The organism is Pseudomonas entomophila (assembly GCF_029193575.1).
In the GTDB taxonomy this organism is placed as follows: Bacteria; Pseudomonadota; Gammaproteobacteria; order Pseudomonadales; family Pseudomonadaceae; genus Aquipseudomonas; species Aquipseudomonas entomophila_G.
This window is the reverse complement of record NZ_JARGCS010000035.1, coordinates 53,818-95,834: the sequence shown is the minus strand read 5'-3', so window position 1 is coordinate 95,834 and position 42,017 is coordinate 53,818. Positions and strand designations below refer to the sequence as shown.

The 42,017-nt window shown below is 64.6% G+C and carries 42 protein-coding genes and 3 pseudogenes (1 of these 45 running past the window's edge); 14 read left to right on the top strand and 31 right to left on the bottom strand.

Annotated elements, in window-relative coordinates:
* The 4 genes from P0Y43_RS17010 to P0Y43_RS16990 all read left to right on the top strand — a co-directional run.
* Positions 1-549 (top strand): IS66 family transposase (locus tag P0Y43_RS17010; protein ID WP_275635816.1); only part of this gene is annotated, 549 nt, incomplete at its 5' end.
* The gene (locus tag P0Y43_RS17005; protein WP_275638433.1) at positions 503-856 is read left to right on the top strand and encodes a DUF3885 domain-containing protein; all 354 of its coding nucleotides are present in this window, start codon (positions 503-505) and stop codon (positions 854-856) included. The genes P0Y43_RS17010 and P0Y43_RS17005, both read left to right, overlap by 47 nt.
* A 352-nt stretch (positions 857-1,208) precedes the next feature.
* Positions 1,209-1,547 carry a low molecular weight protein tyrosine phosphatase family protein gene (locus tag P0Y43_RS16995; protein WP_275638431.1) on the top strand — a complete coding sequence of 113 codons (339 nt, stop codon included), beginning with the start codon at positions 1,209-1,211 and terminating at the stop codon, positions 1,545-1,547.
* Between the two features lie 83 nt (positions 1,548-1,630).
* Positions 1,631-2,494, top strand: a complete 864-nt coding sequence (locus P0Y43_RS16990) for a M24 family metallopeptidase (RefSeq protein ID WP_275638430.1) — start codon at positions 1,631-1,633, stop codon at positions 2,492-2,494.
* 147 nt (positions 2,495-2,641) lie between these two features.
* On the opposite strand, the gene P0Y43_RS16985 is transcribed toward P0Y43_RS16990, so the two are convergent.
* Entirely contained in the window at positions 2,642-3,184 is a 543-nt protein-coding gene (locus P0Y43_RS16985; protein WP_275638429.1) for an RBBP9/YdeN family alpha/beta hydrolase, read from the bottom strand.
* Positions 3,185-3,306: 122 nt separating this feature from the next.
* Here P0Y43_RS16985 and P0Y43_RS16980 point away from each other — a divergent pair, with 122 nt between their 5' ends.
* A complete protein-coding gene (locus P0Y43_RS16980; protein ID WP_275638428.1) occupies positions 3,307-3,765 on the top strand; it encodes an Lrp/AsnC family transcriptional regulator in 459 nt (152 codons plus the stop codon).
* Positions 3,766-3,892: 127 nt separating this feature from the next.
* Here the strand turns inward: P0Y43_RS16980 and P0Y43_RS16975 are convergent, their stop codons facing one another.
* The 6 genes and pseudogenes from P0Y43_RS16975 to P0Y43_RS16950 all read right to left on the bottom strand — a co-directional run bounded on the left by P0Y43_RS16975 (position 3,893) and on the right by P0Y43_RS16950 (position 9,342).
* Positions 3,893-4,714, bottom strand: a complete 822-nt coding sequence (locus tag P0Y43_RS16975; RefSeq protein ID WP_275638427.1) for a glucose 1-dehydrogenase — start codon at positions 4,712-4,714, stop codon at positions 3,893-3,895.
* A 389-nt stretch (positions 4,715-5,103) separates the two neighbouring features.
* Positions 5,104-5,331 (bottom strand): annotated as a pseudogene (locus P0Y43_RS16970) (transposase); the annotation flags it as partial.
* Positions 5,332-5,397: 66 nt separating this feature from the next.
* On the bottom strand, positions 5,398-6,213 hold the full coding sequence (locus P0Y43_RS16965; RefSeq protein WP_275638426.1) for a PP2C family protein-serine/threonine phosphatase: 816 nt from the start codon (positions 6,211-6,213) through the stop codon (positions 5,398-5,400).
* Complete coding sequence (locus tag P0Y43_RS16960; protein ID WP_275638425.1) at positions 6,210-7,583, bottom strand: serine/threonine-protein kinase; 1,374 nt, start codon at positions 7,581-7,583, stop codon at positions 6,210-6,212. The genes P0Y43_RS16965 and P0Y43_RS16960 overlap by 4 nt, the downstream gene beginning before the upstream one ends.
* 13 nt (positions 7,584-7,596) lie before the next feature.
* Positions 7,597-8,475 (bottom strand): c-type heme family protein, encoded by an 879-nt coding sequence (locus tag P0Y43_RS16955; protein ID WP_275638424.1) that lies wholly within the window; start codon positions 8,473-8,475, stop codon positions 7,597-7,599.
* A gap of 18 nt (positions 8,476-8,493) precedes the next feature.
* A complete protein-coding gene (locus P0Y43_RS16950) occupies positions 8,494-9,342 on the bottom strand; it encodes a hypothetical protein (RefSeq protein WP_275638423.1) in 849 nt (282 codons plus the stop codon).
* A gap of 268 nt (positions 9,343-9,610) precedes the next feature.
* Between P0Y43_RS16950 and P0Y43_RS16945 the strand changes: the two genes are divergently transcribed.
* Positions 9,611-10,126, top strand: a complete 516-nt coding sequence (locus P0Y43_RS16945; protein WP_275638422.1) for a DUF3455 domain-containing protein — start codon at positions 9,611-9,613, stop codon at positions 10,124-10,126.
* Between the two features lie 20 nt (positions 10,127-10,146).
* Here P0Y43_RS16945 and P0Y43_RS16940 read toward each other — a convergent pair whose 3' ends face one another.
* The 3 genes and pseudogenes from P0Y43_RS16940 to P0Y43_RS16930 form a co-directional block, all read right to left on the bottom strand.
* Entirely contained in the window at positions 10,147-11,475 is a 1,329-nt protein-coding gene (locus tag P0Y43_RS16940; protein WP_275638421.1) for an OprD family porin, read from the bottom strand.
* 434 nt (positions 11,476-11,909) lie between these two features.
* A pseudogene (gene glpT, locus P0Y43_RS16935) lies at positions 11,910-13,270 on the bottom strand (glycerol-3-phosphate transporter).
* 213 nt (positions 13,271-13,483) lie between these two features.
* Positions 13,484-14,443, bottom strand: coding sequence for a ribonuclease Z (locus P0Y43_RS16930; protein WP_275638419.1), 960 nt, complete (start codon positions 14,441-14,443; stop codon positions 13,484-13,486).
* A 379-nt stretch (positions 14,444-14,822) separates the two neighbouring features.
* On the opposite strand from P0Y43_RS16930, the pseudogene P0Y43_RS16920 reads away from it, so the two are divergent.
* Positions 14,823-15,354, top strand: a pseudogene (locus P0Y43_RS16920) (hypothetical protein).
* 64 nt (positions 15,355-15,418) lie between these two features.
* On the opposite strand, the gene P0Y43_RS16915 reads toward P0Y43_RS16920, so the two are convergent.
* The 9 genes from P0Y43_RS16915 to P0Y43_RS16875 all read right to left on the bottom strand — a co-directional run bounded on the left by P0Y43_RS16915 (position 15,419) and on the right by P0Y43_RS16875 (position 23,168).
* Positions 15,419-16,054, bottom strand: coding sequence for a hypothetical protein (locus P0Y43_RS16915; protein WP_275638418.1), 636 nt, complete (start codon positions 16,052-16,054; stop codon positions 15,419-15,421).
* Between the two features lie 95 nt (positions 16,055-16,149).
* Positions 16,150-16,638, bottom strand: a complete 489-nt coding sequence (locus P0Y43_RS16910; protein ID WP_275638417.1) for a DUF2878 domain-containing protein — start codon at positions 16,636-16,638, stop codon at positions 16,150-16,152.
* Positions 16,639-16,640: 2 nt separating this feature from the next.
* Positions 16,641-17,900: an SAM-dependent methyltransferase gene (locus tag P0Y43_RS16905; RefSeq protein ID WP_275638416.1), complete on the bottom strand. Its 1,260-nt coding sequence runs from the start codon at positions 17,898-17,900 to the stop codon at positions 16,641-16,643.
* Positions 17,875-18,687 carry a DUF1365 domain-containing protein gene (locus tag P0Y43_RS16900; protein ID WP_275638415.1) on the bottom strand — a complete coding sequence of 271 codons (813 nt, stop codon included), beginning with the start codon at positions 18,685-18,687 and terminating at the stop codon, positions 17,875-17,877. Before P0Y43_RS16900 ends, P0Y43_RS16905 begins: the two co-directional genes overlap by 26 nt.
* Positions 18,684-19,931, bottom strand: coding sequence for an NAD(P)/FAD-dependent oxidoreductase (locus P0Y43_RS16895; protein WP_275638414.1), 1,248 nt, complete (start codon positions 19,929-19,931; stop codon positions 18,684-18,686). The genes P0Y43_RS16900 and P0Y43_RS16895 overlap by 4 nt, the downstream gene beginning before the upstream one ends.
* A gap of 4 nt (positions 19,932-19,935) precedes the next feature.
* Positions 19,936-20,688, bottom strand: coding sequence for an SDR family NAD(P)-dependent oxidoreductase (locus P0Y43_RS16890; protein WP_275638413.1), 753 nt, complete (start codon positions 20,686-20,688; stop codon positions 19,936-19,938).
* Positions 20,685-21,107 carry a nuclear transport factor 2 family protein gene (locus P0Y43_RS16885; protein WP_275638412.1) on the bottom strand — a complete coding sequence of 141 codons (423 nt, stop codon included), beginning with the start codon at positions 21,105-21,107 and terminating at the stop codon, positions 20,685-20,687. Before P0Y43_RS16885 ends, P0Y43_RS16890 begins: the two co-directional genes overlap by 4 nt.
* A gap of 171 nt (positions 21,108-21,278) precedes the next feature.
* Positions 21,279-21,902, bottom strand: coding sequence for a dihydrofolate reductase family protein (locus tag P0Y43_RS16880; RefSeq protein WP_275638411.1), 624 nt, complete (start codon positions 21,900-21,902; stop codon positions 21,279-21,281).
* Positions 21,903-22,010: 108 nt separating this feature from the next.
* On the bottom strand, positions 22,011-23,168 hold the full coding sequence (locus P0Y43_RS16875; protein ID WP_275638410.1) for a PD-(D/E)XK nuclease family protein: 1,158 nt from the start codon (positions 23,166-23,168) through the stop codon (positions 22,011-22,013).
* A gap of 171 nt (positions 23,169-23,339) precedes the next feature.
* On the opposite strand from P0Y43_RS16875, the gene P0Y43_RS16870 reads away from it, so the two are divergent.
* Positions 23,340-24,152, top strand: coding sequence for a crotonase/enoyl-CoA hydratase family protein (locus P0Y43_RS16870; RefSeq protein WP_275638409.1), 813 nt, complete (start codon positions 23,340-23,342; stop codon positions 24,150-24,152).
* A 46-nt stretch (positions 24,153-24,198) separates the two neighbouring features.
* On the top strand, positions 24,199-25,029 hold the full coding sequence (nudC, locus tag P0Y43_RS16865; RefSeq protein ID WP_275638408.1) for an NAD(+) diphosphatase: 831 nt from the start codon (positions 24,199-24,201) through the stop codon (positions 25,027-25,029).
* On the opposite strand, the gene P0Y43_RS16860 is transcribed toward nudC, so the two are convergent.
* From P0Y43_RS16860 to P0Y43_RS16850, 3 genes are all read right to left on the bottom strand, one after another.
* On the bottom strand, positions 24,997-25,776 hold the full coding sequence (locus tag P0Y43_RS16860) for a TSUP family transporter (RefSeq protein ID WP_275638407.1): 780 nt from the start codon (positions 25,774-25,776) through the stop codon (positions 24,997-24,999). The genes nudC and P0Y43_RS16860 overlap by 33 nt on opposite strands.
* A 92-nt stretch (positions 25,777-25,868) precedes the next feature.
* Entirely contained in the window at positions 25,869-27,104 is a 1,236-nt protein-coding gene (locus tag P0Y43_RS16855) for an NADH:flavin oxidoreductase/NADH oxidase family protein (RefSeq protein ID WP_275638406.1), read from the bottom strand.
* 117 nt (positions 27,105-27,221) lie between these two features.
* On the bottom strand, positions 27,222-28,052 hold the full coding sequence (locus tag P0Y43_RS16850) for an alpha/beta fold hydrolase (RefSeq protein ID WP_275638405.1): 831 nt from the start codon (positions 28,050-28,052) through the stop codon (positions 27,222-27,224).
* 102 nt (positions 28,053-28,154) lie between these two features.
* On the opposite strand from P0Y43_RS16850, the gene P0Y43_RS16845 reads away from it, so the two are divergent.
* Positions 28,155-28,568, top strand: coding sequence for a MerR family transcriptional regulator (locus P0Y43_RS16845; protein ID WP_275638404.1), 414 nt, complete (start codon positions 28,155-28,157; stop codon positions 28,566-28,568).
* A gap of 50 nt (positions 28,569-28,618) precedes the next feature.
* Here P0Y43_RS16845 and P0Y43_RS16840 read toward each other — a convergent pair whose 3' ends face one another.
* Complete coding sequence (locus P0Y43_RS16840; protein WP_275638403.1) at positions 28,619-30,568, bottom strand: DNA topoisomerase III; 1,950 nt, start codon at positions 30,566-30,568, stop codon at positions 28,619-28,621.
* 247 nt (positions 30,569-30,815) lie between these two features.
* Between P0Y43_RS16840 and P0Y43_RS16835 the strand changes: the two genes are divergently transcribed.
* A complete protein-coding gene (locus tag P0Y43_RS16835; RefSeq protein WP_275638402.1) occupies positions 30,816-31,031 on the top strand; it encodes a hypothetical protein in 216 nt (71 codons plus the stop codon).
* Positions 31,032-31,192: 161 nt separating this feature from the next.
* On the opposite strand, the gene P0Y43_RS16830 is transcribed toward P0Y43_RS16835, so the two are convergent.
* The 7 genes from P0Y43_RS16830 to P0Y43_RS16800 all read right to left on the bottom strand — a co-directional run bounded on the left by P0Y43_RS16830 (position 31,193) and on the right by P0Y43_RS16800 (position 39,015).
* Complete coding sequence (locus P0Y43_RS16830) at positions 31,193-31,627, bottom strand: GNAT family N-acetyltransferase (protein ID WP_275638401.1); 435 nt, start codon at positions 31,625-31,627, stop codon at positions 31,193-31,195.
* On the bottom strand, positions 31,620-32,786 hold the full coding sequence (locus tag P0Y43_RS16825; protein WP_275638400.1) for a cupin domain-containing protein: 1,167 nt from the start codon (positions 32,784-32,786) through the stop codon (positions 31,620-31,622). The genes P0Y43_RS16830 and P0Y43_RS16825 overlap by 8 nt, the downstream gene beginning before the upstream one ends.
* Before the next feature lie 82 nt (positions 32,787-32,868).
* Positions 32,869-34,239 carry an adenylosuccinate lyase gene (gene purB / locus P0Y43_RS16820; protein WP_275638399.1) on the bottom strand — a complete coding sequence of 457 codons (1,371 nt, stop codon included), beginning with the start codon at positions 34,237-34,239 and terminating at the stop codon, positions 32,869-32,871.
* Positions 34,240-34,440: 201 nt separating this feature from the next.
* Positions 34,441-35,067 carry a high frequency lysogenization protein HflD gene (hflD, locus tag P0Y43_RS16815; RefSeq protein WP_275638398.1) on the bottom strand — a complete coding sequence of 209 codons (627 nt, stop codon included), beginning with the start codon at positions 35,065-35,067 and terminating at the stop codon, positions 34,441-34,443.
* On the bottom strand, positions 35,064-36,188 hold the full coding sequence (gene mnmA, locus P0Y43_RS16810) for a tRNA 2-thiouridine(34) synthase MnmA (protein WP_275638397.1): 1,125 nt from the start codon (positions 36,186-36,188) through the stop codon (positions 35,064-35,066). The genes hflD and mnmA overlap by 4 nt, the downstream gene beginning before the upstream one ends.
* A gap of 58 nt (positions 36,189-36,246) precedes the next feature.
* Positions 36,247-36,687, bottom strand: a complete 441-nt coding sequence (locus tag P0Y43_RS16805; RefSeq protein WP_275638396.1) for an NUDIX hydrolase — start codon at positions 36,685-36,687, stop codon at positions 36,247-36,249.
* 102 nt (positions 36,688-36,789) lie between these two features.
* Entirely contained in the window at positions 36,790-39,015 is a 2,226-nt protein-coding gene (locus P0Y43_RS16800; protein WP_275638395.1) for an NADP-dependent isocitrate dehydrogenase, read from the bottom strand.
* A gap of 439 nt (positions 39,016-39,454) precedes the next feature.
* Between P0Y43_RS16800 and icd the strand changes: the two genes are divergently transcribed.
* A complete protein-coding gene (gene icd / locus P0Y43_RS16795) occupies positions 39,455-40,711 on the top strand; it encodes an NADP-dependent isocitrate dehydrogenase (protein ID WP_275638394.1) in 1,257 nt (418 codons plus the stop codon).
* A 62-nt stretch (positions 40,712-40,773) separates the two neighbouring features.
* Here the strand turns inward: icd and cspD are convergent, their stop codons facing one another.
* Complete coding sequence (gene cspD, locus P0Y43_RS16790; protein ID WP_275638393.1) at positions 40,774-41,031, bottom strand: cold shock domain-containing protein CspD; 258 nt, start codon at positions 41,029-41,031, stop codon at positions 40,774-40,776.
* A 228-nt stretch (positions 41,032-41,259) separates the two neighbouring features.
* Between cspD and clpS the strand changes: the two genes are divergently transcribed.
* Positions 41,260-41,622, top strand: coding sequence for an ATP-dependent Clp protease adapter ClpS (clpS, locus tag P0Y43_RS16785; protein WP_275638392.1), 363 nt, complete (start codon positions 41,260-41,262; stop codon positions 41,620-41,622).
* 30 nt (positions 41,623-41,652) lie between these two features.
* Positions 41,653-42,017 carry the start of an ATP-dependent Clp protease ATP-binding subunit ClpA gene (gene clpA, locus P0Y43_RS16780; RefSeq protein ID WP_275638391.1) on the top strand. The gene runs 1,906 nt beyond the window's last position, so only the first 365 of its 2,271 coding nucleotides appear in the window; the start codon lies at positions 41,653-41,655; its stop codon lies beyond the right edge, outside the window.

Here is a 42,017-nt window from a genome sequence, read left to right as displayed (position 1 = left end):
CGCAAGTTTGTTGAAGCTCAGAAGGTGCAGCCCAAGGGCAAAGCCGGGCGAGCAGATATGGCGCTGGCATTGATCAATAAGCTGTATGGCGTCGAGCGTGAACTGAAGGACGCCTGTGATGAGCAGCGATTGACTGGCCGGCAGGAGAAGAGCCTGCCGATCTTGAGGCAATTGAAAAGTTGGTTGGATAAAACTCAGCCTCATGTGACGCCGCAAAGTGTGCTCGGCAAGGCTGTGAATTACCTGGCGAGCAATTGGAGTCGGCTGGAGCGTTATGTGGAGGCTGGGTATTTGCCGATCGACAACAACCCGGCAGAGCGCGCCATAAAGCCATTTGTGATCGGCCGCAAAGCCTGGCTGTTCAGCGACACGCCCAAGGGTGCCGCGGCCAGCGCGCAGCTCTACAGTTTGGTCGAGACCGCCAAGATCAACGGCCAAGAGCCCTATACGTGGCTGCGCCACGTACTGGAGCGGCTGCCCGGTGCGCAGTCGGTGGCAGAATATGAAGCTCTGTTGCCCTGGAACTGTTCACCGGAAATGCCACGGTAAACGATGGTCTCACCTTGCGGTAGGTGGGGTTCATGGATCGCTTACATTTGAGGTGCCTGTATCGCTGCTTGAAACGTTGTTGTGGTGCGCATTGGCAAAGGATTTTCGAGTGATTCAACCCAATCCTGGCTGCGACGTATATCTGTTCAACCTAAACAACAAAATTCTTGCGTTTCCGTACGATGATAGGGGTATGGATGTAGTCGGCTCGAACAGAGAGCTGTTGTTTGCCCTCTACGAAAAGCATCAGCGATATCTGCTGGAAAGCGACCATCCAGAAATCAGCGCTATGTTCAGTGCTTCCTAACGAGGAACCAGCGCGGCACACATGCCACGTCAAGTGACTGCAATGGGTCGAATGCGGCCTACCGACACAGACAGGCCTCGCAATGCTCCCCATCCCCCCTTATCCTGTTTAGAACTCGTACTACCGCGGCTGCTGATCCCGGTACTCACGAGGAAACTATCATGCTAAGAACCCGAGCCTGGAGACGCCAGCAGGCCCGTAAACACGGCAAGCATCAGGCCACACAACCCCCTGTGTTCAAGCCGGAAAAGAACTGGAAGCTGCTATACAGCCGCGCAGAAAAGTTAAAGAGGGCACGCCAGCTCGGACTATGCTATCCCGCTCGCACCATCCGCCAATTACTGGATCAAGAATGATCAACCTTCTGTTCATTTGCAGCCGTAATCAATGGCGCAGCCCCACTGCGGAAAGTCTGTGGCGGCGCCGAGCGGGCTTCGAAGCCCGCTCGGCAGGCACCAGCCCGAATGCACGCCGGACGGTCAGCCAGACAGATATACGCTGGGCTGACGTCATATTCGTCATGGAGCGTAAGCACCAGCAACGACTCGAGGCGGGGTATTCACGTCTACTTGAACACAAGCGGCTGTACGTCCTGGACATACCCGACGATTACCGCTACATGGATCCTGACCTGATCTCCATTCTGGAAGACACAGTGACGCCGTACCTCCAGACCCAAACGTCATGTTGATGTTCCAGTTTTTGATATTGTTGGGTCCCTGTTCCTGCTGCCCAAGCACTGATGCCTATGATTCGCGTCCGAGGAGCTATTTGTTGAAAAGGATAGGAATACTGTCGTTGCTCTGTTGTACGAGTGCTTTCGCCGCAGAATCGCAATACGACCACTACGCAGCCGGTAATAGAGACCTTGGGGCCAGGATTGCTCAACTGGATAGCGAGAAAATTTTGGCCGAGGAGATGCGGCTCGCCCCCTTGGCCAGTGACATGCTGCTAAGGGTCAAACCGATGATCCGCCAAGGCAGCAATGGTATTGCGATCCAGGATTATCTGCTGAAACAGTTTTCGCAGTACGGCTGGCGGCCAATGGCGGTGGGCTACAACGGCTACCCGGAGGCAGTGCCGGTTTCGGTTAACGATCAAGTGGGTAACGCATTGCCCACTGGCACTCCTTTTCCGGATTCAGCACTTGTCAAAGTGGAGTTGGTCGCCGCATCGACTCAAGCCCATGTCGCCCAAGCCTGGACATTCGCCACCCCCAACGCCACCGAACAGCAGAGGCAGTTATTGGCGACGGCTCGCCACGCGCTGCAAAGTGGTATTGACCAGATTCGCTCTGGTGAGCGGCTATCGAATGTGGGCAATGCCATTCAACAGGTGCTTGATGCCAACCAGGTGGTCGCCGTGCATGAACTGGTGGGCTACTCCATGGGCCAGAGGCGGATTCAGAAACCTCAGGTGCTCGGTTACAAGGGCATCATCGATGATGAAACCCTGATGAAATCCGGGCAGGTGCTGAACGTCTATGTGGTGGCAAAATCCGGCACTTTCGGAACGAAATTCCAGCCGCCGAAATTCTGGACAGTGCTCACCCAGGACGGCGCAGATAGCGTGATGCTTTCGGCGATGGTCAAGGTTACGGGTGACGGGCACCAAATACTCAGCAGGTTGATCGACTGAGTGCTACTTGCCTGTTTTTACTGCCTGCGAGCCCAAGGGAGCGGCACCGGATTGTGACTAACATTCAGCGTACCGACAGACTGCCCCGAACCACCCAGAATTTCATTCGACCCAACCGGAGCCCCCATCGCAGAGAAGCAAGGAATATCAGACCGCAGACGCAGGCAGGAAGACCTCCAGCAACGCTCTGCCCCTCTGCCAATCGCCAAGGCCGCTTTGAGCATTGATGTGCCCACAGGCACCGATATTGACCAGCGAACTCCCCCAGGCCTGCGCACATCGCTCGCTGTATTCGGTATCCGCATAAGGGTCGTTTGAGCTAGCGACAACAATGCTGGGAAAACTGAAGCGCCTCAAGGTCGGTGAACCGAACCCCACTGCTGCCTTCGGAAAGGAGAGTCGATCCGGGTCCGGCACAGCCACGAGTAAGGCTCCGCGAATAGCCGAATGGCTAGCGGCGGCCCAGTGCGCGACTTGCAAACAACCCAGGCTATGGGCGACCAGCACAATGTCGGGCCCTGCGATATTGACCGAACGCTCCAGATTCTTCACCCACTGGCTGCAATCTGGGCTCTCCCAGTCTTGCGCGTCAATGCGCTGAACTTCTGCACCTTCGTTTTCCCATAACGTTTGCCAGTGTTCAGGGCCTGAGTTGCCGATGCCAGGCAGGAGCAATATCGGAGATTTCATTCACTATTCCTTTATGGTGGTTGGCATAGCAATGTAGCCAATGAACCATTCGACAGGCATGGCAAAACATCGGAACAATGGTGACTAAACCGATGAGTCATCGGCATATCAGGGAGAGGATCATGACGCTGGATGGCAAGGACCTACAGATTCTGGAAGCGCTGCAACGCAATGCCCGACAGAGTTTAGCCTCGCTGGGCAAGCGTATCGGGCTCTCACAACCGGCAATGAGCGAGCGGGTGCAAAAACTTGAAGCGAGCGGCGTGATCGAGGGCTACGGCGCCCGAGTGAATCTGCCCAAGCTAGGGCTGGGGTTGCAGGCAATCTTGCGTATCCGCACTACCCACCAATACATCAAACGCTACCTTGAATTGTTTGCCGAAATGCCCCAGGTCCTGGAAGCAGACCGAATTACCGGCGATGACTGTTTCATCGTCCGTTGCGCACTCGCTCAGCCCGCCGATCTGGAGAAAGTGGTGGACGCACTCGCGGTTCATGGGTCGGTCACGACGTCGCTGGTCCTGTCCAGCGCGGTCCGCAAGCCCATACCGGTGGCTGCGAAGGCTTGTTGTATCAGCTGACCGAGACTGAATGATCAGTGATCCGCTGGATCATGGAGGGTCAAGGACTTCACGCAGGTCGCGGTAGCGCAGCGCGAACGACGGCTATCGGCCAGAAGCAGCCCTTCGCACCCGAAATTTTAGTGACCTAGTTTCCACTGTCCTCCTCGACTGTTGGAGTCACAGCCGACCCTGCCAATAGACCACCATCAATGTTGAACTCACTGCCCGTAATGTAGGTTGCGTCATCCGAAGCGAGCAACAAGGCCACAGCAGCCACTTCTTCAGGCATTCCAAAGCGTCTGAGTGGAGTGTCTCGAACTAGCGCAGCCATTCGCTCATCGCGGCCTGCATCGCTACCCAGCATTGGTTCCCACATAGGGGTGAGAATGGCCGCGGGATGAATCGAGTTGCATCGAACATTCAGCCTTTGCTCTGCGCAGTAAAGTGCCACCGTTTTAGTGTGATTGCGTACTGCTGCTTTGGACGACGCGTACGCTGCTGCGCCTGGAATGCCAACCAGGCCGGAGCGAGAAGAGATGTTGATTATTGAACCCGCCCCCGACTGACGCATGGAGCGAATGGCGTACTTGCAGCCCAGGAATACGCCGTCGAGATTGGTTTGATGCACAGCGCGCCAGTCTTCAAGGCGTGCATGCTCAGGATCATGCTGCACAGCGCCTTTTTCAAATCCAGTAATACCCGCGTTATTCACCAAGACGTTCAAGCTGCCGCAGTCGTTCAAAATCTGTGTCACTGCTCGTTGCCAATCCTCTTCACGCCGCACATCCAGACTCAGATAACGGGCACGATCGCCCAGCGAGCTTGCAACAGTTTCACCGAGTTCATCGTTTATATCCGTGACGTAAACGAAGCAGCCTTCTTGCACGAAGAGTCGCGCAATTGAGGCGCCAATCCCTTGAGCCGCTCCGGTGATAACCGCGATTTTGGAAGCCAATTTCTTGGTCATAACGGCAAGTCCTTCATTCTATGACGTATTCAGAAAGCATGAAAAACAGGCTAGCCCATATACCGCGCTACGGCACAGCAATGCACCTAATCCATAGTGGGATTTTGGGAAGCCTAAAAAAGCTTGTTGATTGAGCACAGGGACTCTTAGACGAAAATTTCGAGTGTGTGCGACAGGCTGCAATTGGCCGACAGTTGCCCTCCGCGAGAGGCAGCTTAGGGTCCAGGCTGTGTGAAAACCTTCGGCCCGATCCGACTGGTTAGAAAATGACCAGGATTTCGCGCTTCTACGCGAATTCTGGGTTAGCTGAATAGCCAAGCTTCTACAGGGGACTGTCAGATTTTTTGTGTGCGGGCCGGTAACGGCCTGCCGCTAGGCAGGCCCTGATTTCACCAGGTCGGCCTGATGAATCGATCTCCGTACAAAATCGCAAATTGATTCATCGCACTTTTCCAATCATGCGCCGCTGAGCCCCAATTCGCTGTGATGTTGCGCAGTCCCAGCCAGATCAGTTTGGTCGCCGCATCATCGTTCGGAAAGTGGCCACGCGTCTTGATGATCTTGCGCAACTGGGCGTTGATGCTCTCGATGGCATTGGTGGTGTAGATCACCTTTCGGTCACTCTGCGACCGGCAGTGAAGGCACTATTATTGAAACCCAGTAATTCTGTCCGTCCAGCCCCCTCACTCATACTTCACCAACACCACCGTAGCGTTATCCCGCCCCCCATACTCCGCCGCCAACCGAATCAACCGCTGACTGCTGACCTCCAAACCGTCCCGCCCGGCACCTCCCAGCACCCGCGCCAGCTCATGATGCGGCACACACCCATGAACCCCATCACTGCACAACATCAGCAAATCCCCCGCCTGCACCCCCTGCACCCACACCTGCGGTTCCACCCGCGGCGCCGGCCCGATCGCCTGCAACAGCACGTTGCGCGCCGGCAGCCGGTCGAAATGCCCGGCATCCAGCGCCTGCTGGTACCAGGTCTGATCCCGGCTCAACTGCTCCAGCTCACCGCCGCGATATCGATACAGGCGACTGTCGCCCACGTGGAAGGCCAGCAGCGGCCCGCCGGCCTGGGGGCGCCAGAGGCCGGTCAGGGTGGTGCCCATGCCGCGGCCTTCACTGAGCTGGCGGGCGTGGTTGTGCGCGTACAAGCGGGCGTTGGCCGCCTCCAGCGCCTCGTGCAGCACGCCCAGGGCCTGCATCGAGGGCACCTGGCAGGTGGCGTCCGGGTCGCTGCTGGCGTGGGCTACCTGTGCCATCTGCCCGGCCAGGCAGTCGCGCAGGGCTTCCAAGGCCAGCGCGCTGGCCAGGGCGCCGGCTTCGTGGCCGCCCATGCCGTCGGCGACGGCTAGCAGCTCCAAGCGTGAGTCGATCAGGAAGTGGTCTTCGTTGTGACGGCGCACCGGGCCGGTGTCGCTGTGGCCGAAGGCGATACCGCCGCGTAGCGCGCTGGGCGCGGTGGCCTTGTGGTTTTCCGGCGCGCTCATGGCTGCTCCTCGAGAAAGGCGATGCGCTGGGCGGGGTCGGGGATGTGCTCGGCCAGGGCGTGTAACAGGGCCTGGCGGGTACTGGCGTGGGGCAGGGCGCGGCGCAGGACGATGCGCGCGATCGGGCCGATCAGGTAGGTCAGGCGCGTCTCGCTGGCTTGCACGAACGCTGCGTCCAGCTCCGCTGGCATCGGCGTCTGGCTGGGCGGGCTGTGGTCGGTGGGCGGGGCTTCGCTCGAGGCCAGCAGCGCTTCGGTGGCGGCGACGAACTGCTCGCGGCCACGCTCGGACGGGATGTGCGGCAACAGGGCGCTGCGCAGGCTGGCGAAATCGTCGGCGCCGGCCAGGCTGCGTTTGACCAGCAGGCGCGCCAGGGGGCCGATCTGTTGCGACAGCAGCGATTCGAGCTGCGGGCGGACCTGGCGTTTCCACGGTATCAGGGTGTCCGCCGCGTCGCTGCCGGCGGTCGGCGCGCTGCCCAGGCTGGCGTGGCTGAACGAGGCGGGCATCAGCAGCCGGGTGCGGTCGTCGTCCAGTTCCACGCTGCCCAGCGTCTGCGGGCCGGACAGCGCTTCGAGCGCTTCGAGGAAGTCCTGCGCGCTGGCGAAACGTTCGTCCGGGCGCTTGGCCAGGGCCTGGCGGATCAACGCGTCGAACTGCGGATCGAGCGTTGGGTTCAGGCTCGACGGCGGCACCGGGGTCTGGTTGAGGATCTGCTGCATCACCATGGTCGCCGAACCCGAGAACGGCCGCTCGCCGGTGAGCAACTGGTACAGCACGATGCCCGCCGAGAACACGTCGGAGCGGCCATCCACCAGCTCGCCGCAGAACTGCTCGGGCGACATGTAGCTGGGCGTGCCGATCATCGAGCCGGTCTGGGTCAGCACCGAGGTGTCGATGCGCGCGATGCCGAAGTCGGTGACCTTGACCTGGTCATCGCTGGTGATGAGCAGGTTGGCCGGCTTCACGTCGCGGTGCACCACGCCCTTGGCATGGGCGTAGTGCAGGGCGCCGAGCAGTTGGCGCATCCAGCCCAGCACCTGGGCCAGCTGGCGTGGCTCCTGGTTTTGCAGGCGGGTGTTGAGGGCGATGCCGTCGACGAACTCCATGGCGATGTAGGCGGCGCCGTCGTCTTCGCCGTAGTCGTACACCGCGACGATGTTCGGGTGGCTCAGGCGCCCGGCGGCCTGGGCTTCGTTCTGGAAGCGGCTGAGCAACTGCTGTTGCTGGCCGTCGCCGAGCAGCTCGCGGCGGATGGTCTTGAGCGCCACCACCCGCGCGATGTGCGGGTCGAAGGCCTTGTACACGGTGCCCATGGCGCCTTTGCCGAGCACGCTGTCGATGCGGTACTTGCCCAGTCGTTCGAGCATGGTGGGCTCCTGGTTATTCTTCGAGCATCTTCATGGCGCTGACCAGGCTGGTGCGCATGCGCACGAACGACTGGCCCATGCGCGCCAGTTCGTCGTGGCCGCTGACATCCATCTCCGGCACGTCGTCCTCGCCCAGGCTGACCCGGTCGGCCAGCGCCGACATCGCCCGCAGGCGGCGGATGACGAACAGGTGGACCATGACGTTCAGTGCGCAGAACAGGAACACGAACACCCCCAGCAGCGACAGCATGAAGGTGTGCAGCAGCTCGCTGGCGCGTTGCAGCGGCACCGCCAGCGGCACCGAGACCAGGCGCGCGCCGATGATTTCGTTGAGCTTCCAGCCGAAGCCGTTGTGCGGGCCGTAGCGGTCGACCACGGTTTTCGGCGCGGTCTCCGGCGTGGTGTGGCAGGCCAGGCAGGCCGGGTCGGTGATCTGGATCGGCTGGGCGACGAACAGCGCCGGGCCGTTGCCGTCGGCGCGCTCGCCGATCAGCTCCTGGGTGTCGGGCTTGCCGCGCAGTTGCTCGACCACCTCGGTTTCCCAGCCGGTGGCCTTGTTGCGCGGGTTGGTGGGGTTGAGGGTGGCTTCCTTGTAGAGGAAGTCGGGGTAGGCCTTGAGCAGTTGCTGGAGCTGCTCGGTGGCGGCGAAGGAGGGGATCGACTGCGGCAGGAACTCGAACTTCAGGCGGTTCTCCAGCAGCGGCACGATCTGCTCGGCGGTGTAGGTGCTGCTGGCGCTGGCCGCGCCCATGAGCATCCGCGCCTTGTCCAGCGACTCTTCGCGCGCGCTCTTTTGCAGCAGGTAGTGGGCGAACAGGCTGCTGGCGATGAAGCCGACGATGAAGACGGCCAGGAACACCAGGTTGAAGCGTACCGCCAGTGTCAGTTTCATGAGGGCTCCTGGGTGGCGTCAGTGCGCGGCGTTCTTGCGTTCGAAACGGTACAGCGCGGTTTCCCAATCCAATGTGCCGCCGAAGCGCTGCACCACGGCCTGGCGGAAGGCGGGGTCGGCCAGGCGCGGCGAGAAGCGCGTGGCCAGCGAGGCGCCGTTGGGTTTCAGCGGGCCGAGCAGCAGGGGGCTGGCGTCGGCGAAGGTGACTTCGCGCAGCTTGTTCAGCGGGTCGCTGGCGGCCTTGCGGCGGGCCACGCTGGGCAACGGGTCGAAGAACGCCGGTGGCATCGCGCCGATGAATTCGCCACTGGGGCGGCCTGGGCTGCCCTGCGGGCCTTGGCCCTTGGCCTGGGCATATTCCTCGCGGCGCAGTACTTGTTTGGCGGCGTCGCGCGCGGGTTGGCGCGGGTCACGCAAGCTGACCGTGCCGTCTTCGACGAACACCTCGGTGCCGCTGGCGGCGGCGTGGATGACGCTGGCGGCCTTGCTGGCGTCGAGGGCCAGGTTGGTGGTGGTGACGCGCAGGTTGCCCTGGGGCACGCCGGGTAGCGGTTGCAGTTTCAGCCAGCCTTGCAGAAGACCGAGGTGGGTGGTGTTGCCGGCCTGTTCAAGGTACAGGCGAGTGTTGGGGCCGAGGGCGACGCGGGTGCCGGCGAGTTGGTCGATGAGCAGGCCCGCGCTGCCGGTCTCGAGGTAGTCGGTGCTCTTCAGGCCAGTGCCGGCGCTGGCTTCGTACAGGGTGGTGGCGCGGATCAATTGCACGGGTTTTTCCGCCACGGTGATCACCCCGAGGTTGGCGGGGGCGGCGAGCAGTGGCGGGAGGTGCAGCAGGCCAGCCAGGAGGGTGAGGAGCGCGGTTCTGTTCACGGTTCGGCCATCGGGGGGGGCGGAGGGGGATGCTGGGAATGAGCGCAGGCTACCGATTCGCGGGGGTTTGGGAACGTCATTTTTTTCTATGTATTTCAATGAGATGGATTGAATGAAGTCATGGAATAAAAGGGGCGGGGTGGGTGTTTTCGTCATGGGCGCGCGGGTTTTTCGTTGGCCTTGCGGGCCCTATCGCGGGGCACAGCGGGAATAAACGGGCGGGCTGGCTTGTTGTGTACAGGTCTCCATCGTCTACAGGCAAACCACCATGCACCCGACCTCACGCACCACCCCGCAACGCCGCCGCGCCTTCCTCGGCGTCTGCGCCCTGGCCGTGCCGCTGCTCGCCGGCGCGGCACCGGCCAGCTTCACCGTCGCGCCCGGCAAGGCCGAGATCCTTACCGTGCAGGCGGTCGGGGTGCAGATCTACGACTGCCGCGCCGATGAAACCGGGCAGTTGAAATGGATGTTCCGCGAACCCTTGGCGACCCTCACCGCTGCCGGCAAGACCGTTGGGCACCACTTCGTCGGGCCGTCCTGGGAGATGGTCGATGGCAGCCGGGTGACCGGCAAGGTGGTGGCCCAGGCGCCCGGCGTCGGTGAGCGGGATATCGCGTTGTTGCAGCTGGACGTGGACAGTCATCAGGGGCAGGGCGTGCTGGCCTCGGTGGACGAGGTGCAGCGCCTCGATACCCAGGGTGGCAAGTTTGCCGGTGGCTGTACGCAGGAGGGCGCGCTGCACGTTGAACCGTACAGCGCGCGGTATGTGTTTCTAGGGCGATGAGGCCGGCGCCGACGCAGCGGTCAGAGGATCGACAGCGGGTAGTCGACGATCACCCGGAACTCGTTCACATCGCCCTCGGCCTGGTCGGCATTGCCCCGGTGGATCGCCTCGCGCAGGCGCACCGAGAGGTCCTTGGCCGGGCCGGACTGCACCACGTACTTGACCTCCAGGTTGGTCTCGTGGTGCTTGCCGTCTTCGCCGTAGCCATAGCCCAGGTACTTGCTGTTGTCGGCCATCTTGCTGCCGTCGATGCCGTGGCCGTTGACGTAACGCGCCATGAAACTCAGCCCCGACACGCCGAAGGTGCTCATGTCCAGGTCGTAGCGCACCTGCCATGATTTCTCTTCGGGCCCGTTGAAGTCCGAATACTGGATGGAGTTGGCGAGGAAGATCGAGTCGCCGGTGTCGCCGGGGCCGTTGACGCCGAAGGCGACGTAGTCGAAGGGCGTGTCGCCGTGGACCTTCTGGTAAGCCAGGGTGAGGGTGTGCGCCGAGAGGAAGCTGTAGGCGGTGGAGAACGACCAGGTGGTGTTGCTGATCGAGCCGGCCTCGGCGCGGCCGTCGTCGTGGGTGCGGTAGAGGTTGAAGTCGAAGTTCAGCGACTGGTCGTCGGCCAGCGGCAGGGTGTAGTTGGCGTTGCCGTAGTACTGCCGCCAGATGTCCTGCAGCTTGGAGCCGTACAGCGACACCGACAGGGCATCGCTGACCGCGTACTTGCCACCGACGAAGTCGATGCTGTCGGCCTCGATGTTGGCATAGGAGGCCCACAGGCCGTGGTCGCCGTTGGTGGTGACCGGCCCGTTGCCGCCGGTGAAGTGGCCGGCTTCCAGGTCCAGGTCCTTGATCTCGCTGCTGAGCAGGTTGAAGCCGGTGGCGGTTTGCGGCAGCAGGCGCGTGCCGCCGGCGGCGAACACCGGTGCGGTGGGTTGCAGGTCGCCCCAGCGCAGTTCGGTCTTGGAGATGCGCAGCTTCAGGGCGCCCCCGGCGCGGCCGTAGTCGTCTTCCGGCGAGCCGTTGTTCCTGACGGGCAGGTTGCCGGTGCCGGAGGTGCCCTTGCCGCCGTCGAGCTTGACCGCCAGGTGGCCGAACGCCTCGACGCCGAAGCCCACGGTGCCCTGGGTGAAGCCGGAGCTGTAGTTGAGGATGAAACCTTGGGTCCAGTCGCGGCGGTCCGGGCCTTGCGACTTGCCATCACGGTTGAAGTAGTAGTTGCGCAGGCGGGCGTTCAGCTCGCTGCCTTCGAAGAAGCCCTTGGCCTCGGACTGGCTCGACACGGCTTCGGCGAACGCGGCCTGCAATGGCGCGCAGAACAGCGCCGCGCTCAGCATGGAAAGTCGGAATGGCGACATGTCATACCCCTTGATTGGAATTGTTGGGCAGGTCTCAATGTGAAGGCTGTTGTTCTTGGAAGGGTGTATCCGCTATCGATACAGGCCCACTTAGTAACAAATGCCGCGCCGCGCGTGCCATTGTGTTTCGTTGATAATCGAAATCACGGTTTTTGATTGAAACATTGGCCGTCGAGGGGGCTAGAATCGGCCCCGATAAAGTTTTCGTGCAGCCAGGACCCTCAGCCTTGAGCGGTCGCCTGGGTGCACTCCACTTTATCGCCCTTTGGTTTTTTGCCGCCTGTATTCAGGCGGCTTTTTTATGCCTGATAGAGGGCTAACAGCTATCTCTGAAAACGCTCCGTTATTCGCCGGCAACTTTCCCGGCGTCGAAAACAACAAGGCCGGTGACAATTACTGTCACCGGCCTTGTTGTTTTCGCGGTTATCGCCGTATCAGCGGATCACGCCAGCGCCTCGCGGCTGCTGCTGGCAGACTGGGTGTGGCGCAGGGTTGGCAGCAGGAAGGCGATGGCCAGCACGCACGCGGCCACCAGCATCACGAAGCCACCGTCCCAGCCGAAGTGGTCGACGGTGTAGCCCATGGCGGCGCTGGCGGCCACCGAGCCACCCAGGTAGCCGAACAGGCCGGTGAAGCCTGCGGCGGTGCCGGCCGCTTTCTTCGGTGCCAGCTCCAGCGCTTGCAGGCCGACCAGCATCACCGGGCCGTAGATCAGGAAGCCGATGGAGAACAGCGCGATCAGGTCGACGGTCGGGTTGCCCGGTGGGTTGAGCCAGTACACCAGGGTGGCGACGGTCACCAGGGCCATGAACACGATGCCGGTCAGGCCACGGTTGCCGCGGAAGATCTTGTCCGACATCCAGCCGCACAGCAGGGTGCCAGGGATGCCGGCCCACTCATAGAAGAAGTACGCCCACGAGGTGGTGTCGACGGTGAAGTGCTTGGCTTCCTTCAAGTAGGTCGGTGCCCAGTCGAGCACGCCGTAGCGCAGCAGGTAGACGAAAACGTTTGCCAGGGCGATGTACCACAACATCTTGTTGCGCAGGACGTACTGCACGAAGATCTGCTTGGCCGAGAACTCCTGTTCGTGGCTTTCGTCATAGCCTTCCGGGTAGTCGTTCTTGTATTGCTCAACCGGTGGCAGGCCCACCGACTGCGGGGTGTCGCGCATGGTGGCGAAGGCGAATACCGCGACCAGCACGGCCACGGCGGCAGGCACGTAGAAGGCGGCATGCCAGTCGTTGGTCCAGCCCAGGCCCAGCAGGAACAGCGGGCCGATCAGGCCGCCGCCGACGTTGTGCGCCACGTTCCATACCGACACCACGCCGCCGCGCTCCTTCTGCGACCACCAGTGCACCATGGTCCGCCCGCTCGGCGGCCAGCCCATGCCCTGGGCCCAGCCGTTGATGAACAGCAGCACGAACATGATCGTTACGCTGGAAGTGGCCCAATGTGCGAAACCGAACACAAACATCACCGCCGCCGACAGCAGCAGGCCGAAGGGCAGGAAGTAGCGTGGGTTGGAGCGGTCCGAGACCAGGCCCATGAGGAACTTGGACAGGCCGTAGGCGATGGCGATGGCGGAGATGGCCACGCCCAGTTGCCCGCGGGTGTAGCCCTCTTCCTCGATCAGGTAGGGCATGGCCAGCGAGAAGTTCTTGCGCAGCAGGTAGTAGCCGGCGTAGCCGAAGAAGATCCCGGCGAAGATTTGCCAGCGCAGGCGGCGGTAGGTGCTGTCTACGCGATCGTCGGACAGGGGCGCCCGATGCACGGCAGGGCGGAAGAAGGCGAACATGGGTGTGAAGCTCCAGCGTTGTTGTAGGTATGCGAAAGCGAATATTACATTTTCGATACAGAAAAAATATCGATTTTTTGGGACTTGAGTGTTTGTTTTTGAACGTGGTGGTTGCGAGGGCTCTATCGCGCGGCCAACCCGCTCCCACAGGTACAGCGCTGTACTTAGAGCCGGTGGTGAGCCTGAGCGGGCTTGCCCCGCGATGGCGTCGGTTCAGACCACCTCGACCAACAGGCCGTCACGCCCCAGGTGATAGCGCCGCAGGTCCTGCGCCAGTACTAATTCACCGTGGTAATGCGCCAGCGCCTCCCTGCGCACATCGTCGATGTGCGGGCTGCGCCGTGGGTCGCCCTGGTAGCGCGCGCTGAAGTGGGTGAGCACCAGGTTGGCGACGCCTGCGTCCTGCGCGAAGCGCGCCACCTCGGCGGCGGTGCTGTGGCCGAAGGTGACCCCGGTGCGTTCGACCACCGGCGTGGTGAAGGTCGCCTCGTGCACCAGGACATCGGCGCCCCGGGCCGCTTCGGCGAGCAACGCGGGCTGGTCGTTGTCGCCGCAGACGATGATGCGCCGCGCTGGCCGCGTAGGTCGCAGGTAGTCCTGGGGCAACAGCGTGTGCCCGGCATGCGCCACCTGCTCGCCCCGTGCCAGCGCGCCCCACAGCGGGCCGCGGGGGATGCCGTCGGCTTGCAGGCGCTGGGTGTCCAGGCGTGGGTCGGGGTTGCGCTCGGTGAACACGAACGCGTGGCTGGGCACGCGGTGCGACAGGCGCACGGTCCTGACGTCCACCGTGTCGTTGCGCCAGCCGTCGAGGGTTTCGACGCTGTGCAGGTGCAGCTCGAACGGCAGGTAGGTCTCGCTCACCGCCAGGCTCAGGCGCAGCCAGTCGTGCAGGGCGCTGGGCAGCACCAGCGCCAGTGGCTCGCTGCGCCCGGACATGCCGGCGCTGGCCAGCAGGCCGGGCAGGCCGAAGCAGTGGTCGCCGTGCACATGGGTGATGAAGATCGCGCGCAGGTCGCGGATCGACAGCGGCGTGTGCAGCAACTGATGCTGGGTGGCTTCGCCGCAGTCGACCAGGTACCAGCCGCTGCCGCTCGCCTCGATCACGGCGGTGGCGCTGACGTTGCGAGTCTTGGTCGGTATACCGGCGGATGTGCCCAGGAACAGCAGGTCCATGGGGAGGGCTCCTTGTCTAGGTGTTGCTATTGTACGGGAGGCTGATACCAGGCACATGCCACAGGAATCGAGCAAACCCGGCTAGGCCCCCTTACACCGGACTTTCACTCCGATGCCTGCCACCCCCAGCTACGCCAAACGTTTCTCCGTCTACCCGCTGCACCGCGAGTGGCTCGGGCAGTGGCGAGGCGCTGCGCGACCAGCCGTTGCTCTTCCATTACCTGGACGTGCACCCGGAAACGCCGGTGGAGCGGTGGCGCGCTGACATTTATCTCCCGCTGCAGTGAGGCAGAGCCCTGGGCATCGGGTTTTCCCGGCTTGATGGCCATAGGCCATAACCGCATAATCCCGGTCCCTTTCCCTCACGCAAGGACCTGCCGTGAACAAGCGTTACCTGCTCCTTCCTGTTTTCGCCCTGCTGCTGCAAGGCTGCGGTGTGACCATGACCCGTTACGAGCCGAACTACCAGAACGTGCAGCAGCTCAAGCAGAGCGCGCCCTTGCAGTCGCTGCGCGATACGCAGGTGCAGGCCGACGCCGGGCAGGGTTCGCTGTTCGTGCGCATGAACCCGATCTCTTCGCCCAGTGGCAGCATCCCGCTGCACGTGCAGCAGGCGATCAACGAAGAGCTGCGCCGCGCCGGCCGCCGAGCGGCAGTTGCAGGTGCAACTGGTGAAGAACGCGCTGAATTCGGGCGTGGCCAATGGTCATGGCGAGCTGGCGGCGCGGTTTACCCTGCGCAAGGGTGACCAGGTGCTGTACGACGCCACCAAGGACGTCGACCGTGAGTGGAGCAGCAGCTTCTTTGGTTTCATCGCCATTCCGGCGGCGGCCAACAACTACAACCCGATGCTGCAGGACCTGCTCAAGTCGCTGTACAGCGACCCGCAGTTCATCCAGGCGATGAAGTAAGGCGAGGGTATCCGGGGGCGAGCCCGCACCTACAGGGGCGGCCCTGTAGGTGGCGGGCTGTCCGTCAACCGCGCGGGAGGGGGTTGTCCAGCGCCGAGTACTTGATCCGGTTGTTGTCGACCCAGGTCTTGAGCAGCGCGTTGACCTGGCGGCCGAAGGTGTCGGTCACCGCCGCTTTCGGGGTGTTGCCCATCAGCGGAATGAACCAGATGCCGATCCAGGTGCTGATCGCGTCATGGTTGCTGTTCTTGGCCAGGGTCTGGCCGTGCTCGTCGAGGCTTTCCAAGCTCATGGTGTACTGGTCGGTGCCCACGGCGGGAATGACCCCGAAGGTGAAACCACTGATGAACCCGAGGATCATCGCACCACCACCTGCCGGGTGGTTGTAGACCTTCAGGCGCAGGCTCTGGTCGCCCGGCTGCTTGTCGAACTCATCCAGCGTCACCCGGCCGAACAGGCCCGAAGCGGCCAGCACGCGTTGCAGTTCCGGCTTGAGCTGTTCGCGGGCTTGCGGCACTTCGTTGGCCGAGGCGTTGCCTGGCTCGCCCACATAGAAGTCGAAGTCCACGTAGATGTTCGGTTTGTTGGCGTAGGCGGCCATCGAAGGCAGGGTCACGGGGGCGACTTCGTCCTTGGTGAAGCTGGCGCAACCACCCAGCGTCAATACCAGGGCCAGGCCCAGGCTTTTTGCGTATCGCATGTCGACTTCCTTGAGAATTTGGCGGGTGCTCGCGCAGGCGCGGCCGGCGGATTCTAAAGGTATTTGGATGATGGCAAAAGAGTGGCCTCAGCCTCTCAGCGTGCCGCCGCCAAACGCAGGCATAGCGGTAGCCACAGTGCCCACAGCAGCGCCAGCAACACTGAAGTGGCCAGTGTGCCCAAGGGCAGGCCGACGCCCGTCAGGGCCGCTCCGGCGAGATAGGCCGGTGGCCCGCCGCACAGTCCCAGCAGGGCGCCACGCCATGCCGGCTGGCGCGCCCAGGCCAAGCTGTGGCGCAAGCCGCTGGCGAGCACCAGCCACAGCAACGCCAGCCACACGGGCAAGGGGCGCTGGGCGAAGTCGAACACCCCGAACAGGCCGAGACTGGCATCCAGCAGGCAGCCCAGTAACCCGACCCGCAAGACGGCGCCCAGCTCTGCGGCGCGGCGCGGGCTAAGCCACAGGTGCAGCAGCAGGCCCGCCAGCACTGCCAGCAGCAGCCACGGGTAACGCGCGCCAAGCACGCAACCCCACCAGCCGACCTGCAGCCACAGGGCGTTGCCGAGCAGCCAGGCCCGGCGCACGGTCAGTGGCCGGGCAAAGGCGCGCGACGTGCCGCCGGCGCCGCCCAGAGCAGTTGCGCGACGCCGATGGCACGCTCCTCGAAGCCGCCCTGGCAGTAGCACAGGTAGAACTCCCAGAGGCGCTGGAAGCGTTCGTCGTAGCCCAGTTCCAGCAGCGCCGTGCGGGCCTGGCGCAGGTTGTCGCGCCAGTGCCCGAGCGTGCGCGCATAGTCCTGGCCGAAGTCTTCCATCCAGACCAGGTTCAGTGCCGTCTGCCGGCTGGCGGTGTCGAGCAGCACGCTCAGCGAGGGCAGGGCGCCGCCGGGGAAGATGTAGCGCTGGATGAAGTCCACCGAGCGGCGCGCCTGGGCGTAGCGCTGGTCGCGGATGGTGATGGCCTGCAGCAGCATCAGGCCGTCGTCCTTGAGCAGCGTGGCGCATTGGCGGAAGTAGGTGGGCAGGTAGCGGTGGCCGACCGCCTCGATCATCTCGATCGACACCAGCTTGTCGAAGCGCCCGCGCAGGTCGCGGTAGTCCTGGCGCAGCACCTGGATGCGCGAGGCCAGGCCCAGGCTGCGCACCCGGTTCAGGGTATGGCTGTACTGGGCTTCGGAGAGGGTGGTGGTGGTGACCCGGCAGCCGAAGCGGGTGGCGGCATGGATCGCCAGGCTGCCCCAGCCGCTGCCGATCTCCAGCAAGTGGTCGTCCGGTTGCAGGTCGAGCCGCTGACAGATGCCTTCGAGCTTGTTCAACTGGGCCTGCTCGAGCGGTTGGTCGGCGCTTTCGAAGCGCGCCGCCGAGTACATCAGCGTCGGGTCGAGCAGGCGTTCGAACAGTGCGTTGCCCAGGTCGTAGTGGGCCAGGATGTTGCGCCGCGCACCGCGCCGACTGTTGCGGTTGAGCCGGTGCAGCAGGCGCAGGGCCGGGCGACCCAGGCGCGCCAGGCCGCCTTCGAGGGCGTCGAGAACCTCGAGGTTGGCGACGAACAGGCGGGTCACCGCCGCCAGGTCCGGGCTGCGCCAGTAACCCTGGATGTACGCCTCGCCGGCGCCGATCGAGCCGTTGCTGGCCACCAGTCCCCAGGCGGCGGCGTCCAGCACTTCGACCTCGGCCTGCAAACCGCTGGCGCTGTCGCCAAAGCTCCATTGCTGGCCCTTGCACAGCAGCCGCAGGTGGCCATGGCGCAGGCCGCGTAACTGCGCCAGCACCGCGGCACGGGCCAGGTTGCCGAGCAGCGGTGCAAGGCCAGCGGTCTTGCTAACGCTCAGGGTGGGTTGGGACATGCTCGGGCTCCTCTACAACGTGGTGGCCGAGGCGCACATCGCCCTGGCTGGGGTGGTGGTCATGCATCGGGGTGCGCTTGAGCAGCAGGCGCAAGGCCTGCCAGTAGATGGCGCCAAGGGTGCGCAGGCTCATCCAGGGGAAACTCAGCAGGTGCTGGCGCAGGGCCGCGGCATTCAATGGCTGGCGACGCAGGGCGAGGTCGGCTTCGAATACCTTTACCCCGTCTCGGTGGTTTTCCATGTGGATGCGCACGTGGTCAGCCTCGACAGCGAAGCGCATGCGGTAGTGCATTTCTGCTGGCAGGAACGGCGAGACATGGAAGGCCTTGGCCACGCTGAACGTCCCGGGTTGGCCGGGCTGCGCCGGCAGCACGTAGTGGAAGCGCTCGCGCCAGGGCGTGTTGCGCACTTCCAGGAGGATCGCCGCCAACTGGCCGTCATGGGCATGGCAGAAATAGAAACTCACCGGGTTGAACGACAAGCCCCAGCTACGCGGTTGGGTCAGCAGGTGTATAGGGCCTTGCGGCACGTCGTCGAGCGCCTCGGCGAGCACCGCCCGCACCGCCTCCTTCAGGCCCAGGCCATGGCGGGTCCAGGCGGGCAGGTAGTCGCTCGGGCGCCAGCACAGCGGTGCCAGGCGCGCGGCCTTGAGCAGGGGGGAAAGCGTCAGCAGTTGCGGTTGTTCGTCGAGGTCCAGGTAGAGCATTCCCAGAGGGTAGCGAAAGCTGTGGGCGCGCAGGCTGAAGCGCCGATGGCTGACCCAACCCCGGCACAGGCCGCTGTTCATGGCCGCTCTCCGAACAGTTCGGCCACGCGCAAGGCGCTGACCACGCCGTCCTCGTGGAAACCGTTGGCCCAGTACGCGCCGCAGAAGTAGCTGTGCCGTTGGCCCTGGAGTTCGCCCTGGCGGGCCTGGGCGGCGACGGCGGCCAGGCTGTATTGCGGATGGGCATAGTCGAAGCGTGCCAGCACCTTGGCCGGGTCGACGGCGCTGCCCTGGTTCAGGCTCACGCAGAAGGTCACCGGCGCTTGCAGGCCCTGGAGGATGTTCATGTCGTAGGTCAGGGCGGCCGCTGCATCGGCTGCACCGCCGAGGCGGTAGTTCCAGCTGGCCCAGGCCTTGGGGCGGCGAGGTAGCAGGCGGGTATCGGTGTGCAGCACGACCTCGTTGCTGGCGTAGCCGATGGCGCCGAGCACCTCGCGTTCGGCGAGGCTTGGGGCGTCGAGCAGGGCCAGGGCCTGGTCGCTGTGACAGGCGAAGACCACGCGGTCGAAGCGTTCACGCCCTGCGGGGCTGGTCAGTGTCACTCCGCCGTCGTCGCGTTCGACCCGGCTGACCGGGCAGCGGGTGCGAATGCGTTCGGCGAAGGGCCGGCAAAGGGGCGCCAGGTAGCTGCGCGAGCCACCTTCGATCACCCGCCATTGCGGGCGATGGCTGACCGAGAGCAAGCCGTGGTTGGCGAAGAACCGCACGAAGAATTGCAGCGGAAAACCCAGCATGTCGGCCCGCGACATCGACCAGATCGCCGAGCCCATGGGCACGATGTAATGCTCGATGAAACGCTGCCCGTACCCCTCGGCGCGCAGGTAGTCGCCAAGCGTGGTGGTGGCCTCGATGCGTTGCCGCTCAAGGTCTGCTGGCGCCTGGCGGTTGAAGCGCAGGATGTCTCGCAGCATCCCCCAGAACCCCGGTGAAAGCAGGTTGCGGCGCTGGGCGAACAGGCTGTCGAGGTTGTGGCCGTTGTATTCCAGGCCGCTGGCCGGGTCGTGCACCGAAAAGCTCATTTCGGTGGGACGCGAGGCGACGCCGAGCTGGTCGAGCAGGCGGATGAAGTTCGGGTAGGTCCAGTCGTTGAAGACGATGAAACCGGTGTCCACGGCATAGCGCTGGCCCTGCCAGTCGACGTCGACGGTGTGGGTATGGCCGCCGACCCAGTCGGCGGCCTCGAACACGGTGACCGCGTGGCGGCGCGCCAGCAGGTGCGCGCAGGTCAGCCCGGAAATGCCGCTGCCGATGATCGCGATATCCATGGCGTCACTCCTGCGCCGGGCGCGCCAGGCGCCGGCCCAGGGCCAGGCGCCAGCGCGCCGGCAGGGCACCGAGCAGGCGCAGGACGATGATGAACAGGGTCGGGAAGCGGATCTCCAGCGGCCGGCGTGGCAGGCGTTTGGCGATGTATTGGGCGGCGCGCTCGGCGCTCCACAGCACCGGCATGGGGAAGTCATTGCGCCGGGTCAGCGGGGTGTCGACGAAGCCTGGGCTGACCAGGGTGACGTCGATGCCTTCGGCCTGCAGGTCGATGCGCAGGGATTCGACCAGGTAGCGCAGTGCGGCCTTCGACGCGCCGTAGGCGCCGGCGCGCGGTAGCGCCAACCAGGTGACCGAGCTGCCGACCACCACCAGGTGCGGGCGCTGGCCTCGACGCAGCAACGGCAGTGCGGCCTCCAGGCAATGGCTGGCGCCGATCAGGTTGGTGCGCACCATGCGCTCGACCGTCGCGGCGTCGAACTGGCCTGGCTCCAGGTATTCGCAGGTGCCGGCATTGAGGATCACCACGTCGAGCGCACCCCACGCCTGCTCGATGCCACGGACCATGTCGGTGACCTGTGCGGCTTCGGCAATGTCGCCGACGGCCAGCAGGGCTTGGCCTGGGTAGCGTTCGACCAGCCCGTGCAACGCGCTCGCCCGGCGCCCGCCCAGCGCCACCTGATGACCCGCCGTCAGCAATTGGCTGGCCAGGGCGGCGCCGATGCCGCTGCTGGCGCCGGTCAACCAGCACCGGCTCATGCCAGCCGCCTTTTCAGCCAGCCGATCACTGCGCCGAGCACCGGCACATGCTCGTAGAGCAGGGCGCCGGCATCGAAGTAGTCCTGGTGGTGGTAGACGCGCTCTTCCCAGCGCAAGTGGCTGCAGCCGTCGAGGCGGATCAGCTGGCCGCGGGCCAGGCGCGGGTGGCGGAAGTACAGGGTCCAGCGCAGGTAGCCTTCGCCGGGGGCGGTCTGGTCGGTGGCGTGGATGTCGTAGCGGATGTCGTGGGCGTTGGCGTAGAGCTGCTCGAAATAGGCGCGCAGGGCGGGGAGGCCGTCGAACTGGTGCAGCGGGTCGCGGAACTGCACGTCCGTGGTGTAGAGGGTGCCCAGGCCGTCCAGGGAGGCCGCGTCCAGCGTGGCGAAGCGATTGGCGAACTGGGTGAGGAACGCTGACATGAACGGCTCCGTGAAGTTGTACAAAAAACTGTTTTTGTACAGGTCTTCTTGAAGCCTATGCTTAAAATTGTACAAGTCAAATTATTTGTACAGGTTTGGGCCGGCCGGGTGTCAGTGCCGGCCTCATCGCGGGGCAAGCCCGGTCCTGCAAAGACCGCGCTGGAACCTATTTCACGGCAAGGCAAAACTCCCGGTCCGCACCTCACCTTCCTTGACGTAACGGGCGATCACCACCCCCGTCGATGACACCACCGACTCCGCCAGCTCGAACGCCAGCGGCTGGGCTTGCTCATCGAACAGCCGCTGGCCGCGCCCAAGCAGCAGTGGATGAATCAGCAAGCGCAGTTCGTCCACCACTCCCGCAGCCAGCAACTGCTGCACCAGCTCGCCGCTGCCCTGGGTCAGCAGCGTGGCGCCGTCTTGCTGCTTGAGCGCTTGCACCGCCGCCACCGGGTCGGCGCCCAGCACATGGCTGTTGCGCCAGTCGAGTGATTCGGGCCGGTGGGTGGCGACATGCTTGGGCACCTGGTTGAACAGTTCGGCGAGGCCATGGTCGGGCGAGTCGCTTTTCACCCTGGGCCAGTGGCCGGCAAAGATGTCGTAGGTGCGCCGCCCCAGCAGCAGTTCGAACGGCTGGCTGAACAGCGCCTGCATGGCCTGGCCGAAGGCCTCGTCGGCATAGGGCACGATCCAGCCGCCGAAGCGGAAACCGCCACGGGTGTCTTCCTGCGGCCCGCCAGGCGCCTGCATGACGCCATCCAGGCTGATGAACGCGGCAACGATGAGTTTACGCATGGAGCTTCCTCTCTCGAGTTGGGTTCAAGGCAAGGGTGTGTGCAGGGTAGTCGAACGCCAGCCAGCGGAATCGACAGCCGCCTGGCGTTTGTTTGCCGAGGGTTGCGCTCAGTGCCCCGCAGCGGCTCGGTCGACCAGCGTGTGCACTTGTCGCCAGAGCTGGTACAGGTCGTCGGCCATGCGCTCGGCGGCCTGCGCCCGGCGGGGGTCGTCGAGCAGGGTCAGGAGGTCTTCCTCGGTGGGATCTTTCATGTTCAGGCCAGTGGTGTAGCGCCATAGTTGGCCGTTGTTGCTGAGGCCGTTCTTCTCCAGCACATCGGTCAGCTCGCGCAAGCGTGCGTGATCGTGGGGGTGGGCCTGCATGTCGCAGTACAGGCCGCAATAGAAGCGATGGTTGAGTTCCAGGTAGACCGAGCTGTTGAGTGTGCCCAGGTCGTAGTACAGGCCGTAGTAGCGATTCTGCGTGGCATTGCTGTAGTACCGCTCGATCGCCTCGGTGGTGGCGTAGTTGTCTGGGGCAGGCAGGTCCTCGTACTTGTGCTTCACCGCGCGCACCACGTCCTGCCAGAGCGCCAGTTGCAGGTCTTTGAGTGTCTCTGTGTAGGCCCTTTGCAGGTCTTTCACCAGCAGCAGGTTGTTGTCCTTGCGCAGGGTCTGCTTGAGCATGTCCATGTAGATTCCACCTTGGTCGGTGCGGGTCAGTTTGCGGATGAGGTCGATGTACTGCAGCAGGCTTTCACGCACCGCCGCTTCGCGTATCACCCAGGGTTGGCAGTGTTCCAGCCAGGGCAGGATATCGGCGGCATAGCCGACCCGCAGGTAGTCGATGCCAGAAGCGCTGTGCTCGTCGGCGTCACGGCCATCGAGGGTCAGGTAAAGGGTGGTGATGTCCTGGTAGCCCTCTGCCCGCAGGGTCTGCGTATAGCGCAGCAATTGGCTGTCCTGGTCCTTGGCGTGGATCTTGTTCTCGATGATCAGCGCCTGGCGCTGTGGGTTGCGCACGAGGATGTCGATGTTGCGGTATTCCAGGGCCACCGTGGCCTGGCGGCAGTCGAAGCCTTCGATGCCCAAGCGCTCGAGCAGCCACAGCAGCGGCTTGGCCCCAGCCCCATGGGCACCACGGGGGTCGAGCAGGAAGGCCACGTAGCGTGAATGCAGGCGCACTTCATCCGTGCCGCTGCGCAGCAGGGTGAACAGGTTGAAGCCGGGAGGGCGATGGTGTTCGGCGCGCAGCCGGGCGGCTTGGTGGATCAACGGGGTGGGCAAGGGAGCGTTTCCTTCTGCTCGTGATTTCGAACGTTGATTGTATTTGGCCGTTATCGAGCCGCCCACCCGCCCAGGGCCATCGGTGCGCAGTCCCGCTTTTGGCACATGTGCAGCCTTGCGGGTGCGCTATAGTCCGGCGCTGTGAACCCTTTCACCACAGGAGTGCCGCACGTGACCGAATACACCGCGTTCAAGGTCGAATTGACCGACAACATCGCCCACGTACAGATCAACCGCCCGGAAAAGATCAACGCGATGAACGCCGCCTTCTGGGAGGAAATCATCGACATCTTCCAGTGGATCGACGACACCGACGCTGTGCGCGCGGTGGTTGTCAGCGGCGCGGGCAAGCATTTCTCCTCGGGCATCGACCTGATGATGCTGGCTTCGCTGGCCGGCCAGATGGGCAAGGACGTCGGCCGCAATGCGCGGCTGTTGCGCAAGACCATCCTGCGCCTGCAAGGCTCGTTCACGGCCGTGGACAACTGCCGGAAGCCCGTGCTGGCGGCGATCCAGGGTTACTGCATCGGCGGCGCCATCGACCTGGTGTCGGCCTGCGACATGCGCTACTGCAGCCGCGATGCGCAATTCTCGATCAAGGAGATCGACATGGGCATGGCCGCCGATGTCGGCACGCTGCAACGTTTGCCGCGTATCATCGGCGACGGCATGATGCGCGAACTGGCCTTCACCGGGCGGATGATCGATGCCGAGGAGGCGCTGCGCATCGGCCTGGTCAACCGGGTATACGACGACCACGCCGCATTGCTCGACGGAGTCTTTGCCATTGCCCGGGAAATTGCAGGAAAATCGCCCATCGCCGTGGCGGGCACCAAGGAGATGCTCAGCTACATGCGTGACCATCGCATCGACGATGGCCTGGAGTACATCGCCACCTGGAACGCCGCGATGCTGCAATCCGAAGACCTGCGGGTCGCGGTGGCGGCCCACATGAGCAAACAGCAACCGACGTTCGCCGACTGAGCCTGGCCTGGGCCCTGCGGCGCACGCGCCTGAAAGGATCCGAACCATGTCGTCACGCTGGACTACCGCAGTACTCGACCCGCAGATCACCGGCGGCTGGGCCGTCGCCCGCAGCTCGGCGGGGTTCCTGGTGGACGACAACGGCGCGCTGTTCCCGCGCGACTGGCTCAAGCGCCAGGACCTCGACGTGCTGGCCGAGCACGGTATCGGCCACTTCGATGGCCAGCCGGTGTTCCTGCTCGAACTGCGCGGCGCCAGCGAGGTGAATGGCTGCAGCTGGCGCGGCCTGCGCTCGTTCATGCTCGAAGGCGACTTCGACACCTATAAGCTGCTCGGCTATGCCGCGCAGATCGGCACCTGGGCCCGCGAGCACCGCTTCTGCGGCAGCTGTGGGCAGGCGATGACGCAGATCCGCTGGGAGCGAGCGATGCATTGCCCGGCCTGCGACCTGCGCAGCTACCCGCGCATCTCGCCGAGCATGATCGTGCTGGTCACCCGTGGCGACGAGATCCTCCTGGCGCGCTCGCCGCGCTTCGTCACCGGCGTGTACAGCACCCTGGCCGGCTTCGCCGAACCGGGCGAGTCGGCCGAGGACTGCCTGGTGCGCGAGGTGCGTGAGGAAGTGGCGGTGCAGGTGAAGAACATCCAGTACGTGGGCAGCCAGTGCTGGCCGTTCCCGCACTCGATGATGCTGGGCTTCCATGCCGAGTACGCGGGCGGCGAGATCGTCATGCAGCCGGATGAGATCGAGGACGCCCAGTGGTTCAGTGTGCATGCCTTGCCGCCGCTGCCGGCGGGCAGGTCGATCGCCCGTTACCTGATCGACCTGTACGTCGCGCGGCGCTTAGGCTTGCCCGAACCAGTGCTGCCACGCTAGGCGCACGGTCAATGCCAGCACCACGGTGATGAACACCGGGCGGATGAATTTGCTGCCGCCACTGATCGCCGTGCGTGCGCCGAAGAAGGCGCCGACCATCACCGACAGGCCCATGGCCAGGCCGACGATGTAGTCCACCTGCCCGGAAATGACGAACACTGTCAGTGCCGCGATGTTGCTGACGAAGTTCATGCTGCGCGCCACGCCGCTGGCACGCACCAGGTCGATGGGGTAGAGCAGCAGCGTGCTGACCGTCCAGAACGCGCCGGTGCCTGGGCCGGCGACGCCATCGTAGAAGCCCAGCGTGAAGCCTTGCGGGAACTGCCACTTTTTCTTGATCGGCGCGTCGGCATCCAGTGGCGCCTTGGGCGTGCCGCCGAACAGCAGGTACACGCCACAGGCGAAGACCACCACCGGCAGCATCTTGTTCAGCCATTCGGCCGGCAGGTAGTGGGCGATGGTCGCGCCGAGCAGCGCGCCGACCAGGGTGCCGAGCAGCGCGCGGCGCCACTGCGCGGGGTGGAACAGCTTGCGCCGGTAATAGGTGAAGCCGGCGGTGGCCGAGCCGAAGGTCGAGCTGAGCTTGTTGGTGCCCAGCACCAGGTGCGGCGGCATGCCGGCGGTGAGCAGGGCGGGAGTGGTGAGCAGCCCGCCGCCGCCGGCGATGGCATCGATGAAACCGGCGACGAAAGCCACTGCGGCGAGGATCAACAGGATGTGGGGTTCTACGGTGAGTTCGAAAGGCATGGGGTGTCGTGCTGGATAGGCAGGGCGCGGCAAAAGGCCGCGCCAGAGCCACACATGGTAATCCTGGCAGGGTGGTGGCTGCCAGTCACACCTCAGGCGCTAGGGCGCCGCCCGACCCAGCGTCGATATTGGCGGGCGCGGCGCAGGGTGCACAGTTGTTGCAGGAGCAGTGCGCGCAGCGGCGACACGCCGGGCTGCGGTGCCTTGCCCTGGCTCAAGCGGCGCAACTGGAACTTCACCGTGGCCATGTTGGCCAGCGAGGCCATGACCTTGTTCTTCCAGCTGATCGGCGCCAGGTTCGGCGCGGGCTCCTGGCCTCGCTGCCAGGCATTCGGCAGGCCGGGCTCGAGGGCCAGCGCGGTGCCGATGCCGACCATGGCCACGCCGCTGTCGAGCACCTGCTGGGCCACCGGGCGCCGACGGATACCCCCGGTGACCATCAACGGCATGCGCGCACTGGCCTGGATATCGCGGGCGAAATCGAGGAAGTAGGCTTCGCGGGCCAGGGTGCGGCCATCGCGTGCCTCGCCTTGCATGGCCGGGGCCTCGTAGCTGCCACCGGAGAGTTCGACCAAGTCGACCGCCTGTTGGTTGAGCCACTGCACCACTTGGCGGGCGTCCTCGGCGCTGAAGCCGCCGCGCTGGAAGTCTGCCGAGTTCAGCTTGACCGCCACGGCGAAGCCGGGCGCCACCCCCGCGCGTATCGCCTGGACGATGCGCAGCAGCAGGCGCGCACGGTTTTCCAGCGAACCGCCCCATTGGTCGGTGCGGCGGTTGCTCAGTGGCGAGAGGAACTGGCTGAGCAGGTAACCGTGCGCGGCATGGACCTGCACGCCGCTGAACCCCGCCTGCTCGGCCAGTTGCGCGGTACGTGTGAAGCGCTCGATGACCGCTTCGATCATTGCCTCGGTCATCGCCTTGGGGGTGGCGAAGTGGCGTGACATCGTGCCCAGCTCCAGCGGCACGGCCGAAGGCGCCCAGGTCGACTGGCCGAGGTTGGCGGCCATCTGCCGGCCAGGATGGTTGATCTGTAGCCAGAACTGCGTGCCGTTGCGCCGGCCGGTGCTGGCCCAGCGGCGGAACTTGTCCAGTTGCTGGTCGTTTTCCAGGACCACCCCGCCGGGGCCGGTCATGGCGCGGCCGTCGACCATCACGTTGCCGCTGATCAGCAGCCCGGCGCCGCCTGCGGCCCAGGCCTGGTACAGCCGGATCAGGCGTTCGGACGGGGCCTGGTCGGCGTCGGCCAGGTTTTCTTCCATGGCGGCCTTGGCGATGCGGTTGGGGATCTGCGTGCCGTTGGGCAGGGTGAGCGGGGCGAACAGGGTCATGGGGGGAGCCTCGGGGGTCAGGTGCGAACGAGGCTATCGTTGAAGTCAGGTTGAAGGTCAAGGGGCCCAATCACGGGGCACGCCCGCGATTGGGGTGTAACGCGGCCCCAGGCGATCTCACCCGCGCACGAATGCCAGCAGGTCGGCATTGATCACATCGGCATGGGTGGTCGGCATGCCGTGCGGGTAGCCCTGGTAGGTCTTGAGCTCACCCTTGGGCAGCAACTTCGCTGAAAGCGGCCCGGAATTCTCGTAGGGCACGATCTGGTCGTCGTCCCCGTGCATCACCAGCACCGGCTGCTGGATACCCTTGAGGTCCTGGGTGAAGTCGGTCTGCGAGAAGGCCACGATGCCGTCGTAGTGGGCCTTGGCGCTGCCCATCATGCCCTGGCGCCACCAGTTGCCGATGATCCCCTCCGACGCCGTCGCGCCCGGGCGGTTGTAGCCATAGAACGGCCCGGCCGGCACATCGCGATAGAACTGCGCGCGGTTGCTCGCCACCTGGGCCTGGAAGCCGTCGAATACCGACTTGGGCAGGCCACCGGGGTTGGCCGGGGTCTGCACCATCAACGGCGGCACGGCGGCGATCAGCACGCCCTTGGTCACCTTGTCCTCGGGGTGGCGGGCGATGTAGCGCACCACCTCGCCGCCACCGGTGGAGTGGCCCACATGCACGGCGCCCTGGGTACCCAGGTGCTGGACCACCGCCGCCACATCGTCGGCGTAGTGATCCATGTCGTGGCCGTCCCAGACCTGGCTGGAGCGCCCGTGGCCGCGCCGGTCATGGGCCACCACGCGAAAGCCCTGGGCGAGGAAGAACAGCATCTGCGCGTCCCAGTCGTCGGCGCTCAGCGGCCAGCCGTGGTGGAAGTGGATGACCGGTGCGCCGCGGGGGCCCCAGTCTTTGTAGAAGATCTCGACGCCATCCTTCGTTGTGACGTAACCCATGATCGCTGCTCCTCTAGAGTGGTTGGTGCATGAGGGACGTTGCTGCTTGCCCGGGTGAACGGGGTTAAAGTGAGCTTGAAGGTCGGTTGGGTGAGGCGAGCTATGAGAATAGGAGAATTGGCGAGACGCAGTGGCCTTTCCGCTTCGCGGATACGCTTCTACGAATCCAGCGGTCTGCTCACGGTGGTTGGGCGCACGGCCAATGGCTATCGGGAGTACCCGGCCGAGGCGTTGTGGATACTGGAGATCATCGTGGGGGCGCAGGCGGCGGGGTTTTCCCTGGAGGAGGTGCGCAGCCTGTTGCCGGTGACGGCGGATGCCTGGGCCCATGGCGAGTTGCTGGATGGGTTGAAGCGCAAGGTGGCCGAGATCGAGGCGTTGCAGCAACGCCTGGCGCATAGCCGGGCGCAATTGCTGGTGGCGATCGAGACCATTGAGAACCGGCCCGAGGGGACGGACTGTGTGGACAATGCCAAGGCCCTGCTGGGGCGGTTGCGGGGGGAAGGTGCGGCTTAGGCCTGAGGTGTCTGGTCCAGCCTCATCGCGGGGCAAGCCCGCGATGAGGCCTATGCGGTTTTGCGGGGCGCCTTTTTGCGGGGTGCCTTCGCCTCAGCGGCCTTGGCCTTGCCGCCGCTGCGGCGTTTCTTCTTCCACGGCGCGCCTTTGGCGGCGACCGAAGGGCCGCTGATACTCAGGCGCAGGCCGGCGCAGCGCTGCACCAGTTTGCCCATCCACGCCGATTGCCGGGCGACGAACTCCTCCAGGCTCATTTCGCCGCTCTGCACCATGTCCAGCGCCTGCTCCCAGATCGCCGTGGTGCCCGGGTCGGCAATGGCGCGGGGCACGGCGTCGATCAGGCTGAAGGCCGCCGGGGTGGCGGCGAGCGCCTTGCCATGCTTGACCAGGTAACCACGGTCGAGCAGGCCCTGGATGATGCTGGCGCGGGTGGCCTCGGTACCGATGCCGGTGGTTTCCTTGAGCTTCTGCTTGAGCCGTGGGTCGTCCACCAGTTTGGCGACGTTCTTCATCGCCTTGATCAGGTCGCCTTCGGTGAAGGGCTTGGGCGGTTGGGTCCACAGGTCCTTGAGCTGCACCTCGCGCACCGCGCAGTCCTGGCCTTCGCGTAGCGCCGGCAGCACTTGGGCGGGGGCAGCCTCGCGGCCCTTGGCCGGGGTCAGTGCCTCGGGCAGGGCGCGGCGCCAGCCGGGTTCGATGATCTGCTTGCCCACCGCGCGCAGGGCATGGCCGGCACAGTCGAAGTCGGCCTGGGTGCGGTCGTATTCGTGGTGGGGCAGGAACTGCGCCAGGTAGCGCGCGCGGACCAGCGTGTAGACCGCCTTGTGCTTGGGCGGCAGGCGCGTGGGGTCGCTGGCCGCGGCGGTGGGAATGATGCCGTGGTGGGCGCTGACCTTGGCGTCGTTCCAGGCCCGTGAGCGGCGCTGGGGTTCGAGATGGGGCTGCAAGGGCGCGAGGCTGGCATCGGCGCGCTGCAGCGCAGCGAGGATCGCGGGCGCCTCGGCGTGCTGGCTGAGCGGCAGGTAGCCGCAGTCGCTGCGCGGGTAGGTGATCAGCTTGTGGGTCTCGTACAACGCCTGGGCGATGTCGAGGGTTTCCTGGGCGCCGAGGCCGAGTTTCTTCGAGCACACCTCCTGCAGGGTGCCGAGGTCGAAGGGCAGCGGTGCGACCTCGCGCATGCGCTCGGTCTCGACCTTGAGCACGCGCGCGCTCGCGGCGTTGCCCATGTCGCTGGCGGCCTGCTGGGCGAGTGCCTGGCGGATGCAGCGGCCCTGGTCGTCGCAGGCCTCCTCCGGGGCGCGCCACTGGGCACTGAAGGCGCTGCCCGCGTGCTCCAGCTGCACGTCGATGGCCCAGTAGGGCACTGGCACGAAGTCGGCGATGCTGCGGTCGCGGTCGACCACCAGGCGCAGGGTCGGGGTTTGCACACGGCCCACCGGCAGCACGCCCTGGTAGCCGGACTGGCGGCCAAGCAGGGTGAACAGGCGGCTCATGTTCATGCCGATCAGCCAGTCGGCGCGCGAGCGGCCCAGGGCCGAGTGGTACAGGCTGAAGGTCTCGTGGCCCGGGCGCAGGCGCGCCAGGGCCTTGCGGATGGAGGCGTCGTCCAGCGCCGATAGCCACAGGCGCTGCACCGGGCCACGGTAGCGGCAGTGCTCGAGCAGCTCGCGGGCGATCATCTCGCCCTCACGGTCGGCGTCGGTGGCGATCACCAGCTCGCGGGCCTCGCCGAGCAAGCGCTTGACCGCCTTGAACTGGCTGGCGGTCTTGGGCTTGACCAGCATCTTCCACTTTTCCGGGATGATCGGCAGGTCGTCCAGGCTCCAGCGCTTGTAGCGCGCGTCGTAGCTGTCGGGCGGGGCGGTTTCCAGCAGGTGGCCGATGCACCAGGTCACGCACACGTCGGTGCCTTGCCAGCAGCCGTCGGCCTTGCGCGTGGCACCGAGGACTTTGGCGATGTCTTTGGCCTGGGAGGGCTTTTCGCAGAGGAACAGGCGCATGGCCGCAAACGCTTCGTGAACCGTGATGGGGCACTAGGATGCGCAAGCCAGGGCGCGCAGGCAAGTTTTATCTGTATGCATGTACAGGTTTTTGCCAGGCAATATGTCCCCGTCTTTGGCCAGGATGCCTCAGCCATGGGGTTGGACGAGGGCTTGGCGGCGTGCCAGTTTTGCCTTTCGCCCGTCAGTCGTGTCATTGGACGATGTCGCTGGGGCGCAATGCCTACAAAAAACAAGGACGTCACCCATGCCTCTGTTCGATTACCGTCAGCTCGACAGCACTGCCTCCTCAGCCCTCTATTTGGTGTCCATGGGTGTGGAAGGGGGGATGGCGGCGCCGGATTGGCGCGAGCACCTGAGCCGGGTGGGGGATGACCTGGTGCTGACGTTCGGGCGGGATAGCGTGACGTTGGTGGGGATTGCGGGGCAGGGGGTGGGGGATGGGCAGATCGTGATTGCCTGAGCAAAGGCGCCGCGCCAGCTGCGTTATGGCGGCCATTCAATGGCGGCCTAATCGCGGGGCGAGCCCTCTCCCACAAGGTACGTCGCCGTTTCCAGAATCGGCGTCGGGCCTGTGGGAGCGGGCTTGCCCCGCGATTGGCCGACAGCGCCGGCCCCGGTCGGTCAGGCGACCTCGCGCGAATCGCGGACCATGTCCACGTGCGGGATGCCGGCTTCGAGGAACTCCTCGCTGACCACCTTGAAGCCCAGGCGCTCGTAGAACGGCGTGGCATGCACCTGCGCGCTGAGCATCTGCTGCTTGAGGTCGCGGTTCTGCGCCTCGACGATCACTGCGCGCATCAGCGCATCACCCACATTCAGCCCGCGCCAGTCCTTGAGCACCGACACCCGGCCGATGGTGCCATCGGGCAGCAGGCGCGCGGTGCCGATCGGGTAGTCGCCTTCCAGGGCCAGGAAGTGCACGGCGGTGGGGTCCTCGGCATCGAACTCCAACTCCGGCGGCACGTGCTGTTCGGCGACGAACACGGCGCTGCGGATGCGGTGGATGTCGGCGTTGTCTTTGTGCCAGTCGGCGAGGCGAACGCTGATCTTATTCATTGGCAAATCCCAAGCTTCCTTGCTTGACCAGTTGGCATACCAGGGTCAGGGCTTCTTCATCTTCCAGCCACTGCGCCAGGTTTTCGATGTGCAGGGCGTCGGCGGCGCAGATCAGCTTCAGCAGGTCGCGCAGGTGGCCCGACAGCAAGCGGCTCTGGCCGCTGGCGAACAGCAGCAGGTTGTCATCGACCTCCGACCAGGCCATGCGCGCGCTCGGGTTGCGGATCAGGATCGCGCCTTGTTCCAGGCTGTCGACCAGGTCTTCTTCGCTCAGCTCCTCGCCGCTGACCTGCTCGGGGTAGCGTGGCTCGGTCATGAACTGGCCGAACCAGGTCAGCAGCAGGCGCTCGTCGCCCATGTGTTCGGTGAGCAGCGCCTTGAGGCGGTCGAGGGCGTCGTGCTGGATCTGGTGCGGGTCGCTGACTGGCTGGGCGTCGGCATCGCTGTAGCGCTCTTCATCAGGCAGGAACTGGCTGAGGAAGTCGGTGAAGTGGGTCAGCACTTCGGCGGCGCTAGGCGCGCGGAAGCCCACCGAGTAGGTCAGGCAGTCGTCCACGGCCACGCCGTAGTGGGCCAGGCGCGGCGGCAGGTAGAGCATGTCGCCCGGCTCCAGGGTCCATTCCTCGCTCTGCTCGAAGTCGGCGAGGATGCGCAGGTCGGCGTGCTCGAGCAGCGGGCTGTCGCTGTCGCACACCTGGCCGATCTTCCAGTTGCGCTGGCCGTGGCCTTGCAGCAGGAACACGTCGTAGTTGTCGAAGTGTGGGCCGACGCTGCCACCGGGGGCGGCGAAGCTGATCATCACGTCGTCGATGCGCCAGCTGGGCAGGAAACGGAAGTGCTCCAGCAGCTCGGCCACCTCAGGCACGAACTGGTCCACCGCTTGCACCAGCAGGGTCCAGTCACGCTCCGGCAGCTCGGCGAAAGCGTCTTCCTCGAAGGGGCCGCGGCGCAGCTCCCACGGGCGCTCGCCGTGCTCGAGGATCAAGCGCGACTCGACCTCCTCCTCCAGGGCCAGGCCGGCCAGCTCGTCCGGGTCGATGGGGCTTTCGAAGTCGGGGAAGGCCTGGCGCACCAGCAGGGGCTTCTTCTGCCAGTAGTCGCGGAGGAATTCGCGGGCCGTCAGGCCACCCAGCAGCTGCAGTGGAGTATCAGGATTCATGTTCAACCTATTGAAAAAACGTAATTTTCATCCGGGAATAAAAACGCCCGGCTGAGCCGGGCGTTCAACCGCGTGGTCAGGCTCAGATGCGTTTGGCCTGGGCCGCCGCGTTGCCGATGTAGCTGGCCGGGGTCAGTTGCTTGAGCTCGGCCTTGGCTTCGGCCGGCATGTCCAGGCCGTCGATGAAGGTCAGCAGCGCTTCAGGGGTGATGCCCTTGCCGCGCGTCAGTTCCTTGAGCTTCTCGTAGGGGTTCTCGATATTGAAGCGGCGCATAACGGTCTGGATCGGCTCGGCCAGCACTTCCCAGCAGGCGTCCAGGTCGGCGGCGATGCGCGCTTCGTTGACTTCCAGCTTGCCGATGCCTTTCAGGCTGGCTTCGTAGGCGATGACGCTATGGGCGAAGCCCACGCCCAGGTTGCGCAGCACGGTGGAGTCGGTCAGGTCGCGCTGCCAGCGCGAGATCGGCAGCTTGCTGGCCAGGTGCTGGAACAGCGCGTTGGCGATACCCAGGTTGCCTTCGGAGTTCTCGAAGTCGATCGGGTTGACCTTGTGCGGCATGGTCGAGGAGCCGATTTCGCCGGCGACGGTCTTCTGCTTGAAGTAGCCCAGGGAGATGTAGCCCCAGACGTCGCGGTCGAAGTCGATCAGGATGGTGTTGAAGCGGGCGATCGCGTCGAACAGCTCGGCGATGTAGTCGTGCGGCTCGATCTGCGTGGTGTACGGGTTGAACACCAGACCCAGCTCGTCCTCGATGAAGGCGCGGGCGTTGGCTTCCCAGTCGATTTGCGAGTAGGCCGACAGGTGGGCGTTGTAGTTGCCCACGGCGCCGTTGATCTTGCCCAGCAGCGGCACGGCGGCCACTTGGGCGATCTGGCGCTCCAGGCGGTAGACGACGTTGGCCAGCTCTTTGCCCAGGGTGGTCGGCGAAGCCGGTTGGCCGTGGGTGCGCGACAGCATCGGCACGTCGGCGTGCTGGTGGGCCAGGGCGCGAATGGCCTCGGCGATCTGGCGCATCAGCGGCAGCAGCACGTCGTCACGACCGGCGCGCAGCATCAGCGCGTGGGACAGGTTGTTGATGTCCTCGCTGGTGCAGGCGAAGTGGATGAACTCGCTGACCTTGGCCAGCTCCGGCAGCGTGGCGGCCTGCTCCTTGAGCAGGTACTCGATGGCCTTGACGTCGTGGTTGGTGGTGCGTTCGATCTCTTTCACGCGTTCGGCGTGCTCGAGCTTGAAGTCGCTGGCCAGGGCGTCGAGCAGGGCGTTGGCTTCGGCGGAGAACGCCGGCACTTCGCCGATCTGCGGGTGGGCGGCCAGGCGCTGCAGCCAGCGGACCTCGACCAGGGCGCGGAAACGGATCAGGCCGTATTCGCTGAAGATAGGGCGCAAGGCCTGGGTTTTGCCGGCATAGCGGCCATCTACAGGGGAAACCGCAGTGAGCGAGGAGAGCTGCATGGGGTGTTCTCGGGCAGTCAGGCTTTTGGAAGGGCGCATATCATACATGAAAATTGCGCCCGGGTCGGTTGGCTGACCAAAGGTCGGGCCTTTTGAAACGGTGGTGGCCCCTGTGGGAGCGGGGTTGTCCGGCGATTGCGGTGTTGGATTCACCGGCGCAACGCGGGGCGAGCCCGCTCCCACAGGGGGTGTGGCGCGCGCTCAGGAGGGCGCGCGCATCATGTCGTACAGTTCGTTGAGCAGCTTGCGGCGGCTGAATACCAGCTGCCAGCGGTGTCCGCCCAGCTGGCGCCACAGGCGCGCGGCGCGGATGCCGGCCAGCAGCAGGGCGCGGATCTTCGACGCGTTGCTGGCCTGCTGCAGGAAGCGCATGTCGCCATGCACCTGGATGCGCTGGCGCAGGGTGCTCAGGGTGTCCTGGTACAAGGCTCCGCTGGAAGCGATGACGTTTTCGTGAACCAGGCCGAAATGCTCGGCCTGGGACTGGATCTGCGGCAAGCGCTTGCCAATGGTGTCGAGCATGTCGCCACGCTTGGCCAACTGGCGCTCCAGGCCCAGCATCGACAGGGCGTAGCGCAGCGGCTCGCGTTGCAGGCTGCTGGGGTCGCGCTCCAGGGCGCCAACCAGCGCGCGGTAGCCGTCGCGCAGGTTGAGGTCGTCACCGCCGAACACCTCCAGGGTGTCCTTGGGGTCGCGCACCAGCAGGCTGCCGAGCATGCAACCGATGTTGGCCTCGCTGGCCTGGCCGGTGCGGGCGATGCGGTCTACCAGCACGGCGGCCTGGAACACACCGCCCAGGGCGACCAGTTGTTCGTTGAGGTTGCTCATGCGCGCGGGCTCCAGGGCTCGGCGGTCTCGATCACGCCGCCGCCCAGGCACACCTCGCCGTCATAGAACACCACCGACTGGCCCGGGGTCACGGCGCGCTGCGGTTCGTCGAACACGGCGCGGTAGCCGTCGGCGCTGCGCTCCAGGGTGCAGGCCTGGTCGCCCTGGCGATAGCGCACCTTGGCGCTGAGGCGGCGCGGCGTGGACAGGTCGACCGGGTTGACCCAGTAGATTTCCGAGGCCAGCAGCGCACGGGAGAACAACCAAGGGTGCTCGTTGCCTTGGCCGACCACCAGCACGTTGCGCGACAGGTCTTTCTCCAGTACGTACCACGGCTCGTCGCCGGCGTCTTTCAGGCCGCCGATGCCCAGGCCCTGGCGCTGGCCGATGGTGTGGTACATCAGGCCGTGGTGCTGGCCGATCACTTCACCGTCGGTGGTCTGGATCTCGCCCGGCTGGGCCGGCAGGTACTGCTTGAGGAAGTCGCTGAAGCGACGTTCGCCGATGAAGCAGATGCCGGTGGAGTCCTTCTTCTTGGCGGTGGCCAGGCCGTGTTTCTCAGCGATGGCGCGCACCTCGGGCTTTTCCAGTTCGCCGACCGGGAACAGGGTGCGGGCGATTTCCGCGCCGCCCACGGCGTGCAGGAAGTAGCTCTGGTCCTTGTTCGGGTCCAGGCCCTTGAGCAGTTCGGTGAGGTCGCCGGTGTCGCGGCGGCGCACGTAGTGGCCGGTGGCGATCAGGTCGGCGCCCAGCGACAGGGCGTAGTCGAGGAACGCCTTGAACTTGATTTCGCGGTTGCAGAGGATGTCCGGGTTCGGCGTGCGGCCGGCCTTGTATTCCTCGAGGAAGTGCTCGAACACGTTGTCCCAGTACTCGGCCGCGAAGTTGGCGGTGTGCAGCTTGATGCCGATGCGGTCGCACACGGCCTGGGCGTCGGCCAGGTCTTCGCGGGCGGTGCAGTATTCGGTGCCGTCGTCTTCTTCCCAGTTCTTCATGAACAGCCCTTCCACCTGGTAGCCCTGCTCCAGGAGCAGGAGGGCGGAGACGGAAGAGTCCACGCCGCCGGACATGCCGACGATGACGCGGGTCTTGGCGGGGTCTTTGAGTACTGGGCTGGTCATGGCTACCGATGGAGATCTGGGGGAAAAATTCCGATTCTATCAGGACGCTGGCCGCGCGTCAGTCGCGCAGCAGGGCCAGGCTGTGCAACGGGCCGTTGAGGTAGTCGTCGAGACAGCGTGGCACCAGTTCGCTGCGCCAGCGCGCGGGGTCGGCCAGCAGTTCGTCGCGGGTCAGCCACACGGCGCGGGTGATGTCGCTGTCCAGCGCGCGCTCGGGGTGGTGGCGCAGGGGGCGGGCGGCGAAGCAGATGCGCTGGTAGGTCACGCCGTTGCTGGGGGCGGTGTACAGGTAGATGCCGACCACGCCGGTGAGCTCGACTTCCCAGGCGGTTTCCTCGAGTGTTTCGCGCAGGGCGGCCTGGAGCAGCGTCTCGTTGGCCTCCAGGTGGCCGGCGGGTTGGTTGAAGACGTGCTGGCCGGCCTTGAACTCTTCGACGAAGAGGAAGCGGCCATCCTGTTCGACGATGGTGGCGACGGTGATGTGCGGTTGCCAGGTCATGAACCTCTCCATGAAGCGGCCCGCTCCTGCAGGGAGGGCAGGCTCTGAAAAACACAAACCCCGGTGCGTGGCCGGGGTTTGTGCTGTTACGTCAAGCGAACCTTACAGGGCGGCGATCGCGCTGTTCAGGGTCTGGCTTGGGCGCATCACCTTGGCGGTCAGCTCGGCATCCGGGGCGTAGTAGCCACCGATGTCGGCCGGCTTGCCCTGGACGGCGTTGAGCTCGGCGACGATGGTCGCTTCGTTCTCGGTCAGGGTCTTGGCCAGCGGGGCGAAGCGCGCTTGCAGGGCGGCGTCGTCGCTCTGGGCGGCCAGGGCCTGGGCCCAGTACAGGGTCAGGTAGAAGTGGCTGCCGCGGTTGTCGATGCCGCCGACCTTGCGCGAAGGCGACTTGTTGGTGTCGAGGAACTTGCCGGTGGCCTGGTCCAGGGTGTTGGCCAGGACCTTGGCGCGCGGGTTGTCGTAGGTCTCGCCCAGGTGCTCCAGGGAAGCGGCCAGGGCCAGGAATTCACCCAGCGAGTCCCAGCGCAGGAAGTTCTCTTCGACCAACTGCTGCACGTGCTTCGGTGCCGAACCGCCGGCGCCGGTCTCGAACAGGCCACCGCCGTTCATCAGCGGGACGATCGACAGCATCTTGGCGCTGGTGCCCAGTTCCATGATCGGGAACAGGTCGGTCAGGTAGTCGCGCAGCACGTTGCCGGTCACCGAGATGGTGTCCTTGCCTTCGCGGATGCGGGCCAGGGAGAACTTGATGGCGTCGACCGGGGCCAGGACGCGGATGTCCAGGCCAGTGGTGTCGTGATCCTTCAGGTAGGTCTGTACCTTCTCGATCATCACGCCGTCGTGGGCACGGGCCGGGTCCAGCCAGAACACCGCCGGGGTGTTGCTCAGGCGGGCGCGGTTGACGGCCAGCTTGACCCAGTCCTGGATCGGCGCGTCCTTGGTCTGGCACATGCGGAAGATGTCACCCGCTTCGACGTGCTGCTCCAGCACGACGTTGCCCTTGCCATCGACCACGCGCACGACGCCGTCGGCCTTGACCTGGAAGGTCTTGTCGTGGGAGCCGTATTCTTCGGCCTTCTGCGCCATCAGGCCGACGTTCGGCACGCTGCCCATGGTGGTTGGGTCGAAGGCGCCGTGCTGCTTGCAGTCTTCGATGGTGGCCTGGTAGATGCCGGCGTAGCAGCGGTCGGGGATGATCGCCTTGGCGTCTTGCAGCTCGCCCGCGGTGTTCCACATCTTGCCCGAGTCACGGATCATCGCCGGCATCGAGGCGTCGACGATCACGTCGCTCGGCACGTGCAGGTTGGTGATGCCCTTGTCGGAGTTGACCATGGCCAGGGCCGGACGCTCGGCGTACAGGGCCTGGATGTCGGCTTCGATCTCGGCCTGCTTGTCGCTTGGCAGGTCCTTGATGCGGGCGTACAGGTCGCCGATGCCGTTGTTGGCGTTGAAGCCTACTTCGGCCAGGGCGGTCGCGTGCTTGGCCAGGACTTCGCCGTAGAATTCCTCGACGATGACGCCGAACATGATCGGGTCGGAGACCTTCATCATGGTGGCTTTCAGGTGCACCGACAGCAGCACGCCCGAGGCCTTGGCATCGGCGATCTGCTCGGCGATGAAGGCTTTCAGGGCCTTGCGGCTCAGGGTGGCGCAGTCGATGACTTCGGCGGCCTTGACGGCGGTCTTTTCTTTCAGGACGGTGGTGGTGCCGTTCTTCTCGACCAGTTCGATGCGCAGGCTGTCGTCAGCCTCGATCAGCGCGGCCTTCTCGCTGCCGTAGAAGTCGCCCTGGGTCATGTGGGCCACGTGCGACTTGGAGTCTGCGGCCCAGGCGCCCATCTTGTGCGGGTGCTTGCGCGCGTAGTTCTTGACCGACAGCGGGGCGCGGCGGTCGGAGTTGCCTTCGCGCAGCACCGGGTTCACGGCGCTGCCCTTGATGCGGTCATAGCGCGCGCGGGATTCTTTCTCTTCGGCGCTGGCCGGCTCGTCGGCGTAGTCAGGGATGTTGAAACCCTTGGCCTGCAGTTCCTTGATCGCCGCCTTCAGCTGCGGGACCGACGCCGAGATGTTCGGCAGCTTGATGATGTTGGCTTCCGGCGTGGTGGCCAGCTGGCCCAGTTCCGCCAGGTGATCGCCTACCTGCTTCTCGGCGCCCAGTTGCTCCGGGAATGCCGCGAGGATACGACCGGCCAGGGAGATGTCGCGGGTTTCAACGGCGATGTCGGCGCTTGCGGTGAACGCTTCGATGATCGGCAGCAGTGAGTAGGTGGCGAGGGCGGGGGCTTCGTCGGTGAAGGTATAGATGATCTTGGAACGGGTGGGCATGCGGGTTAACTCTCTATGTGCTGAGCGTACTCGAGTCTCGAGGTGCGCAGGGTAGGCGCTTCGCCCTGGCGACGCCATGAGCGGATGGTCGAGAGGCTGCGAGCGGTGATGGTGGATGCATCAGTCGAGCGTCAAATTGCTGAGCTGCGGTAACAACCCAGGCTTCTTGGCCATTCGTTGGCCGAGGGCGAGCCGCGTTTTCCAAGGGTTCGCCCCGATGACCCTGCGGTCAGCGCCGGAGTATATCAAACCCTTTGGGCTAATCAGCAAGGCCAAGTGATATCGGCGCCTTTATAAGACCAAAGATGTACGGGCAATGTGGCGTGATGCCGCAGGCCGGGAGGCGCGACGCCCGCTTGGCTTGCAGGTCGGCGGATGTGGTTTAGGCTCAGTGGATCGCACGATGTCCAATCACACCCGACAGCGGAGTAGTGCAAGCATGGGATACCAGAAAATCAAGGTTCCGACGGAAGGCGCCAAGATCACCGTCAATGCAGACCATTCGCTCAACGTTCCCGACAACCCGATCATTCCCTACATCGAAGGCGACGGCATCGGCGTGGATGTTTCGCCGGTGATGATCAAAGTGGTCGACGCCGCGGTGCAGAAGGCCTATGGCGGCAAGCGCAAGATCGCCTGGATGGAGGTGTACGCGGGTGAAAAGGCCACCCAGGTCTATGACCAGGACACCTGGTTGCCCCAGGAAACCCTGGATGCGGTGCGCGACTATGTGGTGTCGATCAAGGGCCCGCTGACCACGCCGGTCGGCGGCGGTATCCGTTCGCTCAACGTGGCCCTGCGCCAGCAGTTGGACCTGTACGTGTGCCTGCGCCCGGTGCTGTGGTTCCAAGGCGTGCCGAGCCCGGTGAAGAAGCCTGGCGATGTCGACATGGTGATCTTCCGCGAGAACTCCGAGGACATCTACGCCGGCATCGAGTGGAAGGCCGGTTCGCCCGAGGCGAACAAGGTGATCAAGTTCCTCAAGGAGGAAATGGGCGTCACCAAGATCCGCTTCGACCAGGACTGCGGCATCGGCGTCAAGCCGGTTTCCCGCGAGGGCACCAAACGCCTGGTGCGCAAGGCCCTGCAGTACGTGGTGGACAACGACCGCGAGTCGCTGACCCTGGTGCACAAGGGCAACATCATGAAATTCACCGAGGGTGCTTTCAAGGACTGGGGCTACGAGGTGGCGCGCGATGAGTTCGGCGCCCAGTTGCTCGATGGTGGCCCTTGGATGACGTTCAAGAACCCGAGGACCGGCCGCGAGGTCGTCGTCAAGGACGCCATCGCCGACGCCATGCTCCAGCAGATCCTGCTGCGCCCGGCCGAATATGACGTGATCGCCACCCTCAACCTCAATGGCGACTATCTCTCCGATGCCCTGGCGGCGGAGGTCGGTGGCATCGGTATCGCGCCGGGCGCCAACCTGTCGGATACCGTGGCGATGTTCGAGGCCACCCACGGCACCGCGCCGAAGTACGCCGGGCAGGACAAGGTCAACCCGGGGTCGGTGATCCTCTCGGCCGAGATGATGCTGCGGCACATGGGCTGGACCGAGGCCGCCGACCTGATCATCAAGGGCACCAACGGCGCCATCGCCGCCAAGACCGTCACCTACGACTTCGAGCGGCTGATGGAGGGCGCCAAGCTGGTGGGTAGTTCGGGCTTTGGCGATGAAATGATCAAGCACATGTGAGGCAAAGCAAAACCGGCCAGCCCTGCAAAGGGTTGGCCGGTTTCATTGTTGCCGGTGGTCGGTCAAGCCTGGGCGGTGCTGGCCGCAGCGGGGGCTTTGGACTCGATTGCGCTGGCGCCAGGCGGCGCGATATTCACGGCGTGCTTGCCCTTGGGGCCCTGGACGATATCGAAGGTCACCTGTTGGCCAGCCTTCAAGGTCTTGTATCCGTCCATCTGGATGGTCGAATAATGGGCGAACAGATCCTCGTCCTTACCGTCTTCGTTGATGAACCCATAGCCCTTGGCATTGTTGAACCACTTGACTTTACCGCTCGCCATCCCTATGTCCCTCTGCAAAGGACTCCATCACTGGAGTATCATCCACTTCATCCGCATACGAACCATGCGAAAAATCTGGTTGACTGCGCGGATCTTTATCGACCACGGTGGGTTCTTATTGGTTGTAACACCGTTTTGCCGATAGTCAAGGTCAGGCGGCGGCCGCGCCGATCAGGACCTCGCGGTCAATCCACAACCTTAACCTGTCGATATGATGAAATTCTTTCCATGCATGCACTCAGGCAGATTCGTCTAACATTCAATCAGGATAGCCCGCAGTCCGATCAGGACGACGGCGCAGGTCTGGCGGTGCAGGAAGCCAAGCCGATCCTGCAGGCTCCACCGATGTATAAGGTGGTTTTGTTCAACGATGACTACACACCGATGGATTTCGTCGTCGAAGTGCTCGAGACGTTCTTCAATTTGAACCGCGAGCTGGCGACCAAGATCATGCTGACCGTCCATACCGAGGGGCGGGCAGTGTGCGGATTGTTTACCCGTGACATCGCCGAGACCAAGGCCATGCAGGTCAACCAATACGCCCGTGAAAGCCAGCATCCGCTACTCTGTGAAATCGAGAAGGACGGTTAATCGCCGACCACTTGGGTATGAGGTGAAGCTATGTTAAACCGCGAGCTCGAAGTCACCCTCAATCTTGCCTTCAAGGAAGCCCGCTCGAAGCGTCATGAGTTCATGACCGTCGAGCACCTGCTGCTGGCACTCCTTGACAATGAGGCTGCCGCGACCGTTCTGCGCGCCTGTGGCGCCAATCTCGACAAGCTCAAGCACGACCTGCAGGAGTTCATCGATTCCACCACCCCGTTGATCCCCGTGCATGACGAGGACCGCGAGACCCAGCCGACCCTGGGTTTCCAGCGCGTGCTGCAGCGCGCCGTGTTCCATGTGCAGAGTTCCGGCAAGCGTGAAGTGACCGGCGCCAACGTGCTGGTGGCGATCTTCAGCGAGCAGGAAAGCCAGGCCGTGTT

Bases quoted from the DNA above. Each gene is read 5' to 3' on its own strand.
- P0Y43_RS17005 (WP_275638433.1), top strand. From the start codon at position 503: ATGAAGCTCTGTTGCCCTGGAACTGTTCACCGGAAATGCCACGGTAAA.
- P0Y43_RS16995 (WP_275638431.1), top strand. From the start codon at position 1,209: ATGATCAACCTTCTGTTCATTTGCAGCCGTAATCAATGGCGCAGCCCC.
- P0Y43_RS16985 (WP_275638429.1), bottom strand. From the start codon at position 3,184: ATGAAATCTCCGATATTGCTCCTGCCTGGCATCGGCAACTCAGGCCCT.
- P0Y43_RS16980 (WP_275638428.1), top strand. From the start codon at position 3,307: ATGACGCTGGATGGCAAGGACCTACAGATTCTGGAAGCGCTGCAACGC.
- P0Y43_RS16975 (WP_275638427.1), bottom strand. From the start codon at position 4,714: ATGACCAAGAAATTGGCTTCCAAAATCGCGGTTATCACCGGAGCGGCT.
- P0Y43_RS16965 (WP_275638426.1), bottom strand. From the start codon at position 6,213: ATGAGCGCGCCGGAAAACCACAAGGCCACCGCGCCCAGCGCGCTACGC.
- P0Y43_RS16960 (WP_275638425.1), bottom strand. From the start codon at position 7,583: ATGCTCGAACGACTGGGCAAGTACCGCATCGACAGCGTGCTCGGCAAA.
- P0Y43_RS16955 (WP_275638424.1), bottom strand. From the start codon at position 8,475: ATGAAACTGACACTGGCGGTACGCTTCAACCTGGTGTTCCTGGCCGTC.
- P0Y43_RS16945 (WP_275638422.1), top strand. From the start codon at position 9,611: ATGCACCCGACCTCACGCACCACCCCGCAACGCCGCCGCGCCTTCCTC.
- P0Y43_RS16940 (WP_275638421.1), bottom strand. From the start codon at position 11,475: ATGTCGCCATTCCGACTTTCCATGCTGAGCGCGGCGCTGTTCTGCGCG.
- P0Y43_RS16930 (WP_275638419.1), bottom strand. From the start codon at position 14,443: ATGGACCTGCTGTTCCTGGGCACATCCGCCGGTATACCGACCAAGACT.
- P0Y43_RS16915 (WP_275638418.1), bottom strand. From the start codon at position 16,054: ATGCGATACGCAAAAAGCCTGGGCCTGGCCCTGGTATTGACGCTGGGT.
- P0Y43_RS16905 (WP_275638416.1), bottom strand. From the start codon at position 17,900: ATGTCCCAACCCACCCTGAGCGTTAGCAAGACCGCTGGCCTTGCACCG.
- P0Y43_RS16900 (WP_275638415.1), bottom strand. From the start codon at position 18,687: ATGAACAGCGGCCTGTGCCGGGGTTGGGTCAGCCATCGGCGCTTCAGC.
- P0Y43_RS16895 (WP_275638414.1), bottom strand. From the start codon at position 19,931: ATGGATATCGCGATCATCGGCAGCGGCATTTCCGGGCTGACCTGCGCG.
- P0Y43_RS16890 (WP_275638413.1), bottom strand. From the start codon at position 20,688: ATGAGCCGGTGCTGGTTGACCGGCGCCAGCAGCGGCATCGGCGCCGCC.
- P0Y43_RS16885 (WP_275638412.1), bottom strand. From the start codon at position 21,107: ATGTCAGCGTTCCTCACCCAGTTCGCCAATCGCTTCGCCACGCTGGAC.
- P0Y43_RS16880 (WP_275638411.1), bottom strand. From the start codon at position 21,902: ATGCGTAAACTCATCGTTGCCGCGTTCATCAGCCTGGATGGCGTCATG.
- nudC (WP_275638408.1), top strand. From the start codon at position 24,199: ATGTCGTCACGCTGGACTACCGCAGTACTCGACCCGCAGATCACCGGC.
- P0Y43_RS16860 (WP_275638407.1), bottom strand. From the start codon at position 25,776: ATGCCTTTCGAACTCACCGTAGAACCCCACATCCTGTTGATCCTCGCC.
- P0Y43_RS16855 (WP_275638406.1), bottom strand. From the start codon at position 27,104: ATGACCCTGTTCGCCCCGCTCACCCTGCCCAACGGCACGCAGATCCCC.
- P0Y43_RS16850 (WP_275638405.1), bottom strand. From the start codon at position 28,052: ATGGGTTACGTCACAACGAAGGATGGCGTCGAGATCTTCTACAAAGAC.
- P0Y43_RS16845 (WP_275638404.1), top strand. From the start codon at position 28,155: ATGAGAATAGGAGAATTGGCGAGACGCAGTGGCCTTTCCGCTTCGCGG.
- P0Y43_RS16840 (WP_275638403.1), bottom strand. From the start codon at position 30,568: ATGCGCCTGTTCCTCTGCGAAAAGCCCTCCCAGGCCAAAGACATCGCC.
- P0Y43_RS16835 (WP_275638402.1), top strand. From the start codon at position 30,816: ATGCCTCTGTTCGATTACCGTCAGCTCGACAGCACTGCCTCCTCAGCC.
- P0Y43_RS16830 (WP_275638401.1), bottom strand. From the start codon at position 31,627: ATGAATAAGATCAGCGTTCGCCTCGCCGACTGGCACAAAGACAACGCC.
- P0Y43_RS16825 (WP_275638400.1), bottom strand. From the start codon at position 32,786: ATGAATCCTGATACTCCACTGCAGCTGCTGGGTGGCCTGACGGCCCGC.
- purB (WP_275638399.1), bottom strand. From the start codon at position 34,239: ATGCAGCTCTCCTCGCTCACTGCGGTTTCCCCTGTAGATGGCCGCTAT.
- hflD (WP_275638398.1), bottom strand. From the start codon at position 35,067: ATGAGCAACCTCAACGAACAACTGGTCGCCCTGGGCGGTGTGTTCCAG.
- mnmA (WP_275638397.1), bottom strand. From the start codon at position 36,188: ATGACCAGCCCAGTACTCAAAGACCCCGCCAAGACCCGCGTCATCGTC.
- P0Y43_RS16805 (WP_275638396.1), bottom strand. From the start codon at position 36,687: ATGACCTGGCAACCGCACATCACCGTCGCCACCATCGTCGAACAGGAT.
- P0Y43_RS16800 (WP_275638395.1), bottom strand. From the start codon at position 39,015: ATGCCCACCCGTTCCAAGATCATCTATACCTTCACCGACGAAGCCCCC.
- icd (WP_275638394.1), top strand. From the start codon at position 39,455: ATGGGATACCAGAAAATCAAGGTTCCGACGGAAGGCGCCAAGATCACC.
- cspD (WP_275638393.1), bottom strand. From the start codon at position 41,031: ATGGCGAGCGGTAAAGTCAAGTGGTTCAACAATGCCAAGGGCTATGGG.
- clpS (WP_275638392.1), top strand. From the start codon at position 41,260: ATGCATGCACTCAGGCAGATTCGTCTAACATTCAATCAGGATAGCCCG.